Below are 57,671 nucleotides of genomic sequence, written 5' to 3'. Positions count from 1 at the left end.
CATGCTCAATGCATTGACGGACCACATGTTTCAATACGTACTTCCCAACCGATGATTTCGGAAACGTGACAACTGCGAAATGTCCGATACCGGATCTTCCGGCACGAGCTTGTACAACTCTGTATGAAATGATGTAGTTACTTGTCTAGCTTTATGCAACAACGAGTAACTATATTTTCATTTTACAGATACTGTATTCGTTTCGCAAAGCTCTCTTAACAACAGAGCCTTCTTCTCACTTCACACAAAATGTTCACAAGCGGTGTAATCCCACAGAGCAGGTTGCTGATTCAACTGTCTGTACTTTAGTAACGATAATAATCATCATAGGAGTTGCGATCTTGATAACGCGGCTGCTGTGCTGCGGTAATCATCAAAAATATACCTGAAAACAAATGCATTAACCATCCCACGAACGGAATCCATCCGACAACAGAGGTCACGATCCCTAAGATAGATCCATAATAGGCCTCCTTGTTTACCACCGAGAGCACTAATGTAACAATATGGAAAATCATCATAAAAAACAACACGGTATACGCAGAGTTCAAGACGATTAGGCCGCCCAAAACGGGAATAGCTAAAAATATCTCTAAACCGCCTGTAATCCATTTTAAAGTTTTTGATGGTGCCATGGTTCCACTCTCCCGTTGCTATTTCATCCCATCATTATATCTTATCGCTATACGGGATGACATACATTTTTTAACAATCAATACGTTCAAATCGTGACTGCTACCATCCCTTTTTCGAATGAGCTAAGCCCCGGGTACATATATGTGAAAAAGAACGAATTTTCGTGACTCTAAAGGGGTGAAAGCAATGGGATATTATGTTGAGGTAGAACGCGGCGTCAAGCTGTATGTAGAAGATACAGGAGATGGCATCCCCATTCTGATGGTGCACGGATGGCCGCTGGATCATCGAATGTACGAATATCAGGCGGCTCTGCTGCCTTCTTACGGGTATCGCTGTATTCAGGTGGATCTTCGGGGATTCGGCAGGTCAGATCGACCGTGGCAAAGCTATAACTATGATCGGCTTGCGGACGATCTGCTAGCTGTCATTCAGTCGCTCCAGCTAAGACAGGTGCGGCTGATTGGTTTTTCCATGGGAGGGGCTGTTGTCGTACGCTATATGAGCAGGCACCGGGGATTTGGAGTCACTCAGCTTATTCTTCTTGGAGCAGCTACGCCCCGTTTCACTCAATCCAGCGACTTTCCTCAAGGCACTCCGGTCACGGAGGTGGATAAGCTCATCAAGCAAGCCTATACAGATCGACCGCAACTGGTCACTTCATTTGGCGAACTATTGTTTGCCAACCCCGTCAGCCAGAGCTTACGCGATTGGATACGTGACCAAGGCTTTGCATCCTCTGTCCACAGCATGGCCTTCACTTTATATTCACTGCGTGATTCTGATTTACGTCCGGATCTGCCATATATCCGTGTACCTACCTGGATTTTACACGGGAAGCTGGATCAGGTCTGCCCTTTCCCGCTGGCAATCGAAACCCAAAAAGGAATTGCCGGATCGAGGCTTATTCCTTTTGAACGAAGCGGTCATGCTGTATTCTACGACGCGCTCCCCGAATTTAATTCCACCTTACTGAGCATACTATCTCAACCTTCCCCCATGCCATAATCGGAGAACCAAGACATTCATACGTGAGGATTTTGCAAAATCCTGATGTACAAAAAAATAGCACCTTGCGGTGCATTCTCCAAAAAAACAAAAAAGACGCCTCAGCGCCGTTAGCGGCTATGGGGCATCCTTTACTACAAACATATATCCAATTAGGATTGTTTGGTATGATTAAAGCTCGTATTATTCAAAACGGCCAGCTTTTTCTCGCCCTTCACCATGGCAGAACCGCAAATGGGGCATGTCGGCTCGACAGAAAAAGCGAAATTATCCCGCATCCATCCGTTGCACGTATCACTGGCGCAATTCCAGACAGTTGTAATTTCCTCAGGAATCTCATCCATTGGCTTTTTCCGTGAATTGTACATAAACATCCCTCTTTCTTCATGATTTATAAAGCGATAAGATGTAATCAGTTCAAAAACGGCCCTGTGAACAGATAAAAACAAATGCCCCAAACGCTATGTTCGGGGCATTTGAAGTAGGCTGTAATTTTAAATTACAGTTTTACAACGTTCTCAGCTTGTGGTCCACGGTTTCCTTCAACTACGTTGAATTCTACGCGTTGGCCTTCGTCCAAAGATTTGAAGCCGTCGCCTTGGATTGCGGAGAAATGTACGAATACGTCGCTTCCACCTTCAACCTCGATGAAACCAAAACCTTTTTCTGCGTTAAACCATTTAACTGTACCTGTTTGCATGGAATTACCTCCAAAATATATTTATATGACCTTTATTTTTTACAAATAAAAATTCACATATTGTACAAGGTTATTTCAACCTAAAACAATAACCCTCTACAATATGCGAATCTCAGGTCACAATTTCAATATACTCATATTACCATAAGTGTATTGAAAACGCAAGCACTGGGGAATTTAAATTATGCAGAGTGCTCTTGTCATCTATTTACGTTTCTAAGCCGTATTCATGAGGCGAAAGTCATTCATCAACGCCTACTTAAAACAGTATATCCACGACTGCTTATTATTATACCAGCAAAAGAAAAATAAATATATAAAACATTATGCAGGAAACGAACTTTTTTTATAATAAGCCCGTCTCCTGCATCTACTCGGTTACGTTATTGTTTTACCAGCATCAAAGACCTGCCAATGCCTTAATTTCATCTGTTGTAAGCGCTTTGTTATACAATTGAACCTCATCCAGACTGCCATTAAAGTTGGCATCGGCAGCAAAGCGGCTTTTGCCGAGATAAGCCTCGCTCGTCAGCAGTTCTCTCGGGTTAAAGGTAACGCTATCATTAACAGCTACCTCTTCACCGTTTACATACAGCTTTCCAGTGTTCCCCTCCAGTGTAACCGCTACATGCGTCCATTGGTTCAATGGCAGCGGTGCTTTCGAAAGCAAGCTTTGATCCGTACCTTCATGGATCGTAAACTGTAGCACTCCGCTTCCTTGGGATGAAGTCAGGAACATATGGCGGCTCTGTCCATTTCCAAAGTCAAAAATCCGCTGCCAGGCTGCGCCGCCCTTCCAGTTTACCCACGCGGAAAAAGTAAAGTCCTCGGCATCCGTTACCATGCCCGGCAGCTGCACATAACCATCCTTGCCGTTCAAAACAAGAGCTCCGCCGGACTTCCCTTCCTTGTCCCATGTGGCTCCCCCAAATGCCTTGCCATCATAGTTGTTGTATGTGCTATCCACGACCGTTGTCCCTTGATCCTCACTCCATGAATAGTGCGCGAGCTGCGGACCCTGAGCCTGCTCGGGAACCGTGGCTATAAAGCTTTTCTTCGCTGTTGCTTTGTCTTTTTTTATGGTCGCGGTCAATGTGACCGTTGCAGGCTGGGAGCCCGCTTCTGGACGGTACACTTCACCTGTCACGGAAATGTTCTCGGGACGTGAGGACTCCCACGAAATGGTGGTATCTTGTGTTCCCTGAGTAGGAAGCGTCAGATTATAAAAAACGTTGCTCGTATCGCCCAAGCTCAAATCCTTCTGCACCGCGGCTACAATTTTGCTGGCCTTCTGCTCAGGCTTCAACGTACCCCAGACCGCAACACCCTTGGAGGACAGGGCAGTGAAGGCAAGCGTCTTGGTGCCCGTATCTGGATCAAGATGCCGCAGGAATACACCTTTGTACTTCGTGCCATCCGCCGTAATCTCCAGCTGATTACCTGTACCAAGCTTCCATGTACCGCTCGCGCCGCCGGACAGTTTGCCGCCGCTTTCCAAACTGACGGTCACGGCTTGCTTAATATTGGCCGAGATTTCTTTCCCGTGATTTACATACGAGTATTGACCGAGGACATCCTTTTCCGACAACTTCTTCAGTGAATCCTCATCCCCAGAATAACGATAAGGAGCAACTACAGGCCAACCGTCAGCGTTCATAAACATTTCATGCACCCGCACTTCAAACTGTTCGCCTCTGCCCGGGAAACGGGAGTGAAAAATCAGAAAATGCTTTTTCGTTTTGGGATCGTAATAAGCCGAGTTATGTCCGGGTGAAACATAGCCTGTACCCAGTCCAGTACCCGAGTCCCCAATTTCTCTTGGAATCAGATAGTTCCCTATCAGCTTGACACCGTACGGCTCAATGGAAGCGTCATCAAAAAGAGGCTTGTCAGGATTCGCCTTGACCTTGATCATATCGTTGCCCTCAGCATCGTAAAAAGGACCATCCGGTGTTTTGGATCGAGCCACACGAAGGTTGTATCCTCCATCTGCCGATAAGCCCCCATAAGACAGGAACAAGTAATAATAGTCCGTTTGCGGACTGTACTGTATGTACGACCCTTCCATACGGGCATGGTTACCGCCTGTCAGCTTTTTCCCGTAGCCTTGTCCGGGCAGCGGCTTCCCTGTTTTTTCATCCATTTCCAGAATGAAAATGCCTCCTGAGTAGGAGCCGTATACCATCCAGAGCTTGCCGCTCTTATCGTAAAAAGTGTCCGGGTCCACGACATTCGGATGCTTGGTTGCGTCATAGATCGTCCCATCCTCACCCAGTTGACCCCACATGCCAGATTTCAGGAAAATGCCTTTATTCTTATAAGGCCCTTCAATTTTATCGGCAACTGCTAGACCCATTGCTGAACGCGGGGAGTCACCCTTGCAGGCGTTATAGTACATGTAAAACTTTCCATTGGCCAGTTGAATGACATCCGCTGCCCACAGCGTGTCTGTCTGGGCCCAATCCAGCGCTTCTTTTAATTCCTCTTTGACGTTGGGAATCAATACATTACCATTCGCTACTCCTGTGGCAATCGTATCCCAATTCATGAGGTCCTTGGACTTGGCAGCAGCAAGATGGGAACCAAAAATGTAAAATGTATCTTTCACTTTCAGAATGGATGGATCATGTACGGAAGTTTCCTTGAAAGAAACGGTCTTTTTGCTTTGAATGGAAATGTTCTCTTGGTTTTGATCTTGAAGGGTAATCTGCCCTGCAGCTTGAATCCCATCTGTATCCGGATTGAGCATTTGTTCGGCGCCTGCATAAGAGGCAGGCAGCAGCAGCGCACCCGCCAGAGAAGCTGCCGTTACCTTGCGAAAAAATAATGGCTTCATAAACTAATCTCCTCTCGTTTTTGAACATACCTGATTGTTAAACATAAGACGATATTAAGTAAGGCGGTCAGGATTATGTTTGTATTAGCTTCTTCACCCTCGAATTAAATGTCGCTCATCCCCCCATCTTGAATTTAAGCGCTTTCAATTCATTCGGAAAATAAAAGTACCTTCTGTTAAGAAGGCGGATTCAAACCTGACGGTTAACCGTACCTCTATATTATTCAATGAATGTGGAAAATTCAATATATAATTTTATATTTTTATAAATTATTCATTAAATTATTAACATTAATAAATTAGTTGTGTATACGCCCATTTTAGAACCATAATTTTACAAGTAAAATTCTATTTCCTTCCTGCCGATATACCTAAAAGAACAATTTTGAATTACCTTAAAGTAAACCTTTAAATTTTTTTGAGGAGGTGAAAATATATGCAATGGTATTTAAATGGATTAAAAAACTATGTAGGATTCCAAGGTAGAGCACGACGTACAGAATACTGGATGTTTGCTCTGTTCAATGTGATCGCGGCTTTTATAATCGGTTTGATCGATGGTCTTGTGGGCTTAACTCCGATCTTGACGTACCTTTATTCTTTGGCTGTCCTGTTGCCGTCTCTGGCCGTTATAGCCCGTAGACTGCACGACACAGGCAGAACCGGATGGTGGATTTTGATCAGTTTAATCCCTCTTGTTGGTACTATTATCCTGATTGTATTCTTATGCCAAGACAGTCAACCCGCTGAGAACAAATATGGAAAAAATCCTAAATTGTAATTGGTGCAAATGCCTGAGAACCTCTTTCATTCTTGTGAAAGAGGTTCTTTTCATATTCCCCTTCTACCCATCGAAATTCCAATAGTAAGTTTATGAGAAGCCCACTGCGTCCATACTGGATTAAAAAACATCCGCAAGGAGAGGGCGAACATTCATGCGTTTTCGGAATAGAAGCATCCACAACAAGTTTAAAAAGCCACCTGTCCAGCACACCGAGAGTAAGCCTGCACATTCAGAGGCGCAGCTCAGTCCAAATATCGGGTCAAATCTTCAGCGGATCAGACAAGCACTCGGTAACAGCACCGACATCATCATAAGAGAGGTTCGTATCGGCAAGGATGGTGAACAAATCATTGCGATCCTCTATACCGACGGTTTGGCGGATAAAAATATAGTCTCTGACTTCATTATGGAGTCGATGATGCTGGATAGCAGCTTGTCCAGCGACGTGGAGCGTAGCATCCAAACCTCCTCCCATGTATTGCAGATTTTAAAAGATTACGCCCTGACCATCGGGGACATCCGGGATGTTACCGACTTTGAAACCTTATATAACGCTCTGTTATCCGGAGATGCAATCATTTTGGTTGACGGTGAGACGCAGGGAATCGTGGCCAGCGCACGAGGATGGAAGGATCGCGGGGTCACCGAGCCCGCCTCGGAAAATGTCGTCCGTGGGCCGCGAGAAGGATTTTCGGAAACACTGCGCACGAATACAGCCTTGATCCGACGTAAGATTAAAGATCCGAACCTGTGGCTGGAAACAAAACAAATTGGCCGCGTGACCCAAACCGATGTCGCAGTCATGTATATCAAGGGAATCGTGGACCATAAATTGGTCGAAGAAGTACATGAACGGCTGAATCGCATTGATGTAGACGGCATTCTTGAAAGCGGATATATCGAGGAGTTAATTCAGGACGAAACATTTACCCCTTTTCCGACAGTATACAACTCCGAACGCCCGGACGTCATCGCCGCCGAGCTGCTGGAAGGCAAGATCGCGATCCTGATAGATGGAACCCCGTTTGTGCTTGTCGTACCTGCGCTGTTTGTTTCCTTTCTACATGCGGCGGAGGATTATTATCAGCGTGCGGACATCAGCAGTTTCATCCGGGTTCTTCGTTACACCGGGGTCTTCATTTCCCTGCTTGGTCCGTCCTTATATGTTAGCATCACTACGTTTCATCAGGAAATGCTGCCAACCTCACTGCTGATCGGTCTGGCGGCACAGCGGGAGTCCGTTCCTTTTCCCGCCTTTATCGAAGCGCTCATGATGGAATTGACTTTTGAAATATTACGGGAAGCCGGCGTCCGCATGCCAAAGTATATCGGGGCAGCCGTCTCTATCGTAGGCACGCTCGTCATCGGACAAGCGGCTGTCCAGGCCGGGATCATATCAGCGGCGATGGTTATTGTCGTATCCATTACTGCGATTTCCAGCTTCGTCCTGCCTGCCTATAATATGTCCATCGCTTTTCGTATGCTGCGCTTCCCCTTGATGGGGCTTGCCGCTTCATTTGGACTATTCGGGATTATCGTCGGCGGCATTGCCCTCATCCTGCATATGTGCAGCCTTCGTTCGTTTGGCATTCCCTATATGGCTCCTTTTGCCCCTTTAATACCGTCGGACACCAAGGATACCATCTTTCGGCTTCCTCACTGGATGATGATTACACGTCCCCGGCTGATAAATCAGAAAAATGTGAATCGCCGAAACAGCACCCCGCCTCGGAAACCACGGGAATAAAGCGAAGAAGACAGGAACAGACGGAAAGGAGTAGACAAGCATGAAACAGAAGACGGCATTTCTGTTCCTGATGCTTACACTCGTCTTGCTTCTGACGGGCTGTTGGAACCGCAGGGAGCTGAATGAGCTTGCTATCGCCGTCGGGATGGGGATCGATAAACATGGAGATCAATTCCGTGTCTCCGTCCAGGTTGTGGACCCCGGAGAAGCAGCATCCAAAAAAGGATCAGGCAGTAGGGCTCCAGCCACGTTGTACACCACGGAAGCGGATACTGTGTTTGAAGCCATCCGGAAAATTACGACGCTCAGTCCCCGAAAAATGTATTTTTCTCACCTGCGCATATGCGTAATCGGTGAGTCGATAGCAACGGAAGGGATGGCGAAAGCTCTCGATTTACTCTCCAGGGATCATCAGTTTCGCACCGACTTTTATATTGTGGTGTCAAAGGGCACCAGTGCGGAGGACACATTGAAAATTATGACACCCCTGGACCCGATTCCGGCGAATGATCTTTTCTCCGCCCTGGAAACATCAGAGAAAAACTGGTCGCCCAGTATGACGGTAACCCTGGATGAATTGATTGCAGCTCTCACCAGCGAAGGAATGCAGCCTGTCTTGACAGGACTTCGGATCGTTGGCAATACCGAAATGGGAGAATCGAACAGCAATGTCCAACAGATCGACCCACCTGTCCGTTTACAGTACTCGGGACTTGCAGTGTTCAAAAAAGACAAATTAATCGGATGGTTAGACGAAACGGAAAGCAGGGGCTACAACTTCATTCTCGGCAAAGTGCAAAGCTCTGTCGGCTTTGTGGCCTGCCCCGAAGGCGGAAAAGTCGTCACGGAGATCATTCGGACCCAAACTGCCATAAAAGGAAACGTGCATAGGGGGGAGCCCCGGATCAATATTAAAATGCATGTTGAGGCCAATGTGGGAGAAGTCGAATGTCAGGGCCTGGATTTAACTAAAGTGAGCACGATTTATGAGCTGGAGAAGAAAGAGGAAGAAAAGGTCGAAGGGATTATGAAATCAGCCGTCAGAAAAGCTCAAAAATCGTACAAAGCTGACATTTTCGGGTTCGGCGAAGCCATTCACCGTGCTGATCCGAAGACCTGGAGTGCACTGAAAAAAAATTGGGATCGTGAGCATTTCGCAGAATTGCCTGTAGATATCAAGGTCGATTTCAAAATTCGACGCTTGGGCACGATTGGCAGCTCATTCCTGAATGATATGAAGGAGTAACCTACCAAAGAAGGTGTTAAAAGATGCTGCCTAAAATAATGAACGTGCTGGGCATACTGCTGGTCGCTGTTGCAATCAGCATGTTTGAGGTCCCGTACATGCGGAAAAAGGGTTTAAAAAAAGAACTTTGGCTGTTTTACATCCTGCTATTTCTTGGGGTCGGGATCAGCAGTGCCAAGGTATTAAGTGGGTTTATTCCTACTCCTCTGGATTGGATCGCAGCCGTGTATAGACCATTCAGCGATTTCCTGACCCATATCGGTCTAATAAAATAAGACGAGGTGAAATTAGTGCCCGGGCAGATCAAAATCTCAGCACGTCAACTTATGATCTTGACGACTTTATATACGGTCGGGAGCGCAATCCTCATCATCCCGTCAGGCATGGCGGAGGTAGCCAAGCAGGATGCGTGGATGGCCGCGCTTGTCGGGGTCGTGGCCGGGCTTCTCGTCTTGTATTTGTACATCAAGCTTGCGTCGCTGTATCCGCAGAAGACCCTGATTGGAATTATGGAAGCCCTGCTCGGAAAGTGGCTAGGCAAAGCTGTCGGTCTTCTGTTTTTCGCCACATTTTTCATCAATGCTCCTATTCCCGTTTTATTCTACCTGGGGAATTTTATGACCACTCAAATGATCCCGGAAACACCGATTCAAGCGGTAAACATTCTTTTTGCGCTTATTATATTGTTGGCTGTCCGGCTGGGACTGGAAGTGATAGCTCGTTCTGCCGAACTGATGTTTCCGTTATTTATTCTGCTTTATATTTCTTTTACGGGTTTGATAGTGTCCAATATTAAATTGGAAAATGTTCAACCTGTACTGGAGGCTGGAGTCGGGCCTATTGGGTCTGCTGCCCTGTCCTTTGTCAGCACAGCGTTCCTGCCTCACATCATTCTGCTCATGATCTTCCCGGCTTCTGTCAATCGTTTCGACCAAGCCCGTAAAGCTATTTTCACAGGAAGCCTGATTGGCGGATTAATGTTGGTCGTGGTCGTTTCATTGGCTATTTTGGTACTAGGTCCTGATCTAACCGCAAGAAATATATATCCAAGCTATGCGTTAGCCAAAAAAATTAGCATCGGCAATTTTCTACAACGTATCGAAGCGATCATGGCTACGATGTGGTTTATTTCGCTCTTTTTCAGGATCACGTTGTATATGCACTCCATTGTGACAGCCATAGCCCAAATCTTTCGCTTGAAAAATGACCGCCAGCTAGTGCTTCCTCTCGGCATTCTTTTAGTCGCCTTGTCGACCATCGTATATCCCAATGTGCCTTATCAACAAGCTTATGATACCAAGACGTGGATTCCCTATGCACTATCGTTCGGGGTGTTTTTACCCTTACTGCTGCTCAGTATACATGCCCTGAAAAGGCTGGGGACAAACAAGAATAACAAGCCGGATGATAAACGTGAAAATAGAGGTGAGGATGGTGCATAAGCAAGTCAAAATCTCCACACGTCAATTGTTGATCTTAACGATATTATTTACAATCGGCACTGCAATTCTCGTCATCCCTTCTGTTATGGCCGCTACAGCTAAACAGGATGCATGGATCGCTGCACTCGTCGGAGTGGGCGCCGGGCTGCTGTTGATATGGCTGTACAACACGATCACCATCCTGTATCCGCAGATGACCCTGATCGAAATCATGGAGACCCTTTTGGGCAAGTGGTTGGGGAAATCCATTGCTCTACTGTTTATGGTTATGTTTTTTCTGGGGGGTCCTGCTGCGGTGTTGTATGATTTGGGGAATTTTTTGACTACTCAAATGATGCCGGAAACGCCGATGCAAGCGGTCAACATCCTCTTTGCGCTCATTGTATTGATGGGCGTGCGCCTGGGACTGGAAACGGTAGCCCGTTCTGCTGAACTATTGTTTCCCTTGTTCATTTTGCTGTATACAGCTTTTGTCGTTTTAATCGTATCCAATATCAAGCTGGAGAACATCCAACCGATGCTGGAGAAGGGAGTTGGACCCATTTGGTCTGCCGCCTTGTCCTTTATTAGTATTGCGTTTCTGACCCATTTTGTTTTTCTCATGATTTTTCCGTTTGTAGATCAGCCTGATCAAGCGCGCAGGGCTTTTTTAACAGGAGGCCTGATTGGCGGGTTGGTTCTGGTTGTACTCATTGTATTGGCCGTTTTGGTTTTTGGCCCTGATTTAACAGCAAGAAATATATATCCGAGCTATTCATTAGCCAAAAAAATAAACATTGGAAATTTTCTTCAGCGTATTGAAGCGATCATGGCTGCCATGTGGTTTATTTCGCTCTTTTTCAGGCTGGCTCTGTATATGCAATCGATTATGATAGCCATTAGCCAAATCTTTAATCTAAAAGATGATCGTCCGCTGATCTTCCCTATCGGAATGATCCTGATCGTCATGTCGGTGATCATATACCCAAATGTCCCATACCAGCAATCCTGGGATGCAAAAATATGGACACCTTTTTCCTTATCTATGGGCCTTTTTCTGCCTCTGCTGCTGCTCTGTATGCATGGGATACGAAAAATCTGGTCAAAGAAAAAAACAGGGACCGAAGGATAGATCACATCCATCTTACGAGCCATCCTACAAGCATCGGTGAAATTTTTTTGCTGTTACCTGTTTACAATGCGAACTTTTAGTTTATTTTAAACGAGTATTAAGCTGGCGCTAAGATTGGGCGTGTATGATGTATTTAAGAATCTGGTAACTACATAAAAGCCAGATGGGCTAAAAGCATGAATATTACTCCCGTTGGATATCCATATACCGCTCCACCTTGTCAGAATTTCAAAGAAATCAAAAGGAGACTTTACTCTTATGAATCGAAAACGAATCATGGTTATCTGCACCTTGTTGCTGGCGTTGTCTATTGGGCAGTCCTCTACATGGGGAAGTCGGGCCAATGCTTCTGCACTGGCTCCAGAAAGAGCCCTTCAGCTACAGGATAGTGAGGCTTCCAAGGATGATGAGCTGCTGGAAACACTGGGTGTATCCTCGGATGAGCAATTGTATGATGCGTTGTATAACGGTCAAACCTTGGCAGATATTGCACAATATAATGAACGGGACGCTCAGGCTGTCGTTGATTTGCAGGTGGCTCAGTTGACAGAGCAGCTGGATCAACGGCTGGCCAGCAAGAGCATTACGCCTGAACAGTACCAAGCCCATAAGGCAGAGTTGACGCAGGTCGTTGCCAAGAGTGTGTTTGGACTGTAAGCCTGCAACACAATAGTATGTAAAAAAGGCGCTGAGCCCGTTGGGGATCAGCGCCTTTCTGCTGTCTGTATCTACGCTTACACTTGATGTACTCGAATCAGGTTGGTGGCACCGGCCTCTGCGACAGGAACGCCTGCCGACACGACAACGGTGTCTCCTTTTTGAATATACCCTGCATTCAGGGCGTTGCGGATGGAGGATTCGAACATTTCATCCGTCGTCACTACCTTATCGCCTTTGACCGGGAATACCCCGGATAACAGACAAATTTTAGCGAACACCGTATTGTTCGGGGTAACTGCAATAATTGGAGCCTTCGGACGATATTTGGACACCATACGGGCCGTGAAGCCGCTGGCCGTAGACGTAATGATTGCTTTGGCATCCAGCTCCAGGGACGAACTAACCGCACCTTGACTGATGACCTCGGTAATGTTCGTGCTTTGGCGTGCTCTGCGCTTATCGAACTGCTCCTGATAATCAAATTGCGATTCAGCTCTGGCAGCTACAGCAGCCATTGTCCGTACGGATTCAACAGGGTATTTACCCGCAGCAGATTCGCCCGACAGCATAACCACATCGGCTCCTTGCATAACGGCGTTAAACACGTCACTAACTTCGGCTCTCGTCGGACGCGGGTTGACCTGCATGGACTCCAGCATGTGTGTAGCCACGATTACCGGCTTGCCGACCAGATTACACTTGTCGATCATTTCCTTTTGCATCACAGGTACGTCCTGAATCGGCACTTCCACGCCCAGATCACCACGGGCTACCATAATACCGTCCGAAGCCTTGATAATATCATCGAGGTTTTCCATACCTTCGGCATTTTCAATTTTAGAATAAATTTGTACATGCTCAGCGTTATGTCCCTTCAAAATCTCGCGAATTTCGCGAATATCGTCGCCTTTACGCACAAAAGAAGCCGCAATAAGCTCAATGCGCTGCTCCACCCCGAATTGGATGTGCTTCACATCGCGCTCTGTCACGCCCGGAAGGGTCGTATGAATCCCTGGCAGGTTCACACCTTTTCTTGGCTTCAAAATACCGCCGCTTACAATGGTACAGATCATTTCGGTTCCCTCAATAGAGGTTACAGTCAGATCGACCAAGCCATCATCAATGAGAATACGGTCGCCTGCTTTGATATCCTTCGGCATATCCGGGTAGTTGACCGAAATGCGGTGCTCGTCCCCCAAAATTTCTTCCGTGGTCAAAATAAGCTGGCTACCTGGCTTCAGCAGACAGGACGCTTCTTTCAGCTTGCCAATCCGTATTTCCGGTCCTTTGATATCCATCATGACGGGAATAAAGGTGTTCAGTTCCTTCGCAGCCTGTCGCACATTTTCAATACGTTTAACGTGATCTTCCAGCTCCCCGTGAGCCATGTTCAAGCGGGCTACTGTCATACCAGCCTGGATCATTTCTTTTAACAAATGAATGGAGTCGCAGGCAGGTCCCATAGTACAGATAATTTTCGTTTTAAGCATAGTAATGTCATCCTCCTGAATGTCTTTACTGTTTGGTTTCTATCCACTTTCACTTCAGGATTTTTGCAAAATCCTCAGTTCTCTATCTATTAAACTTCTATGGTTCTATTTTACTTGTACCCGTGCGCCAAGACTATGAACTATAGTATGATGAATGTACTACAGTACAATAATTTTTTAAGACATCGGAGAGTGGGCCTCGTGATTACAATGACGGACATGCGACAGGACCATGGTATAGACTGGTACGAAAAGGCTGGCCCGAATAGCAGCGACGATGACTTACTGTTCATTTTGGTTACCTTTGGAAAATGTGTATATTGGGTGAACGGTTGCAAGTTTATTCTCGGCAAGGGAGAAGCGCTGATTCTGCCCGGACATTTGCCTTACTACGGCAAGAGCATTCCTACACTTTTTCATACCAAGTATGTGATACATTGCCGCAAAACATGTACGAACCACGCACTCCCCCTACTGAATACAGACCAGCCGTTGCTGATCAAGCTGGGATGCTACGATATGCTGCATGAACGGATCAAGTCGGTGTACTACCAATGGACGGAGCGTCCGAGCTACTATGCAATGATGGCTGACTGCTTGCTGACCGAAGCGATGATTTATATCAATCAGGAGTGGGACAAGGGTGCCGTTTCTTGCGATAAAGAGAAGCATGTAGAGCATATGAAGCAGTATATTCAGAATCATTATCGGGAAAAGGTGACGAAGGAGGAGCTTGGCGACGCGATCCGTAAAACGCCCAACTACGCAGCCACACTGCTGCGCGAGGTAACACGCCAAACGATCAGCGAGCATGTACATACGCAACGTATTAAAACCGCCATCTACATGCTGACCGAGTCCCGACTGACGATTCGTGAAATTTCAGAGTATGTGGGGTATAGTGATGTTTCCTATTTTCATCGGATATTCAAACGGCTGACAGGCTGCTCCCCATCCGAATTTCTGGATGAACGGTCTTCGATCGTTTAGCTTGTCTTGTACAGTGGAAAGAGAAGGCGGAAAAGTTTGCGGAACTCCGTATTTAAATGTATGTTGGATTCAACTGGATAGACAACAAATACCTCATTTTATAAAGTGCGAATGTGAATCTCACATAAAAACCCCGGTTCCTTCACACCTCGAAATTTGTCGAAAAGGACTTAGATGGGTTGTAATGGGTGAATGTCAATGCTTGATTCAAGCCTTTTCGGCATCGTTTATTGCGAAAATGTATGATATTGATACCAATAGGGTATCAATCACTGCATTTTCGCTGTCGCACTACATGTGAGTGCGTGGATTGAAATCATTTACCGATGCCCCAGCGCTTCGCTCACAAGTCGCGCTCTTTATGGAGTGCGCTTTTTCACCCTCTTACTTCCGCTTCCATCACTCGTCCTTTCCATTTCCATATGCATTAATATGCCAAAATTCGCCTTTATACATTAGTAAAAAATATATTGACATATGGTTAATTTTGGAGAAAAATAGAATGAAAGAATATAAAATTATGGAATTTTTATGTGAAGGGTGGTTATGACTTGAAGCATACACCTACGATTCGGGCGGAATTAGACAAATACCTAAAACAAGAGGGTTTGAGCCTAACGCAATTCGGGAATATTGCAGGCATTAACAGAGGAATAGTAAGTGGCATTGTAACTGGTAATAGTCCTATATCTGTTAACCAGCTTGATCTAATCACTGAGGCTATGGATTTACCGGAAGGCTTTTTTTACGAACGATTCATAGATGACTACATCATCGAACACTCTCCCAATATGCGTCGAATTGAGCGGTTGCTATATCGTTGTGCAGAGCTGGACAAGCTGGATGCGATCAGTCGAATCGTTGGACAAATCATGGACAATCTACTCTATTCACCTAAACTATTTGAAATTGCAGAAGCGCTATTGGCACAAGGACGACATGCTGCTGCGCTGGTGCTCTATGAGAATGTAGCAGAAGTGGAGAAGTACCAACATTCTGAACGCTTGGCAGTCTGTCAATATCGTATATTCACGATCCAGATTGGAGACGATCAAAACCGAAATCTCAGGGCAGCAACGATATTTGAAGCTTTTGTTGAGCGCTTGGATGAAATAGATCAGCTTGACGCATTGAAGGACTTGGCTAACGTGTACAGGTCTTTGCGTCAATGGGATAGGCTTGATGAAATAGCTCGAAAAATGAAGGTGAAAGCGGAAATTCAATATTCGATGAAACATCAACAGAAGAAACGAGAGCATAAGGAGTCCGAAAAAAAGCTAAGTCGTCCTATGTTTGTGTACATCACCTATGCTGACCTGTTGTGTGCAAGTGTCTGTGAAGCCCAAGGCGATTTTCAACAAGCTCTAGATTATACATATGCCTACGCTAATTTAGATTGGGTCGAAGAGAAGGACGAGGATACCCGACACTGGATCGGTTTGTTTCAACATTGGGCGGAAGGTAATACTCACGTATATAAGCTTTTGTCTGGAGATATAAGCGTGCTTCAAGATTATGTTGAATATATTGCAGCGACATCAGGCTCTAATGAACAAGAGGAAATCTCCAAATTGTTGAATGTTATAATTGCAGCAAACCGATTTGAATTGGACGTGGATGATATACTTCAACGGTTTGAAACGGAGATTAGTTCTCTTTCTGAACAGCCTCCATCCGATGATATGTATACTCAACAGGTGATACCGGACTATATCGCGTGGTTTGGTTACGAATTAGCTTATTATGATTTACATCGAGGTTCTTACATTGATGGCTTTAAACATTTGATGTATTCAATGATCAGTTATCATAAACTAAATAATGAGACTTATTTTATAAATTGTATGGGCCTATTTCTACACTTTCAGGATTATTCGGTTCCAGAAACTAAAGCAGCATTTTTAAATCTTATTGAAAAGGTGTGGATGAACAATGTTGAAAAAAATGGTACTGCTGATCATCGCGGCTAGCTTTTTGTTTATTGTCACTGTGCCGGATCAAGCACTTAACCACCACCATAGTATTCAGCCTTACGTTACCATTGGAGGTGCTTAAACGGATAGGAACAAAAGAAATCCCCGCTAACCTTAACTGGTCGGCGTGGATTTTTTTGTTTTTATTATACATATTTATATTTAATAGTAAAAAAATATTAAGTTACGAGAAATGATAGTTCTCAATTTATTTGTTCTATTGGTCTTATAGTTAGAATTTTATAGAGTTTTACGACGGGACTTTATTACTGTTTATTCCATTTTTATAAATTCCCCTTACATGCAAAGACTTCATCAGTTGATGCTACATATGGAGCTTCGCCAACAGTAGATGCCATACCTGTAGCCGCCAAATGGAAGAGCGAAGCGATAAAGCCGCCGACCGCCCCACCGATGAGGCCCATGACAAATGGTTTCATATATCTCAGGTTGACCCCGAAAATAGCCGGCTCCGGAATCCCCAGAAAAGCGGACAACGAGGAAGGAAGCGCTAACGCCTTCAGCTTGCTGTTCTTCGTTTTCAGTCCAACCGCCAGACAAGCCGCACCCTGGGCAGCCATAGCGCAAGTAATGATCGCGTTGAAGGCGTTTACGCCATTCTTTTCGAGCAGTTGAATTTCCAGAAAATTAAATATATGATGCACACCCGTAACGACGACAATCTGATGCAGGAAGCCGATGACAATCCCTGCAATACCGAAAGGCAAATCCAGTACAAACGTCGTTCCTTGCAGTACCCACTCTTCAAGAGAATGGAAAACCGGACCGATAGCAAACAGCCCCAGTATAATCATGATCAACAGTGTTAAAAATGGCGTAAGAATCAGATCCAGCGCTTCGGGTACCCGTTTGCAAAGCGCCCACTCCAGCTTGGCAACTGTCAGCCCCCATAGCGGACTTTCACCGCCTAGTTACGCGCCATGCATGGCGCACAAAAAAGAACGCTCATTTTTACGAGCGTTCTAGAAAAAATAATTTTTTCACTCTTTTTTTTCGTAAACAAAATTATTCTTGATAATTTGCTTTGTCTGAGCTGTTATCTCCTCTTGATTGTCCCGATTTGCAACCTGATCGCTTGGATACTCATTCGGAACTTCAACAGGGAAAAAATCTCCATATTTTGAGTGTATAATTTCTGCTTGTGAAGATAACACTTTCTCGTTTATCTCCTTCTTTTTCTCAGGTGTGAGCCAGTCAGGATCATTGGTAGTTTGGGTTTGAGGCTTACTGCTGTTCGCAAAGGTCTGACTTTTGATAACAGCCACCGCCCCTCCGACAACGACAATTAGACTTAAAATAATAACTACTGGTCTGAGTCGCTTGTTCACACTCACTTCCTCCCTTCCAAAAATAATCCAATTAACAAAATTTAATAACCCATGAATCCGTTCCCTGAAATAGTGTAGTCATTAAAATTATTTACTAACATTTGGTATTGTCCAGCTTCTGGTACCTTGATTTCAAATTTTGTATTCGTGCCTGTATATCTTCCAGAAACCATGCGAACCTTGCCCAAATAATCTCTACTCACGAGTGTATAACCAACATCAGGTTGAGACCAAGAACTATCATCTCCCCACTGCACCACACTTACAGGTACATACCCTGCATAACCAATTGAAAACTTATCTGACCAAAATCCATCGTTACGACCTAGGTGGCTAAATGACCAAGATGGCACAGCCATAGGGGAAATTTTTTCAATAGATTGAGTTTTATCACTTTTTACAATTACTGACTCCAGTGGAACTGCATTGGCTATAGCTTCATTATACTCCTCGAGCGTCAAGCCGCTCAAGAGCGTATCCGAATTAACAATTGAGGAGTAGGGTGGGAATAGGGACTGGTTAGAAGCGTCTTTAGCCGATGAAGATGAATCTGCATAAGAGCTTGCAGGATTCAGCCCAATGGCCACCAACATAATAACTAGCATTGTTACAAGAAGTTTTTTCACAGATAATTGCCTCCAAATACTAAATTTTAACAACTTCTATATGATAACACACAAAATAACCATCGTATATATATTTTTTGAAATTTTTACATGATTTACATAAAATTTTGTTTTTCGGGATTTGATAAAAATCGCTACAGTTTGTCAAGGAATACCGCATTAAAGGAAGGAAACTATTCTACGACCCAAGTCCATGTCATTGTAAATACTCTGGCAACCCGTTGCGCTTCCGAACTGACTGGCAATCAAAGTCATGATGCGTAACCGGGTACGAAATACTAAATTTCAAAAAAAAAACGGCCGCCCCACTTGGATACTTTCTCTAGCAGCCCTTTTTAACAAGGGGCGAGAGCGCTCCAAAGTAGAACGACCGTTACATTTAATTCCTAGGCGTGTGCTTTCTTATTCCTACCACCAGGGTGGTGTTAATTGGAGGAACCTGCTGTTTTGACTTCCTCCAGCATTTTATCATTATAGCCAAAAATCCAGGTCAGGACAAAAGCTACTGCCATAGCAGCCACGTTCGCCAAGATATAAAGCGGAAGCTGGTGGTTCATGTAGAGCAATGTACCCGGAATGACCGTGATGGCCATACCTGTAGCCGCCAAATGGAAGAGCGAAGCGATAAACCCACCGACCGCCCCACCGATCAGCCCCATGACAAAAGGCTTCATATATCTCAGGTTAACACCGAAAATAGCCGGCTCCGTAATCCCCAGAAAAGCGGACAACGAGGAAGGAAGCGCTAACGCCTTCAGCTTGCTGTTCTTCGTTTTCAGCCCAACTGCCAGACAAGCCGCACCTTGGGCAGCCATAGCGCAAGTAATGATCGCGTTGAAGGCATTTACGCCATTCTTTTCGAGCAGTTGAATTTCCAGAAAATTAAATATATGATGCACACCCGTAACTACGATAATCTGATGCAGAAAACCGATGACAATCCCTGCGATACCGAAAGGCAAATCCAGTACAAACGTCGTTCCTTGCAGTACCCACTCTTCGAGAGAATGGAAAACCGGACCGATGGCAAACAGCCCCAGTATAATCATGATCAACAGTGTTAAAAATGGCGTAAGAATCAGATCCAGCGCTTCGGGTACCCGTTTGCGCAGCCCCCGTTCCAGCTTGGCTCCGATCAGACCCACGAAGAACGCTGGCAATACCGAGCCCTGATAACCGACTACAGGGATGAAGCCGAACATAGTCAAGGGATGAGCTGAGCCGTCCGCAACAGCATAGGCGTTGGGCAAGGCCGGGTTCACCAGCATCAAACCGAGAACGATACCGAGCACTGGGCTGCCGCCGAATACTCTAAAGGCTGACCACGCGACCAGCGCAGGTAGAAAAGCAAAAGCCGTATCCGTCAATACTTGGGTAAACAATAGGAAATTCGGTGAAATATCCTGCGGCGTCATGCCAAACAGGGCCAGAATTTGCGGCTGGGTAAGCAAACCGCGCAATCCCATGAACAGCCCCGTAGCAACCAGCACCGGAATGATCGGTACAAATACGTCGCCAAAGGTACGAATGGAGCGTTGGAAGACGTTGCCTTCCTTTTTCGCCTGACTCTTCACTTCTTCTTTAGATGTTCCGGTTACTCCGAGCTTCTCGACTTCTTCGAAAATCCGATTGACCGTACCTGTACCAAAAATAATCTGATACTGTCCCGAGTTAAAAAAAGCTCCTTTGACCTTGTCGATTTCTTCGACCTTTTTCTGATCAATCTTCTCCTTGTCATGCACCATAATCCGCAGGCGTGTCGCGCAGTGAGCAAAGGACTCAATATTATCCTTCCCACCGATTGCTTGGATCACTTCTTTGGCTATTTCCCGGTTCTCCGCCATGATGTTCATCCTCTCGTTCATTCCGTTATGTTATTGATGATTAACGATCCACTTGATGATTTTGAATATTCATGTAAAATCCCATTTTACCGCTTGGAAGAGAGCCTCTCCCTTGTCGGCAAAAAAGCGTATTTCGTCACTCTCTGGGTGCGGAAAAATACGACTGGTGAACACCTCTTCCCCATCATTGACGAAAATTTCCACCGAAGACGTATCCACGAACAGATGAAGCTTGATACGGTTCCCATTCATGGCGCACTGTCTTATCTCACCATACGAAGCAGCGACAGGCTCACCCGATTGCGAACGGTCCAACACAAGCTTGCGGCTAACGGCATCATATCGGATCACCGTTTTCTCGGTCGCACTTGCGCGGAATTCAATACCGCATGCCTTGGCGCTCAAAAGATCATACTCACAAATCAGCTCATAAGCCGTACCCTTGAAGCCCGTATAGGTTTTGCTCTCCGACGTTAATGTGTCGGCTACCCGTTCCTCACGCTTTTTACGCAGCGTAGTCAGCTCAGGAATCGGCCTTTGTATGAGTTTGCCCTCATGAAGCGTAAGCTCCCTCGGCAGCGTCAGGCAATGCGCCCATCCGTTCGGATCTGTCGGACAATCGATATCCGGTAATCCCATCCATGCCACCATGATACGCCGCCCCTGCGGGTCGATCATCGTCTGCGGTGCATAAAAGTCAAAGCCACGGTCCAGCTCGCGGAATGCCCCATGCTCCAATATTCTGGTCCCGGTATCCAGCGGCTTGCCGATCACGTAACCCGACTGATAAATATTGTGATTCTCATCCCCGGAAGGCTCCAGGCCCTGAGGAGAAAATACCAATACACCCGAGCCGTCCAGTTCAAAATAATCGGGGCATTCCCACATGTAGCCAAACGTCTCCAGCCCTGTGTGCAGTTCCCCCTCAAATCGCCACGTATGGAGGTCGGTTGACCGATAAAGGACGGCGCAGCCTGTTAAATTCGCTCTCTGGGCACCGATCACACAGTAAAAGCTGTCTCCGTCCTTCCACAGCTTGGGATCACGAAAATGATCCGTATATCCTTCCGGCACGTTCGGAATAACGGGATGCTCCCATTTTGTAATGAGACCGCTCTCATCCATAACGGCAATACATTGATAAGGATGTCTGATCCAGTCCCCGTCACGTGTATTTCCCGTATATAGCATATACAGCTTGCCCTCATGCTCCATCGCGCTACCTGAATAAGCACCATGTGAATCAAAATAATCTCCCGGTGCGATACCGATGCCTGCGTCGTCCCATGTGACCAAATCTCTGGACTTCAAATGATACCAGTATTTCATTCCATGATCGGTTCCAAACGGGAACCACTGATAGAACAAATGGTATTCACCCTGATAATAAGAAAAGCCATTGGGATCATTGAGCAAGCCTGTCGATGGCTGAATATGAAACTCCTGCCGCCAGTGACATTGCTCCACCTTTTTCTCCAAGCTGGCTATTTCACCGGGCTCTGCCTGCTCAATCAGTCGATACTTTTGTTCTTTTGTCATTTTCATAGGTGTACCTCATTCTTATTAAAACTTCCGTCTCGGGAACCGGTTCCAATTTGATGAAAAAAATAATGTATAGGAACCGGTTCCTGTACGATTAAAAAAATATACTCATCCATGGATTTGCAACCGATTCCACTTGTGCCCGAGGCTATGGAACCGGTTTCGTAGAAATTATAATCCACCTGTTCAGCGTTTGTCAACGCTTTCTCTCTCTATAAGAGAATAATTCATAACAGTCACTTTCTCTACCGGTTTGTGTTCTACCAGCCGTACAATATTTTGCGCCGCTACGCGTCCTGCTTCCATGTAAGGATATTGCACGGTTGTTAGCGCAGGATGAATCACCTCCGTAATATCGTATCCCCCGAAGCCAGTCACCGACAATTCCGACGGAATGGCAATCCCTCTGGAATATGCCGCGTTGATCACGCCAAGCGCAATATTATCCGTAGCACACACCATTAACGACGGCTTAAATCCATCTAAAATCGCAGACGCAGCCACCCGTGCATCGGACATTTTAAAACCGGTTTCATAGTATCTGATATCGTACCCGGCGGATCGCTCCAGTTGCTTCACATCGTCCCTATGAGCTTGATTGGGCAATGCATCCCGAACAGCCTGCTTAAAGCCCTCCTTGCGCCGCACACCGACAGCGACATCCTTTTCCGTAACGCCGACGTAGGCAATTTCACGGTGGCCCTGTGACAGAACATATGCGCCGATATCATATCCCGCCCGGTAGTCATCATGGATAAGGCTGTGAAGCTGCGTGTGCTGCTGCCCCACCAGCAAAACCGGAATCGCAATGTCGCGGATCGCGGTCAGATGCTCGTCAGTAATTTCAGCAGCCAGTAAAATAATGCCGGAAATCTTTTGCCGACCCAACTCGTAAATGGCTTCGATTTCACGTTTCACATCCTGGCTCGTATTCGAGATCAGCATCTGATAATGCTGGGCCCGAAGTTCTTCATCTATACCCATCAGCGTATGGGATGTGGCAAAGGAATCCAGACGCGGCACAACGGTTCCGATAATGTTAGTTCGCTTTGCTTTCAGGCTCTGGGCAAAGGTATTAGGCACATAACCCGTGGCCTTGACCACCTTTTCAATTTTACGTCTCGTATCCACGCTGACAGCCCCGCCGTTCAAAAAACGGGATACCGTGCTCTTGGCCACGCCAGCCATTTGGGCTATATCTGCAATCGTCTTATTCATGAGGTCCCCCGGATTGTCTTCATTTTCACAAGCTTCCAAAACGTCTCTTTTATCATACCCTATAATACCATATGGCGGGGTTGGAATGCTGTGGCTCCAGACCCATCAAGGACAAAAAACACCGCTCCTTTCATTAAAGAAAGGAACGGCGTATCTTGGAAATAGAGTTTAAAAATCAAAGTTATCCGGATCGGGACCTACACGATGATTCGCATTTAACGCCTGAATTCGGTCCATATCCTCTTGCGTCAATTCAAAATCAAAAATGTCGGCATTTTCGACAATCCGATGCGCCTTGGTAGACTTGGGAATGGTGACAACTCCCTGCTGCACATCCCAGCGCAAAATCACTTGCGCCACCGATTTTTCATACTTGGTCGCTATGTCTTGCAGTACCGCATGATCAAGCAATTGGCCTTGCATTAACGGGGACCAGGCTTCCATTTGAATATTGTTCTTTTGACAGAATTGCAGTAGCTCGGTTTGTGTTAATTGTGGATGAAATTCCACCTGATTCACCATTGGCGTGATTTCAGCATCCTTCATAAGGTCTTCCAAATGATGAATCTGGAAGTTGCTGACTCCGATAGCCTTGATCCGCCCTTCTTTATATAAGGACTCTAAAGCTCTCCAGGCTTCTTTATACTTCCCTTGAACCGGCCAATGAATCAGATACAGATCCAGATAGTCCAGACCCAGCTTGTCCAGGCTTGCTTCATAGGCTGCCCGTGTCTCTTCATACCCCAGATCGGCATTCCACACTTTGGACGTTACGAAAAGGTCTTCTCTGGACAGGTTATTTTCCCGAAGAGCTTCCCGGATGGCTTGTCCTACACTACTTTCGTTAGCATAGGCTGCGGCTGTATCTATACTGCGATAACCATGCTTCACAGCCGCCTTGATGGCATCGACCAGCTCTGAGCCTTCCTCCACCTTAAATACCCCGATTCCGAACCAAGGCATGTGAACTCCGTTGTGCAATGTTGTTGTGCTTTGTAAGTTTTGAGTCATTGTTTATCTTCCTTCCTAAATTATCTACTATATAAGCTGAACTAAAAGTTTCTTATCGTGCCACTACGCAGTCGGATGGTGCTTCCCATCGCCACCGCCCCCGGATTTCTTAAATGAAGCCTAGGTTTAAGGTAGAAATCCGGGGACAAAAGCGATCGCTTCGCTTGTACAGCCACCATTCCGACTACTCCGTTTTTGTGTTTCATTTTTCCAGTTCAACTTATATCCTCTGTATCTTTCATAAATATTCCATTTAAGCAGCAGCCGTATCCCTTTTTTCTAGCGTGCGACTCCAGCCTGTGAGAAGAACCGCAGCGAAAACCATAATCGCCCCGATCCAGGTCGTATGAATAAGACCCAAGGAATCAGTCACCCTTCCACCCACGTATGCTCCAATGGCTATCCCGGCGTTGAAGGCTGCAATATTGACGGCGGAAGCGACATCTACGGCTTTGGGGGCAAAACGTTCAGCCAACATCACCACATATACCTGTAGGCCGGGCACGTTCATGAACGCAAGCAATCCCATAAAAAAGATCGTAATCAGTCCAGCGGTTTTAAAAGGAGCTGTGAACAACAGAACGAGCAGGACAATTGCTTGAATCAGGAACATGTAAAATAAAGCTGAAAGCGGCTTGCGGTTTGCAGCTTTTCCACCCATAACATTCCCAATAGCAATCGCAATTCCATACAGCAAAAGAATAAACGTTACCGTACTCTGCTTAAATCCGGTTATGTCGTGAAGCAATGGAGATAAATAAGTAAACACCACAAACGTGCCTCCATACCCCAAGGCTGTAATGATAAATGCAAGCAGCAAGCGGCCATTGGTAACCAGTTTGACTTGCTCGCGGAAAGGGGTTCTGTTCCCCTTTCGCAGAGTGGATGGCAGCAAAATCAGATTCGCAATGAGTGCCACCACACCGACGATCACAATCGCCATGAAGGCCGCTCGCCAGCCCCATTGCTGCCCGATAAAGGTTCCCAAGGGTACACCCGTGACCGTGGCTACGGTCAGCCCGGAGAACATAATGGAAATGGCACTGGCTCGGCGGTCATTGGGTACAAGATCGGCTGCGATGGTGGAGCCAATGGACATGAACACCCCGTGGGAGAACGCCGAGACCACGCGCGCAATCAGCAGCATGACAATTCCACCGGAGAACGCTGCGAGGCTGTTGCCTGCAATAAATACAATCATGATCCACAGCAGCAGCGTTTTACGGGGAACACTTGATGTTAACGAGGTCAAAACGGGAGCCCCGATGGTTACCCCTAAGGCATACAACGTGACGGTTAAGGCGGACATGGTTACGGATATGTGCAAGTCCTCAGCGATCAGGGGAAGCAGTCCCACGCTGATGAACTCGGTTGTCCCAATGGCAAAGGCGCTTACGGCTAAAGCCAGTAATGGCCAAATACTTCGTTTTGAGTCTGACGACATGTCTTTCACTCCTATCTTTATTTCTGCCTGTAGAAATCTTCGACCAGCAGATGTTATTATGAGTTATTCAGGCAAGTATGAACAGTACGTACTTTTTAGTGATATAGGTACCAAAAAGTACCCTAAACAAAAGGTGAAACACACGGAGGGATCGACATTGGGTCAGAAAAAATACAATATCTCGGTTGAGGCGACTTTAGAGGTTATCGGTGGGAAATGGAAGTGTGTAATCCTGTGTCATTTGACACATGGGAAAATGCGGACAAGCGAATTGAAACGCATCATGCCTTCGATTACACAAAAAATGCTGACGCAGCAGCTCCGGGAATTAGAGGAAGACGGCATCGTCAATCGAATTAGCTACAATCAGGTGCCTCCCAAAGTGGAGTACGAGCTTAGTGAATACGGATGTAGTCTGAAGGGCATTTTGGATTCTCTGTGCGCCTGGGGAGAAAAGCATATTATTAAAGAGTACGGGGATAAATCCGCTGTACTGGAGGATAACATTCTTAACAAGCTGTAAAAAAGAGTACACCCTTTCCTTCTTCCTAAGTCCTTGTACCCTTGATGAAACTTTGTACAATAATTTACAATGTAAAAAGTTTCACATACTCTACTTTGGGAAGAAGGATCATGCACAATGAAAAAAAACTGGAGAGTTTGCTTGTCCAGCATGTTTGCTATTTTCCTGGTTGTGTCGGCAACCGGATGTAATGCTCAGCCCGCCACTTCCAAATCTACGAACACTTCGTCTTCACCGACTAGCGACGCCCATGCGGTTGTTCAGAAAAATCCACACTGGTCCTATGAGGGAGAGGAGGGACCGGAGCATTGGGGAGAGCTGGAAAAGGATTTCGCCGCTTGTGGTAGCGGCCACGAACAATCCCCTGTCAACATAGAACATACTCGAATGGAAGCTTCGCAAACGCAGCAGCCGATACAGGTTCACTACACCAATACGAAAGTATCCATTCTGAATAATGGACACACCGTTCAAATCAATGCAGCCAGCCCCGGTAATAATATTGTACTGGACGGTACTAAATTCACTTTAAAGCAGTTTCACTTCCATCATCCCAGTGAACACCAAATAGATGGTAAAAATGCCGATATGGAGCTTCATTTTGTTCATCAGGGTGACAACGGCAGCACCGCCGTCTTAGGCGTACTCATTCAAGGCGGCAAGGAGAATGAGGCTTTCAGCCGTATTTGGTCCAAACTGCCAAAAGATGTTTCCCAGGAAGAGGCTCTGGAGGGAGAACTGAATCTCGCTACTCTTCTGCCGAAGGACCTGCACTCGATTCGCTATAACGGATCTCTGACCACTCCGCCTTGCACAGAGCATGTGAACTGGACAGTGCTGGAACAACCCATTGAAATGTCGGCCGACCAAATCAGTCAGTTCGCCACCCTTTTTCCCGATAACCATCGTCCTGTACAACAACTGGGAGCCCGTGAACTGACTGCCGATAAATAATGAAATAAGTACCCTACGACAACTAACAGAAACTCTGCCGCCGCTGACAGTAAAATACCAAGAAGCCCCTCTGTCCATAAGATAAACAGGGGGGCTTCTTGGTTATTTTAGTGGTTGCCAGTCTTTACAAATGAACCAGTTCCTCCACCTTTACTGGCTGACCTGTACGAATAGAACGGTTGGCGGCAATACCGGTCAAAATGGACCATGCACCGTCGATATGTGAGGCTGCGCGATGAAACCGATCATCTGCTGGCTTATCAAAAATATCCCGCAGCATGACCGGATCACCACCGCCATGACCACCCACGCCTTCCTCTACCTCCACCTCATAAGGTGCTGCAAAGTGGGGATAGATCGTAATGGTTTTTTCTTTTAACGCCCCCTCGTCTGCCTTACTGCCCCCGGAATTAACGTAGGATTGCTCGGATACCCGAACCTCCATTCGTCCCTTGGTGCCGTTGAACACGATGATAAAGCCCTCCCAAGGCATGTAAGCATTCAGCGAGTAGTTCATGACTGTCTTGTTCTTGTACTTCACCATGACACTAAGCGTGTCCTCAATGCTAATATTGTCGCCAAATACGCTTTGATCCCGCACATAGCCATCCTCATGCTCGGCATCCAGATACATGCTTTTCAGGTGCTCGTTACGGTCCAGATGCAACGCAAAAGGATCATCTTCTGCCGCCTTGCTGCCGTAAGCCCGTTGATAGAACTCAGTCACACCACGTTGTTCCGCATTTTCCCGGCCATAAAATTTCAGATCGCCCATCGCATACACGGTCTCCGGCTTTGAGCCGAGCCAAAAGTTCATTAGATCGAAATGATGCGTCGATTTATGCACCAGCAGACCGCCGCTATTGCGCTTATCCCGGTGCCAGCGACGGAAATAATCCGCACCATGCTGTGTGTTCAGCAGCCATTCGAAATTGACCGACAAGATATCACCAAGCGTCCCGTCCATAATAATCTCGCGGATTTTCGTATTATGCGGCGCATAGCGGTAGTTAAAGGTGACGCGTAGCTTGCGTCCCGTGCGATCTATGGCGTCCAAAATATCCTGGCATTTATCCTCATCCACCGTCATCGGCTTCTCGGAAATAACATCACAGCCCAGCTCCATCGCCCGGATAATATACTGATGATGCACACGGTCAATGGTCGTGACGATCACGATATCCGGCTTCGTTTCTGCAATCATTCGTTCAAATTCATGGGCTTTATAGGTCTGAATCGGCTCGTGCTCATATTTCTCCTGCAACAGCCGATTGGCATAGTCCATTCTCGTCTGATTGACGTCACAGAACGCGATCAGCTCCGAGGTATCCTTGAAAACGGTAACAACTTCACCGTAAAAAAATTCGGCTCTTCCTCCAGTACCCACAAGTGCATATTTGATTTTAGCCAATTGGCACACACCCTTTGCATGAATTACTTTTATTTTATAGTATAAGAAAGAGCGAATTCTTCGCATTTATTGTGAATTCGTCCTTAAAGTATACATATATTATCCATTTGAATTTTCTCGTAAAGGAGACCGTTGATGTGATCGCCACACCCCGTTTTGCCATCGAGCAAGCGCTACGGACAGAGCCGTTCAGCATGTCCGCTGACCATGTTCACCAAGCACATGAAATCTATTATCTGCTGGCAGGAGAGCGCTACTATTACATTAATCAGCGGGTATACGCTCTACAGAAGGGCGATCTGATCTGGATCAGCAAACACGATTTTCATCGCACGAGCAACAAGGGCAACGGTAGCCATGAACGGATTCTGATCAATTTTGATGAAGCGTTTGTTGCCACGTCGATGCCTGACGCCCCGTCCAGCGATCAGAAGCAGCCCCTCCTGCCGGAGAAAAGCTTTCTGCTTCGCCCTTCGGCGGAGGAACAGCGCGAGCTGGAGCATCTGTTCCAGCAAATGCTGGATGAGTATCATCAAGACCATGCATACCGCCATATGTATCTCCAAAGCTTGCTGCTCCAGCTGCTTATCCGAATCGGCCGCATACAATCCTCCACCCCCGACACCATTGCGCCGGAACGCAGCGAGAAGCAGCAGCGAGTGTATGCGGTCATCGAATACCTGCATGCCCATTATGCGGAGAGGCTGACCCTGGATCAACTGGCACGGCATTTTTATATCAGCAGTACGTATTTGTGCCGTATTTTCAAGCAGACCACAGGCTTTACCTTAGTAGAGTATCTTCAGGATGTCCGGGTTCAGCAAGCACGAGCGTATCTGAGAGAAACGAGCTGGAAGGTGACCGCCATTGCTGAAAAAACGGGCTTTGACAGCATCGCTCACTTTGGTCGTGTGTTCAAGCAATTAACTGGACATACCCCGTTACAGTATCGAAAAGAACAGAAAAAGGAGCAGGGAAACGCCCCTACCCCTTGATACCTGTCAAGGTAATGCCTTCGATAATTTGTTTTTGAGCAATCATATAGACGAGCAGCACCGGAACCGTGAATTTCTCCGGTGTATTGAGATAGATAAGCAGTAGGTTATTTTCGCTTTAAGAAATTTTTTGTAGCTTGGTAAGCGAATAAGTGCGGCCACCGTCTGAAGTATAATGATAATTAAATGGACTTAAGAACTCACAAACTTGGAATGTGTCCAAATTAATAACGATGTAATTAGGACCATACGAAAAATCGGTATGCTCTGTTCCAAAGGTTCTCGGAGTTTTAAGACCAGAAAGATCGAAGTAATCCATAATGTGCGTTACATCTCCCTCTACATTACGATAATAGCTGTTCATATAGAGCCATGATCCCTTACTGATATCAATCAGTAAGGCATTTGGAGCGGAATAGGGTACACTACTGGAGAATGACCCCAAATATACACCCTTTACTTCAGCTACTGACATGCTCATATCTCTAGCGGAATACCCATTCGGGGTATACCATGTTTCGGAATTTTCCCATTTGAGTCCTGTCAAGATATTATCTCCGTTACTGCGGATTGTTGAAAGATTATAATACAAGACTACTCTGGAAAGGTCCGCTGTACAATTGATAATGGCAGAAGCACCCGATGGATTTGAAGCATTCCACATCAATTTATAGTTACCCCTTTCTTCACCTGTTGCAGAACCAATTACAATCGCATATTTACCTGCCGGGATATTAACGTATGAGTGACCTCCGTTTGCTTTAACACCCCATCCAGTAGAACTGCCTAACGAGCCGTTGGCATTGACATTGTACAGAATAGCCAACAAATTTGTATTGCTGGAATCCAGCTTTAGAAATGAAAGCTGCTTTGCAGTGAGAGAAACCACATAACTATCAAATGATTCACTGAGAGTGCCATCTCCTACAAATACAGGTTCGGAGATACCCCATGCGCTTTGCGGTTTAACGGTTCTGCTCTGGGTAGAATCTGTGGAAATCTTTTTCGCTTCGTTCGGAGATATTTCATCTAGATTATCAAATTTTTGAGTATCCATTGCAGAATACGGTATCGAGGGCATGGATTGAATTTCTGTATTCTTCGCCTCTTCCTTAGCCACTTGCGGTGTTGTTTCACTTGCCGCGAAAGAGGGAACTACTAAAACACCGTACATGAGCAGTACTGCCAAAATATAACTAACGCTTTTTTTGACAAATTTCATATTGTACTCCTTTCACGATTTAGATACTTTATTTTTCAAAATTGCCGCCATATAAGCATCGTTCTGGGCAAGCCACGAAGCATGATAATCTCTAAAATGCATAACGTAAAAGTCTATTTCACTCGCATTCTCCTTTCGTAGTTTTGAATATGAGTCAATCGTTTCTTCTGTTGTGTCTAGATTATCAAACAGTACAGAAGAAATTTCAATGGACTGGCGTAGATAGTATGTTGATGACGTAAACAGCATGAAATACGAGTAAATTTCCGTTTTACAAGAAGGCATACTGTATTCATAATATTCACTGCAATACATCATCTGAGTATACCTCAAGCAGGTTATTAATATAATTTCTGCTCACGGGAAGATGGGTAATCTCATGACCATTGAAAATATCGACGGAATATGGATAAGTTATTTTTACTCTGTAGATTTTAGATTTTGCAATCACATATGACCTATGTATCTGGATGAAATTCTCACAGCCTAATAACTGCATAACTTTATTTAATGTTCCTCTAAGATATATTCCCTCTTTTGTTGTATGATAGATTATTGTATGATTATTCACTTCCACAAAAACTATATCACTTTGACGAACAATATTTATCGTGGACTCTGATATAATAGTAAATACTCGTTCCGGTTTTTTTCGCTTCACTACCCTATCCAAAAATAGCGAAAGTCGCTTCTCGTCAATAGGTATTTTCAAGAAGCCCATTGCTTCAACTAAATATCCGTCAATAGCACGAGCAGAATCAACTGTAACAAAAATGATAGGTACCTGATTCCCCATTTTCCGGATATGCTTTGCTGTAGTCATCCCATCAATATCTTCTTCACTACTTAGCGAAGTATCGAGCAAAACTACGTCTATATCTATGTGAGCATTAAGATATTGAATTAATTTCTGGGACGAATAAAAATCAGCACATTTCAGCTCTATATTTTTATTTAAAGCCCACTGAGATATAGACGCTTTTAACGCATCGCCCCAATAACATTCGTCTTCACAAATTACGACTTTCACGGCATACCACTCCTTCATTTGTACAGTTAAGATACAAGTGTTGAAAATCCACGGTCGCTACAGCCTGCGGTGCTTTGACACCTCAGAATAGGATTTCGAAGTACCTTGTAGAATTGTTACATTTAAGGAATTCAGAGCGCCTCGATGAAGCTTTTGTCGCCTCGACAACAACAACTTCTATATGGACGACTCGAATTCCTTGCTTGTTTTTAAGGCAAAATTCTGACTTTTTAAGAGGTAACTAATCAGAACCTGGAAAACGGATTTTAGCAAAAGCATACGCCGTCATAAACGCGCTAATCAGCATAGCTGTCACAACGATCACCGTAATGCCAAAACCATCCCAGTTTACAAAGCTTAAGTAAAGCGCATACAGCAGCGGCAATAGCGAAAAACATAACAGACCCAGAAACTGGGGGCTAATGAATAGATAGCCCCACAGCGCTTGATGCTTTTTCTGCATCTTGTCACCTTCCTCCCCGGTCACGGCCTTATTCCGTGCCTACTTGACCGCCTTGGATATGATCTGATTCAGCTTCTCAATCGTTGCCGTCGCATCCTGCTTGCCGAGGAACATCAGGTCAATCGTCTCCGTGATATCCGAGTTTAATCCCGGTACCTGAGCGTCGTAGGCTAATGCGGAACCATGCGCATTCCCTTTGTCACGTCCTTCGGTCAAATAGCTTGAATGCTCAATCATCGCCTTTTTCATAATGCTCTCATCTGCTGCGGCAAGCGTACCCATGGCATTCCCACCCTCAACCAGTCGCGCCTCCTGCCCCTTCACCGAGACGTAGAATGCGGCCAACTTCATGGCCTCTTGCAGATGCGGACTGTTTTTGTTTACGGCTACGTAAGCAACCGGAATGGCGACAGGTTCATTTTTGCCCGTATTGGAAGGCCAGTAAATATAATCAAAGTCGAGACTTTTATTTTGACTGAACAAGGGCTCCAGCCATCTTCCCGCCGCCAGCATACCGACCTGGTTGGACATGAACATCGCATCTGCTCCCTGCCCCTTGGGAAGCGAACCGAGATATACCGCATTTCCCTTGTTCACCATATCGTACATGAAGCGGAAGGCTTCCTTGCCCTTTTCATTGTGATCCAGTACATACTTGCCTTGTTCATCAAAAATCCGGCCACCATTCGACCACACCCATGAATACCAGTGAGCCCACCAGTTTTCTGCAATATAGCCCTGCTTTCCGGCAGCTTTCAGCTTCGATGTGACTTCCTCAAAAGCGTCCCAGTTCCACTTGCCCTCGTCATAATATTGCTGCGGTGTCTTCACACCGGCATCCTTAAAGACCTTTTTGTTGTAATACATCACCATCGGATTCGAGTCGGGAGTGACCCCGTAGATTTCCCCATCACGCTTCGCCGGACCCCACAATCCTTCTGGAAAATCCTCGGCTTTTACATTACTGGCATCACTTTTTAAAAATTCACCCAAAGGCTGTACCTGCTTCGCCCCAATCAAACGCGCAATGGTCGGCTCATACGAATAAAACACGTCCGGCCCGCGGCTTCCCTGAAGTTGGGTCAGCAGCTTTTGCTCATATTGGTCTCCCGGTACAGGCACCAGCTTAACCTCAATATTCGGGTTTTCCTTCTCAAAGGCATCCAGTGCCCGCTGGTACACCTTCACCTCCGCAGGATTCCCCCAGACTTGCATGGTCAGCCGGACTTTTTTCCCTTCCGTGTTTTCCAGCTTGGGAGAGGTAGTGCAAGCCGCTGCAAGTAAAAACAGAACACTGAGAAAAAAACCAATTTTTATCCAGCTCATGTAATTGTCCATCTTAACCGCCTCCTGTAGCTTCGCATAGTTGTATGTCACCCTGGTTTGAAGCGCTTACAAAAACTTCTCTTATCATCATATGTAAAAGAGGGAGACGCGATATCCCCATTTTTCATGTATAACTAAAATTTTCACTTCCTGACGGAACTTTCCCCTATATAGTGTAAAACGAAGAAGGCAGCCTTTGGATCAAGGCAGCCTTAAATGTGTTATTGAAATGTAGAGACTACTTTCAGCTACAAAACGGACAACGCTCCCTCAGGCTGCTCTGCTCTGACAAGCAAAGCTGCTTGGGCGGCGGCAATGCGGGCAAATGGCACCCGGTACGGTGAGCAGCTGACATAGTCCAGTCCGCTGCGGTGACAAAAGAGAATAGACTCACTATCCCCGCCATGCTCCCCACAGATACCTGTCTCCAGAAAAGGCTTTTTCTCCTTACCCTTGATAACAGCCCATTCGATCAATTTGCCTACGCCATCCTGATCCAACACCTGAAAAGGGTTCGTATCCAGAATATTCTTTTCCATATAGGAGCCGAGGAATTTACCTTCGGCATCATCCCGACTGTAACCAAAGGTCATTTGTGTCAGATCATTGGTTCCAAAGGAGAAAAAGTCGGCGTACTGGGCCACGCTGTCTGCCAGCAGGGCGGCTCTTGGAACCTCAATCATGGTGCCCACCCGATACCTGAACCACTTAAACTCTTCGCTAAGCACTTGAGCTGCCACCTCATCGACCAGTTCTCTCATCTGCTTGAGTTCATTCGAATGACCGACCAGCGGAATCATAATCCCTGGTCTCACATCCACGCCCCTGCGCAGTGCTGCTTCCGCGGCCTTAAAGATCGCTTCAACCTGCATATCGTATATCTCCGGAAACAGAATGCCCAGCCGAACACCGCGCAATCCCAGCATAGGGTTAATCTCCCGCAGGTCGTGCACCTTGGAGATGGTGCTTTTAAGACGTTGAAGCTCCTCCACATGGCCGCCGGAAAGCTCAAGCTCCCGCTGTTGCTCCTGAAGCTGCTCCAGGTTCGGCAGGAACTCATGTAATGGCGGGTCCAGCAGGCGAATCGTCATCGGTAAACCGTCCATCGCACTGAACATAGCCTCAAAGTCGGATTGTTGCATTTGGAGTATACGATTCAAATGCAGAACCCGCTCCTCCTGATCCTCGGCCAAAATCATCGCCTGAACGATAGGCAGCCGTTGGCCCGAGAAAAACATATGCTCTGTCCGGCACAGCCCGATGCCCTCAGCTCCAAATTCCCGAGCTTTGGCGGCGTCGAGTGGCGTATCCGCATTGGTGTAGACCTTCAACGTCCGAATTTCATCCGCAATCTCCAGCAGCTTCAGCAGCTCCGGTGTAATGACTGGCTCGTTGAGCAACAAACTGCCTTGGTACACCTGCCCAGAGGTCGAATCGATCGAAATATTTTCCCCTTCCTGAAAGGTCAGGTTACCGATACTAACGCTCCGACTGTACAGGTCAATGCTCAACGCGTCGCAGCCGCAAATGCAGGGTTTACCCATGCCTCTCGCAACCACAGCGGCATGGCTGGTCATTCCCCCTCGACTCGTCAGCACGCCTTCGGCGGCGATAATTCCGTGAACATCGTCGGGTGAGGTCTCTACACTGACAAGGATGACTTTCTGCCCATCCTTCGTCCAGTTCTCTGCCGTATCTGCGTCGAATACAATCCGTCCACTTGCTGCGCCGGGCGATGCAGGCAGACCTTGGGCAATCGCAACCAGCGATGTGGAAGCATCAATGGAGCGATGTAGCAGTTGTTCCATGTGGGACGGTTCGATCCGTTGGATAGCCTCCTCTTGGCTGATAATCCCTTCCTCTACCAGATCTACAGCTATTTTTACAGCCGCCTGCGCTGTTCTTTTGCCGCTACGCGTCTGTAGCAGATACAGATTTCCTTTTTCAATCGTAAATTCGATATCCTGCATATCCCGGTAATGGCGTTCTAACAAGGAAGCCAGCTCTTCCAGACGACCATAGACTAACGGCTGCTCTTCCAAAAGTTGAGGAATAGGGTTGGGCGTTCTTATCCCTGCCACGACGTCCTCTCCCTGAGCATTTACCATATACTCACCATACAGTTCATTCACACCTGTGGATGGGTTGCGGGTAAATAACACACCTGTTCCACTGTCATTGCCGAGATTGCCAAACACCATCGCCTGAATGTTCACTGCTGTTCCTTGTTCATCTGGAATGCCGTAAGCCTTCCGGTACACCTTGGCACGCATATTGTTCCAGCTGCGGAATACAGCCTCTACTGCCAGCTGCAGCTGTTTATACACATCCTGTGGGAACGGCTGTCCGCTCTGCTGCGCGACAAGCTCTTTATAATGTGCGATCAGTTCCTTCCATTCTTCCGCGCTAACCTCCTGGTCAGTGCCACGCCCATGGGTCTGCTTGCTCTGCTCCTGAAGCTGGTCAAAATAATTGGATTCGATACCCAGCACCACTTCGCCAAACATTTGAATAAATCTGCGGTAACAGTCATAGGCGAAGGTTTCATTTCCCGTCTGCTCTGCCAATCCACGCACGGTTTCATCATTCAGACCCAGATTCAGTATCGTGTCCATCATACCGGGCATTGAGGCTACCGAGCCTGAGCGGACAGATACCAGCAAAGGCCGCTCCGTATCTCCGAATATAGCCGACTGGGCTTCCTCAACGTCGTGCAGGGCAATGACGATTTCTCCCAACAAACCCTCCGGGAGCTTGCCGCCGGAAGTAAAGTAGGCTCGACACGCCTCGGTAGTCACCGTAAAGCCGGGAGGGATCGGGAGACCCAGTGTCGTCATTTCCGCTAGATTGGCGCCTTTTCCTCCTAGTAGCGCTTTCATCCCCAACTTACCTTCGTTAAATGAGTACACTCTTTTCAACATTGAATTCATTCCCTCCACTTATCGAGATACATGCCTGAACTGATCTATAGGTTTACTTAAAGTTGTAACACAAAATAAGTGGTTATTTCAATATATAATACGTAATATATATTTATTATATTTGTTTATGACGTTTTAAATATCGATAAACCTCATTTATAAAACACTTTAATTCGTGGTTAGCCGTATATTGGGATAGAGTGATTCTATCCCAACCTACCTGTCCATCCTGCAATTCAGGACGGGTTCCAAAAACAAAAAAACGTCTGTTTGTACAGACGTCCTTTTGCTCAATTCGATAGCATCTTTTCAAAAATATTAAAGCCATCCGTTTCACCTATATAAGTGTAGCCGCATTGTCTGTAAAACTGGCTAAGCTTGTCATTCCCCGCAATACAGTCTAATCGGATTCGGTCCTTGCCTGTGAAACGGATTCCCTTTTCAACCCATTGCACCAGTTCGCGGCCTAGTCCCTTCCCGGTTCTATCCCGATCCACAACCAGGCGATGCAAATATACTGAGGCTCCTCCGTCGGAATCAGCATCATCTAGCCCCCACAACTTACGATCCCATGCACTGGGCTGCTGTTGCAGAATCATGGAGCCAGCCAAGGTATGCCCCTCTGATGTTCGAAAAATGATCACCTCTCCGCGCGAAATAGCGCCTCCCAGATTATGATCATCCTTCCCTTTCAATAACTTGCCCCATTGAGTGGAACCCTTGCTGTGCAGCCATCTGGCAGTCTGTAAAATTAACTCCTGCACCTGCTCCTGATCCTCTGCGCCTGCCAGAAACGCGCGTAATTCCGGATTGACGAATGGATCGGCAATTTGTAGTGTTGCCATGCTGCACCTCAACTCTCTTATGTCAGTATGTATGAAAACTATATCATAAAAAAAGAGAGTTTGATTTTATACTTTCATGGTTCATTTATGGTGGAAAATGTAACCATTCTAACTATTCCAACCGATGATATACCGTATGAGAAAAGATGGAAAGGTTGTGAATGAAGTGTCATTCGGCATGACCAAAGAACGTATACTTATCTTCACCCTATTGTTAATCCCTGCTATCGCTGCCTTTGTTGCGACACGGCCTATGCCCGCACAGTATATTTTGCAGGGAGAAATGCATTCGGTCCAAGAGCTGGGCGTTCAGGGAAGTGTGTTTTTTGCGTCCGTTCAAGCGGGGATAGCTAACAATCTCGTGGAGCGTTGGAATATCTATTCCAGTGAAAAGGTAACCGGGGGAGGTATTAAGTTTGAGCCCCTTCCCCCTGATGAGGTGGATACTTATCAAAAGGACCTCACAGAGACGGATACGCTAAAATATTCAGCCATGCAGGCTGTTCATGCAGCTGCGGAATTAAGTACAGACACAGAAACAAATGAGGAATCCGAAGCTTTATCCGATCTGAGCCGTTTTGAAGATGCTCGCTATGCAGAGCTATTGAATCATTTGGGGGGACTTTCGGGGAACTCCTTGGGCCTGATGACAGGCATCGGACTGTATGAGGAAACCAATGCTATCGACTTCTCGGATGGCGGACGTCACAAAATCGCAGGCTCCGGCACGATGGAAGAGTACGGGTATGTCGGGTCGGTCGGTGGACTGGAACAAAAGCTGCTGGGGGCAGAGGCCGCGAAGGTTGATCTGTTTTTCGTACCCGCAGATTATGATTGGCTCGGTGAGGAAGGCAACGAAGCAGAAGCTGCCCGTGTTCAAAAGGAACATGGACTCAAGCTGCGCATTATCCCCGTGGAGACGCTGGAGGAAGCTATCGCGTATTTGAAGCAACTAGACTAGGGGGAACTGTATCTTGAATGATTTACAATCCAAAGCATTTCCATCGAAAACGGTTGGCATTGCGCTGCAAGCCTTGTTAGCGGTGGGTGTTATATGCGAATTGCTTATTCTTATTTTTACGGTGGTTTATGTTTTTGCAAATGAGACTTATTATGAGAACCTATACGAGTTGGAGCAGAAAGTTACCGTCTTTAGCTTTGTTCTTTACTACATATGTATTGTGATTTATCTGATCTGGCTAGTCCAAGTACATAAAGCCATCCGACAAAAGCATGCCGATTATCCGATTCGAGCCTTCGGGACGGTTGTCCGTATGATTCCGATTTTCAACCTTTGGGGAATCAAAAACACTTTTTCCACTATCCACAGCTACTTATCCCGCCATTCAGGGCTAGAACGTAAAGCATCTTACATCCGACACTTGATCATTCCGCTGTATTTCGTCTGGTTTGCCGGAGGGATCGTGGAGCGGGTTTTCCTCAGTCAATTACCTCATATGGAATCGACGATTATGATGTTCGAAGCCATTATGCAGCCTGCCAGAATGATTGTCTTTTACTTCATAACACGGATCATTCACAATAGTCTGGTTGTGCTGTATGAAAAAGATGAAAACGGTAGCTATTCAGAAGCTGAACCACGAAAGACTACTAATGAAATACAGGTGTCGGTGCCACAAATGGATCATCCCACGAATGCAACTGGTTCCCAAGAGCCCTCCCACACTTGAACAGGGTTGTATTAAAAAACGAGCTGGCCGCATTGGTCAGCTCGTTACAATTCCGGTAAAGTGTCTTACTCAGAACAGAACCCATGATTTACACCGTCTGCACAGCAGGCACAATTCGGTACAATCCCGCAACATCACCAGTCGCGGGCCGATCTTCCTGTATCGACCAGCCGAACGACAGCACCTGCTCCAGCCGAGCATACTCAACCTTCGTCAGCTCAGATGTAACGGCTTCGCTTCCTTCCTCCAGTGACAGCTCAGGCTCCCGCCCAAATGCAGCGGCAATCCATGAACGGATTCCCCGTATCGTGTTGTACTTAATCTGATATCCGTCAGCTACGGCGCTTGCAAAAATCTCCGGCTCTTTGGACGCCAGCCCGGTGGCAAGCTCTGCATAATCAAAATCGGACTGTCCGTCCGACGGCAGTTCATTGTGCTGCACCCGACGGATTAGCTCCTCATCAGACCAGCCTAATGCGCGTAAAGATTCCAGCATGAGCGCGTCCCATTGGGAAATACGTACTCTTTTCGTCGATTCAGTCATTGTTTCTCGCCTCCTTGTTGATCACGCACATCGTACACCAGCCTTAACCTAACGGTTAACCGGGTACGCTACATAATGGCCAGGACTGATTTCACGCAGCTCAGCGGCACTCTCACCGTCCTTGTCCCATGCCAAAGAACCGTCTGGTTGGGCAAACCCCGCCCCAAAACCGTCCCGCTCTCCGGCTGCTCTCGGATCAGGCACCGGGATAGAGGACAGCAGCGCCTGTGTATATGGATGGGCTGGCTGCTCATACAGCTCATCTGCATCGGCTACCTCCACCAATCGTCCATGGTACATCACACCGATCCGGTCTGAAATATGCCGCACCATCGACAAATCATGGGCGATGAACAGATACGTCAGCCCGAATTCCTGCTGGAGATCCTCCAGCGTGTTAATGACCTGTGCCTGAATAGACACGTCCAGCGCCGAAATCGGTTCGTCGCATACGATAAACTCCGGTTTCACGGATAAAGCACGCGCGATAGAAATCCGCTGGCGTTGTCCGCCGCTGAATTCATGGGAGTAGCGGTACAAGTGCTCCCGCTTCAGTCCGACCTTTTCAAGTAAAGCCACGACGGCATCCTTACGCTCACTGCCCTGATGCAATCTGTGAATATCCATCGGCTCGCCAATCAGGTCGAGCACGTTCATACCCGGGTTAAGCGAGGAATACGGGTCCTGAAAAATGCTCTGAATGCGCCGACGCAGCGGCTTGAGCTGCTTATCGTTCAGTTTGGAAATATCCTGACCGTCAAAGCGCACCGTTCCTTCCGTATAATCGTATAACCGCGTCAGGCAGCGTCCAACCGTCGATTTACCGCTGCCCGACTCGCCGACCAATCCGAACGTCTCACCACGCTTGATCTGGAAGCTCACGCCGTCAACCGCCTTGAGCACCTCCGAGCTGCGTCCCAACAGATCCTTGGCTGTTACAAAATGCTTCTTAAGCTGGTGTACCTCCACCAGGGGCTGACTTTCGCCCATTGCATTGCTCACTTCACTCACGTTAAACCCTCCCTTCCACATGGCCCGCTTCGGGCGTCTCGTAGACTCCGGCAGGCACAGCGTCCGGCTCGTTCAGCCAGCAGGCCGCCCGCTGATCCGGGCGAAGCTCCACCATCGGCGGCCGCTCTACACAGCGGGCAAACGCGTGCGGGCACCGTTCCATGAACGGACAGCCCGACGGCGGGTCCAGCAGGTCCGGCGGCGTGCCCTCGATCGGCACCAGCCGCTCGCGGAAGCCGTTCGTGCGCTGCGGCACAGAGCGCAGCAGGCCCTGCGTATACGGGTGGGCCGGACGATAAAAGATATCGTCCACGCGCCCCTCCTCCATTACCATGCCGCCGTACATCACGATGACACGGCTGCACACCTGGGCGACGACACCCAGATCATGGGTGATCAGGGCAATCGCCATGTCGGATTGCTGCTTCAACGTCTTGAGCAGCTCCAGAATTTGCGCCTGGATCGTCACGTCCAGCGCTGTGGTCGGCTCGTCAGCAATCAACAGCTCCGGGCTGCACGAGAGCGCCATCGCGATCATTACCCGCTGACGCATCCCCCCGCTGAATTGATGCGGGTATTGGTTCATACGGCGCTCCGGCTCGGTAATCCCCACCTGTCGCAGCAGCTCCACAGCGGCTTTCGTAGCCGCCTCCTTGCTCAGTCCCCGGTGTCTGCGAATCACCTCCACCAGATGATAGCCGACCTTCTTGACCGGGTTCAGCGAGGTCATCGGGTCCTGAAAGACCATCGCAATCTGGTTCCCGCGTATTTTGCGCCATTGCTTTTCCGTCAGAGCCGTCAGACTTTCTCCCCGGTAACGAATATCGCCATTCAGCCGCTTGCCCGGCGGGGCAATCATAGACATGATGGCTTTGGCTGTAACGCTTTTACCGCTACCGGATTCTCCTACGATTCCTACCGTTTCTCCAGCATCAATATGAAAGCTAACCCCTCGAACCGCCTGATTCTCCCCCTCACGTGTGAAAAAGGAAACCTCCAACTGTTCGACGGACAGCAGATGTTCAGTCATAGTGTTTTCGCTCCTTTCTGTCGCTCCTGGAGCCATTGGTCATGGGTCTTGTAGCTGTGAATCATCGTTTCACCAGCTTGGGTTCAAAGCCTACACGCAGCACGTCCCCCAAAACATTAAAGCTCAGCACGGTCAGTAAAATAAGCAGCCCCGGAAATAACGCCATATATGGAGCCTGTGCAATATATCCTTGGGCATTATTCAGCATGCTTCCCCATGTAGCGTTCGGCAGTTGCACACCAAAACCAAGGAAGCTCAGCGACGATTCCATCATAATCGCTGAAGCGATATTGTTCGTCGCCCCCACGATAATCACCGGAATCAGGTTCGGGACGATATGCTTCAGAATGATCCCGAATGTGCTTTGTCCCGAAGCTTTGGCATACAGCACATATTCCCGTTCCCGCAACGTCATCGTCTCCGCCCGGACCACCCGGGCAATATTCATCCACATCAGCAGGGCGATAATGACAATAATATTGCCGACGCCCGGCTTCAAAAACACGCTCAACAGCAAAATAACCAAAAAAGACGGAATCGACATGATCAGCTCCAAAATCCGCATGAGCAAATTATCGATCCATCCGCCGAAATAGCCGCTTACAATGCCTACTACTGCGCCAATACTGGTCGCAATAATCATGGACGCGAAGCCCACCAGCAAAGATACACGACCGCCGTACAGCGCCCTTGTAAAATAGTCTCGGCCGTAGTCATCCGTTCCAAACCAGTGTGCCGCTCCCGGCGGTTGAAGACGCTCCAGCACGTTCAGCTTGTTCGGGTCCTGCGGTGACAAAAAAGCGAAGATTGCCCCCAGCGAGAATACGATCAATAGTATGAGGGCGGCGGCGCCCATTTTGCTCGTCATCAGCTCGATCCCGATGTTGCGCCATTTGCTCCGATTCATGAGTTCACCTCGTTGATTTAATTCTCGGGTCCGCGATGCTGTATAAAATATCCGCTAGCAGATTGCCTATGATCAGCAGCAGGGCGGAAAACAGTGTAATGCCCATGATAACGGGATAATCCATCCCTTTTACCGCCGTCATACCCAGCGAGCCAATGCCCGGCCAGGAAAATACCGTCTCGGTCACGATGGCTCCGGCTACCAGATCCGCAACCGACATACCGAGCAGCGTAATGATAGGCAGTAGTACATGCTTGAGCACATGCCGAAATAAAACCAGTCGTTTTCCAGACCCGAACGCATATTGAATCTGCACGTATTCTTCCTTGAGCTGCGTTATTGTACTGGAACGGATATACCTCACATACACAGATAAAAATCCGAAGGCCAGTACAAAACACGGTAAAATCCCATGCTTGATCACATCAAGCGCCGAGTCCGTTCCAATGGTCCGCATCCCCGTACTTGGAAGCCAATGCAGATAAATAGCAAACAAATAAATAAGTAAAATGCCGAGCCAAAACAGCGGTACAGAAATCCCGATGTACGACATCAGGTTAATCAGCTTGTCGATCCAGCGGTTCCGATTGCCCGCAGCCGTCAAGCCGAGTGGAATGGCAATCAGGACAGCCAGTATTATGGATGCGCCCATTAATCCGGCGGTAGCCGGGAGGCGATCCAGAATTTGATCCAGTACAGGCTGGTGATTAATCAGCGAGTAACCCAGATCACCTGTGAGACTTTTTTTGAGCCATAACATGTACTGCACATAAGCAGGCTGATCCAGCCCCAAGCTGTGCCTCATACGTTCGATATCTTCCAGATGCATATTCGGTGTAACAAAAGAGAGAACCGGATCACCTGGAGCCAGCTTGATCAAGCCGAAGCAGACGATGGATACGAAAAATAGCATCGGTATAACTTGCAGCAATCTTCTGGCGATGAGTTGTCTCATACGTTTCTCTTCCCCTTGCTGTTCTCGAAAAAAATAAGCTGGTTCTCCCAGCTTATTTTTTGAAAACCCTGTCTTATTTGTGATAAATTTTGGACAAATCTTCGAAAATTACGACCGGTTTCAGCACAGCCTGATCAATGCCGCCATACTGCTTGTCGAATGCTACAATCGTTTTGGTATAAGCAATCGGGTAGATAACTGCATCATCAGCCAAAATCTCTTGTACCTTTTTGTAGATTTCTCCACGTTTGGTCGTATCCGACTCCGCTGCGCCTTCTTCCATCAACTTATCCACTTCTTTGTTGGAATAACGCGAATAGTTGGAGGACGATCCGGTGCTGTACAAGATACGGTACGCATCCGGGTCATAACCCATGATATAGCCGCTGATCGCCAGATCGAAGTCCTTGGCATTCGTATCGACGAATTTTTGCGACCAAGCCGAGGAATCCATGCTGTTTACATCCAACTGAACGCCGATATCCTTCAACTTCTGCTGAATGTACAGCGCTTGTGCCTCTTGCACCTTATTACCGCCCGGAATAATAATGCGCAGCTTCAGTCCTTCAGCTCCAGCCGATTTCAGCAGTTCTTTCGCCTTGTTCACATCATTATTGAAAAATGGAACATCGTTCGTGTGATACAGCACGTCCTGTGTCAAAGCAGACTTCGCAGTATCAGCATAATCCTTGGAGCCATAAGATACCTGAACCAACTCATCCTGATTCAATGCGTATGAGAGCGCCTGACGCACTTCTTTTTTGTTCAACTGCTTTGTGTCGCTGTTTTCATTAAACATCAGGTAAGCCAAGCGGCCTTCACTGTAAGGGTAAATATCGAACTTATCGGTTGCTTTAATCGTATCCACGTTTTGCGGGTCTACATAGTTGACGTTAATCTCGCCATTCTGGAGCGCCAAGCTCGCAGCATTCGAATCCTTCACAACTCGGTACGTTACAGAGTCCAGATGCGGCTTGCCACCAAAATAGTTATCGAACCGTTCCAGTGTCACGTACTCACCAGTTTTGTATTCTTTAAACTTGAACGGGCCGGAACCGACTGGAGTGTTGTTTTTCGTGCTTTTCTCAATATCCGCTTCGTTCTCGAAAATATGCTTCGGAATCGGGGATACCTGTACCAGCGCCGCTTCAAAAGCAGGAGCTGCCTGGAGAAGCTTGAAATCCACCGTTGTATCATCAACCTTGCTCACCTGAACCGGCTTGCCGTTGATCATAAAATTACTTCTCAAAAAGCTATGCTGCTTCTCGTCCAAAATTTTATTAATCGTGAAAACCACATCGTCAGCTGTCAGCTTCTCGCCATCATGCCAAGTCAGATTCTTTTTCAGCTTCAGCGTGTACGTCAGCTTGTCTGCCGAAGGAGTCAGGCTATCTGCCAGATAGAATGTCTTCTTGCCGTTGTTCACCTGAAACAAAGGTGCGAATATCGCCTGATCTATCGTCAGACTCACCCGGTCACCCGCATAGTTCGGGTTCAGCACCACCGGATCGGCTTGTACACCGATGATCAGATTGCCGCCATCCTTGGGTTGCCCGTTATCAGCTGTTGTAGCATTCGTATTCGCTGCACTTTCGTTTGTCGCAGACGAAGAACCGGAATTCCCGCCAGAGCAGGCACTTACCACCAACATTAATATGATCAATACAAATACACCAGTCCAATTACGACGCATGTCTCTAGCCTCCGAGTTCTCTAAGTGTGTAATAAAAAATATTATAAATCGGAATAATCGGATTTACAATCAATTAAAAACTACCTATTCCCCTTTTCATTAGAAGTTCAGACATTATGTGATCGAAATTAGCAAAAAAACACCCGATTAGGGTGTCTTTTAGAAGACCAGCAAACTGATTAATGCCAGGATGGCGGGTAATCCTTGTTTCAGTAAAATGGATTTATTGGCCGTCAATGCACCATAAATCGCAGCCACCAGAACACAAATCACAAAGAACAGCTGAATCTGTTGCCCTACCGCAGCATCCGGGTACAGCAGCCCCCATACCAGCCCGGCAGCCAGAAACCCGTTGTACAGCCCTTGATTCGCAGCCAGTGACTTGGTCACTCCCGCCAGCTCCTTGGAGGTGCCGAACGTGCGAATCGCCCGTGGAGTCGTCCACAAAAACATTTCCAATATTAAAATGTACACGTGCTCCAGAGCAACAATCCCAACCAATATTGAACTGATCAAGCTCAAGTATATTCCTCTTCTCCACGCAAAATCGTTGTAAGTTGTAACTTTCGGATTCACTCTTGAGGATTATAATCCATTTTCCAAAATCAGTAAAGAGACCGGGACTAAGCCCAGTCTAATTCTTGCATAGCGCTTAGAAGAATGTTACTTACATGGTTCTCGCAAAATCCAGCAATGCTTTGGACATGCTGTTAATCTCGTCCGTAGATGCATTCACCTGCTGCGTGAGCGCGGCCTGTGTCTGCGTCAATGTAGACATGTTGCCGATGTTATGCAAAATTCGCTCGATGAGCGTCTTCATTTCGTCCAGACTGGTTTCAATATTTCCGGTCGCATCGGCGCTGTGAATGGCAAGCTTCCTTACTTCATCCGCAACTACAGCAAAACCGCGTCCCTGTTCACCCGCACGGGATGCCTCGATCGCCGCATTCAGCCCAAGCAGATTCGTTTGATTGGCAATCTCTTTAATGAAGTTGGAAATGTTTTGTGTCTCTTCCGCGCTGACTTTGGCCTGATTAGCCGCCTCAGTCGATTGCTCTTGAGCCGTAGCCAGCTCCTGCGCCTGATTACTAACCGAGTTGACACCATTCACCATTTCCGTAATGGAATCGGAGAGATGCTGTATTTTGAGCGTGAGCTCGTCCGCAACGGACTGCTTTTGTTTTTCCAACGTTACATCACGGATAGTACCTGCCATGCGAATTGGCACTCCCTTACTGTCACGTATGCTTCCCCCACTATTATAATACCAGCGGTATTCGCCATTTTTATTCTGCAAGCGGCAAGTTACTTCATAGGGAGTGCGATCTGAAAAATCATTCAAATGGTCGTTCAACGCTTTAAACGCTATTTCAACGTCATCTGGATGCAAGCGTGAACCCCAGCTGCTAAGCGCACTCGGAAAGTCTTTCTCATCACTAAAACCCAGCGTTTTGCGAAATTGCGGTGACCACCAAAATTCACTATTTGGATTCTCTACATCTCCGTCAACCAGGATGATGTCGTATGGAGCTTCGATTAATACACGGTTAACAAGGTCATACCTTGTAACCATTGCTTCCAATTCCTCAGACTTGATTTTCTGGTCATTCACATCCAGCAAAGCGCCTGCGATTCGCAGTGGCACTCCTTGCTGATCTCGAATTGTCGTTCCAGTCGCACGGAACCAACGGTATTCGCCATGCTTCAGCTTTAAGCGATACTGAATGTCATAAGGAGTTTTTCCGGTATGATCCAGCAAATGATCCGCCAACGCTGCCAATACCCAGTCATAATCCTCCGGATGTAACCGGGATGCCCAGCTATCCAATACATTTGGGAAATCCTTTTCGCTCTGATACCCCAGCATGGAGCGGAATTCATCTGTCCATGTGAACGTATTGTTTGGATTCACAGGATCACCTGCAATGACCTCCATATCCCATAAGCCGACTTCAATCGCCTTGGTGACGAGCTTCAGACGAATGTCGGTGTGTCGAGCCTCATTTTTGATGGATTCAAGCGCTTGGTTGACATTGTTTGCGATTTCCTGAACCTCAGAAGATGCAGAGGATAGTTGTATTGCGGCAGAGTAGTCCTTCTGCTGTATTTTTTGCGACAATTTGCGGCTTTCTTCCACTAAAGGAGCAAGTGATTGAGCCTCGTTTTTTTTGAGAAACATGATATGATCTTCCCTTCTGAACCAATGTTTGAAACGGTATATTTTATATCGGAATATTATCAATAATCATTATAAATAAAATTGAAATTAATTAGGTAAAAAGAACCATTTTTTAAGACCATATGCCCAAATATTCATAGATAAAATATCGAAAAATGTCGAATGAGGGAGGAACCTCACAGGTCTGGAAACGAAAAGAACACCCTCGCACTTACTCTGCAAGAGTGTTCTTTTCGGCAAATATTCGGTTTATTCGATTTTATTTCAAAGAAGCAGCATATTCCTCGCCTTTTTCCTTATCGTATTCGCCTTCCCATTTGGACATGACTACGGCGGCAAGCGAGTTGCCCAATACATTTACTACTGTACGGGCCATATCCAGAATACGGTCAATACCAGCGATAAAGGCCAAGCCCTCCAGTGGAAGGTTAACTGATCCCAGTGTAGCGAGCAAAACTACAAAGGAAGCGCCCGGCACGCCTGCAATACCCTTGGAAGAAATAATCAGCACTATTACAAGTGTGATTTGTGTAGTGATCGGCAGATCAATACCATACATTTGGGCAATGAAAATCGCAGCCAGTGCCTGATACAAGGTGGAACCGTCCAGATTAAAGGAATATCCAATCGGAATGACGAAGGAAGTAATCCCTTTAGGACAACCGAACTTCTCCATCTTCTCCATGATCTTGGGCAGGACGCTTTCCGAACTGGCGGTCGAGTAAGCCAGCAGCAGCTCGCTTTTCAAAATTTTAACCATGGTCCAAAGACGGGTACCGCAAAGCTTTGCAATAATTCCAAAAACAATCACAATGAATAACAGCATGGAGCCGTACACGGACAAGACGAGCTTGAGCAACGGCCACAGCGAAGCCAGTCCAAACTTGGCTACTGTCGTTCCGATCAGTGCGAATACACCGAACGGAGCCAGGCGCATAACCTGATTGGTTACCCAGAACATGGCGTCGGCTACACCTTCGAAGAAACCCAATACAGGCTTGCCCTTGTCACCAATCGCCGCCACCCCTAGTCCGAACAATACGGAGAAGAAGATAATGGCGAGCATATCCCCTTCGCCCAACGATTGAATAATATTAGTAGGCACAATATGCACAATCGTATCCATAAAGCTGTGGCCTGTCTTTTCTGCTGTCTCCACATAGCTATGAATATCGCTCTTGGCCAGATGAGACATATCCACGCCGTCTCCGGGCCGAACCAGATTGGCAACGAGCAGTCCGAAAAGGATGGCAATCGTCGTTACGATTTCAAAGTAGAGAATAGACTTCCCACCGAGTTTACCCAATTTCTTCATATCTCCGACGCCGGCTACGCCGATAATGAGAGTTGAGATCACAATAGGCACGACAATCATCTTAATCAAGCGGATAAAAATATCGCCGATCGGCTTTAAGTAGACTTCCACCCCTGAATTGCCGTAAAATAAGGCACCAATAATAATACCTAAAGCCAGACCGATAAAGATTTGCATTGTCAAATTAATCTTTTTCATTTCGTGTCTCCCCCCTGGCTGATTTGTATATTTTTGCAGTATGCTGTTCTTAATATTCAAATGGTGTTATTTATACTACAGTCTGATCTATAAAAACCGACAATTATCTACACCTGTATTTGTTTTTTTTCAATAAATTCACCATTTTAATGTTGGATTGTGAATTTATCTCACATTGCCTTTCTAATAACATAGGAGGTGAATAATTATGAAGCTGAATATCCTCCTTTTCCTGCTTATGCTTGTGGTCGTACCACTGGCGGGCGAGCTGAATATTCACCCTTTCTTTAATACATTTCGTCTCAGCTTCGGCACGCCTGTATTTTTTTTCTTTCTGCTATCTATTCGTCATATTCCGCCTGCATTATCAGGACTGCTTACAGGCATAGCCGTGGTGGCCTTTCGTATCTCACTCAGTTATTTTACCCATTCCGGCCTTTCCTTCGAAGAGCTGGTGACCCTGCACGGGCCTACCTTTTTTTATTACCTGGTCTACGGCCTGCTCTTTCAGGTCCTTAACATTAATGCCGAGCCTTACCGCGCTCTCCGGGTGGGCATCCTCTCCGTGGGTATTGAGGTTGCGGCAAGCGTGGCGGAACTTAGCGTCCGACGGAGCATTGACGGGGAATTCTGGGACATCATCAAGATGGGCAAGGTGGTGCTCATCGCCATGATCCGCAGCTTCTTCGTGCTCGGGTTCTACAATATCATTCGCCTGAAGCAGTCCGTTCAGCATGAAGAGGCGCAAAGAGAGCAGACCGAACGGATTCTGCTTCTGGTATCGGATCTGTACGAGGAGTCCGTCCAGCTCGGCAAAACCCTGTCGCATACAGAGCAGATCACCCGTGAAAGCTACGAGCTATATCGGGAGTTGCAGCAGGCTGAATCTCTGGAAGACAGGGACCGTTACGCCAGACAGGCACTCCGTATTTCCGGACAGGTTCATGAGATCAAAAAAGACAGTCAGCGGATTTATGCCGGGCTGTCCAAGCTGATTGATGCGGAAAGCGGAGTGCATTACATGCCTTCTCGGGAGCTTGGGGAGCTGATCGTCCGAACGAACCACAAATATGCACAAGCGCTGGACAAGTCTATTCATTTCAGCCTGAATGTTGACCCTTTGCTGTCCAAGTTGCATGTTTATACGGTTTTGACACTCATTAATAATCTGACAGCCAATGCGGTTGAAGCGATGAAGGACAGCGGAAGGATTGACGTTTCCATTCGGTTTCTACCAGGAAAAGAGGACACGGTGACCTTTAGTGTCACGGACAACGGCCCGGGGATTCCTCAGCGTAAAAGGGAAATGGTCTTCACACCGGGGTATACAACCAAGTATGATGATGAAGGACAGCCTTCGACTGGCATGGGATTGTTTTATGTGCGCGAGGTCGCGGAGAGCCTCGAAGGAACGATTGTGCTGCAACAGGAAGAAGAACACACAGACAGGGTACGGACCACTTTTACAGTCACATTGCCTTTACGGAAACTGACGGAGAAAGGAAGATAGCCCGGATGCGTTTTTATATTGTAGATGACGATCAGGGAATTCGCTCTATGCTGGCAGACATTATTGAAGATGAAGGTCTCGGTGAGGTTATCGGGGAAGCGGAGGACGGTTCCTATGTGAACAGCGATCTATTGGAGCTTAACCGGATTGATGTATTGCTCATTGATCTGCTGATGCCGATTCGTGATGGCATTCAGACGGTGCGTGCACTCAGTGATCAATTCAGCGGCAAAATCATTATGATTTCCCGCATTGAATCCAAAAACATGATCGGCGAGGCATACTCGCTCGGTATTGAATACTACATTGCCAAGCCCTTGAATCGGCTGGAGATTATTGCGGTGATTCATAAGGTGTCCGAACGTTTGCGTATGCAGCAATCTATCACGGATATCCAGCGCACGCTACAGGGGCTCTCGATGTTCACATCGAGAGGACCATCGACAACAGTAGAACCGACCAAAAGCATCACAACTTCCGGGCAGTTTCTGCTCTCCGAAATGGGAATGATCGGCGAAGCAGGCAGTATGGATTTGCTGGACATGCTGGAATATCTGGACCAGTATGAGGAAGATACGGGTAACCTATCCCCCTATCTGTTCCCACCGTTGAAGGATATCTTCGCGAATGTAGCCTTGAAACGGCTGGGAAGCTCGGCTTCTGCGACAGAGCTGAGTAAGGAAATCAAAGCATCTGAGCAGCGCGTCCGCCGCGCTATTTTCCAGACACTAAGCCATATCGTGTCGCTCGGATTGACGGATTACACCCACCCTAAATTTGAAAATTATGCGTCCAAATTTTTTGATTTTACAGAAATCCGCAAAAAAATGCTGGAACTGCAAAACAATGTGGAACCCTCGCTGTCTCAAGCCCGGATCAATACAAAAAAATTTGTACAGGTGTTCTATATGGAGGCCAAAAGGCTGCTACATTAAAAAAGCACCTGCTTACCCCCTAATGTGCCACCACATGAGAAGGGTTACGCAGATGCCATTTGGTTAAAAAATGCTGATCATCTTCTAGTCTTTTGGTTCCACACTCTTGTCCTGGCGTTCCATTGCACCCAAAAAACCGACACCATCGGACAACAAGCGTTTCAAGACATTTAATTCCTCCGTACTGTAACGATCTAAAAATTGAAGCAACTGATGCTGTACTTTATTGTGAAGCCGCTCATGCACAAGAAAGAGCTTTTTACCCAACGGGGTTAGACGAAAATAAATCTCTTTTTTGTTGTCGTTAAGCTGGGTTCTGCGAATCCAGCCTTCCTTGAGCAGTTTGGTGCTGACTTTCGAAACCGTACCTTTGCTCAGCTCAATCCGATCCGCTAATGTCGTAACATTAATCGGCTCATGCCTCCCGATACAGTCAATGACGTGAACATCAGTCAGTTTGAGCGAAGCATTCCCATCAAAATGCTCGTGGACTTCTTCGAGAAAAGACATACTCTCTCTCTGCTGATACTGCTCCAGCTGATGGTTAGTTTTGATAAGCAGGTCATAGACGTGCTGAATGATTGTGGCTTTTTCCATACAAACCGATAGTCACTCCTTTGGCGTATCCCTCCGTTCATTATAGCTTAAATTTGTTTCAAAAGAAACAATATAAGATACGAAAAGCTCCCCTTTAACATTTTCGCATCTAAATAAAAATCATACTGATTCATGATTTTTCGTTTCTCATGAAACAATTTTATTGTAATTATATTGAGAATAATTATCAACTACTTTTTTCAGAAAATTCTTCTCTCTCGCAAACCATGCTTTAATTTTCATTTCCAAAAATTTAATTGTATAATCGTAAAATGAGACAAGCTCTTATGAAAGGGATGATCTTACATGTCGGATGCAAACCAATTATTCGGTCAAGCACTGGTTAAATCGCTGGTCGGTGAACGTGGACATATTCGAGTGGCTCGGGCTTTGCCGGATATCGACGCTGAGCTGGCAGGTAAAAAAAATGTAGAAATGCCCTACAGCATTTATCAACTGTTGAAGCATATGAGCTACTGGCAGCAATTTATGCTGGAGCATTTGGAAGGTCGGAAGCCCCAACTTCCGGGCAATGTGATGGAAAGCTGGCCCGAAGAAACCGGACCGCAAAGTGAAGAAGCATGGCAGGCAGTTATTAAGGAATTTTTGCAGGGCGTAGATCAGGCTGTAAAGATTGCCGAAACCGCACAGCTGGATGATTCGCTGGCCCATTTCCCCGGTGAAACGAAAGCGGGACTGCTGCGGAATATCGCTTCCCACAACTCATATCATTTGGGCGAAATCGTGCTGCTGCGCCGTATTTATGGAGCTTGGCCGCCGCCTGGAGGGGGCTTTCCCGCTTAAAGGGAAAACTGTGCCCTCGGGAAATCAGGCACAATGAGGAGCACACCTGCGTATCCTAGGGAGAATTACTCCCCTTGTGCCCTGCTTACTTATACTCATCCTACCTTGATTTGGAGCCCTTTATGCGTCATCAGGAGCAATCAGAAAAATGGTCCCCCATTATGCATAATCAAAGAGAGGTTTCGAGGATATGAAGAGGCGTATACATTTAAGCCATAATATCATCTGTATGATTGTCATTAGCCTTATTGCTAATATGAGCGGGAGTATGATCCTCCCGCTCTTTGCTATTTATGTAGAACAGTTCGGCATATCCGCACTCAATATGAGTATTTTATTTTCTCTATTTTATGTGGGAAGATTTCTGGGTGGAGGCTTGGCAGGACGAATTTATGAAAAGATTGGCGCAAAGCGCTTGGGGCTGAGCTTACTCTTCGCTGAAATCATTTGTATGCTCTTGTTCCCGGTTGCAGAAAGCTTCTTCATTCTATCCATCCTTAGACTCCTTCAAGGCTTGGTGGCGATAGGATTAACCGTCTTTGTAAGAGTCACCATTAACCAGATCAGTACCACGGAGAATAGAGGTATCCTCAATGGATATATCAGCAGCAGCGAAGGTGCAGGTACGATTTTGGGACCTATCATGAGTGGAATCATTGTTTCCTATTTTACTTTAGCTGTCCCGTTCTATTTCGTCGCTATTTTTTCCTGTATATCCTTCGTTGCCGTCTCCAGAATGACATTCCCCCGTCTCTCTTCCAAACCTCAGCAGCAGCAAGAACCCCTTCATGAATCGAAAAGAAAAACCATGCTAACGAAACAGCTACTGCTCTATTCCACCGTTCATTTCCTTGAAATGAGTGCATTCGCCATATTTTTAACGTACTTCTCTGTGTATGCAACCTACAAGCTCCATTGGGGCCCTGTAGAAATCAGCTTGGCTTTTACAATCATCGGGGTATCGACGTTTGTATCAGCACCCTTTATTGGCAAAGTATCCGATCTGCTCAAAGATCGCTTAATCCTCAGTATTATTGGCCTGTTGCTGATCATGGTGGAAATAGCCTTGTTTCTTTGGTTCAAGGAACCATGGATTGTATACTTGGGGATGTTCATCGGAGGCATTGGCGGAGCCAGTTATCTGGATTCTTTTTACTCACAACTGGGGGATGTCATTCCTGAGGAAAATAGAAGTTCATTTATCGGCAACGTCGTATCATTTTCGGAATTAGGGGCCATTGTCTCTCCAATCATCGCAGGCGTACTCATTGAACGTTTTAACATAAATGCCCCTTTTTATTACAATATGCTTTTGGTGCTTATGGCTATTGTTATCCAATACTTCATTCGGTTAAAGTTGAAATCCTCAAGAAAAAGGCCACTTGCATAAGCAGGCAGCCTGTTCCTTGACCTATAATTACAGCTCCAATTCAACTGCAACCCCGAAATGATCGGATACGACTAATCCCGTTTTTCCGTTCAACACGACAGTTGAAGATTGAACCTGTACGGGTTTGTTGGAAAAAATATAGTCAATCCGCAGCGGTTCGGCGTTACTTTCCCAGCCTGCAATGGCTTTGATGACCGTATGGCCTTCATCACGTACCGTTGCGTTCGGATAGGTGTCCGACCAGCCGGATTGCAGCACATAGTCATACCCTTCCCCGCGCACTTCAGCCGCATTGTTGAAATCCCCCATCATAAAAACAGGCGTCGGCGCAAAAGGATTCAATACCTCCGTTGTACGGTCCCATAGTCCACGGAAGGATTCCTCATCATTCCACCAGTTGTAGTGCCCGCTCACAAACCAAGCCGATACTCCATCCACCGCAGTTTGCACGCCCACAATTTTACGGGATCGGTAGTTGTCATAGTCCCGTAGCGAGGAAACATATTCGTTCACCGTGCCTGTAATCGGTGTTTTGGACAAAATCGCCAAGCCCTCATCGTATTTGGCAAAGCCAATATGTGCGGGGGCCCACGTCCAATAATAGGTATCGGACAATAACCCATTCAGCACATAAGCGTAATTATCGCGCTTAATGACCACCTCAGGATCAGCGCTATAGTAAGCGCCCAAATCGTCCGGCGATAAAGGAGCCTCGTCCATAGACTGGTTCACTTCCTGCAAAGCAATGATATCGAACTGCTGCTCATGAATAAAAGCGGCCAGTTGTTTTAGCTTTTCGAGCTGATTTTCTTCCATCCAAGCATGTACATTTAAGGTTAACAATTTCAAAGTAATCACCTGTTGAGTATGTCTTGTATATCTGATTTGAGCACATCGGCCTTCGGTCCGTAAACCGCCTGTACCCCATTATCTACTTTAATTAAGCCCAGAGCGCCCAACGCTTTCCATGTCTTTTCGTCCCCGACGGCATCTGTATCCTTCACCGTCACACGCAGACGGGTCATGCAGGCATCGACCTCGACAATGTTCTGCTCACCCCCAAGCGTTTTGATGATATCTGCCGCCAATTGATTCTGAGGGGAAACGGCCGCTACATGACCTGTATCCAAATCCGCGCTGCCAGTCCCTCCAGCCTCCTGAGGCTCCTCATCCGTATAGTTCCCCAGTCTTCCCGGCGTAGCCATTTGGAATTTGCCGATCATAAAATAAGCGATAAAGTAAGTCACCACCGCAAATACAACACAAGTCAGCACGAAATTGATAATGTCCTGCACCAAACCCGCATTTATAGACAACGGTAATCGAGTCAGCAACTCAATCATACCAAACGAATGTAAACGCAAATGTATGATGTCCGCCATTCCGAACGCAATTCCGGTAAGAATAGCATAAACCACGTACAGTACAGGCGCTACGAACATAAACATAAATTCCAGCGGCTCCGTTACCCCTGTCAAAAAGACAGCAGCGGCGGCTGAAAAAATCATCGACTTGTACTTGCTTCGCTTATCCTTGTCTACACGGCGATACATAGCCACCGCCAGTCCCATAAGGATTCCCGCTCCGCCGATCATTTGCCCTACCTTAAAGCGGGCAGGCGTCACGCCTTCCAACAAGCTATTGTAGGCTGTCGGATCGGTACCACGAAGCGCACTCAGGTCGCTTGCCCAAGCCAGCCACAGCGGGTCCTGTCCAGCAACGACGCTGCCCGCCCCGGAACCCGTAAGCGTCGTGTAAACGCCACCAAGTTGAGTATAGTTAATAGGAACCGTCAGCATATGGTGAAGCCCGAAGGGAATTAACAGTCTTTCCAGTGTACCATAGACAAATGGCGCTACAAAAGGAGCCGATTCCCCAGAGGTCGCCAACCAAACACCAAACTGGTTAATCCCTCCCTGGATAAATGGCCAGATGGCAGACATGATCAAACTAACGATGACAGACCATAAAATCACGACAAAAGGAACAAAACGTTTACCGTTAAAAAAGGCTAAAGCGTCCGGCAGCTTGCGGTAATTGTAGTATTTGTTAAATACCACTGCCCCGACGAACCCGGAGATGATACCGACAAACACGCCCATATTGAGTGCAGGTGCCCCTAAGACAGAAGTAAAATAGCCACTGACCGGAATAGATGCACCAAAGAGAGTATGGGTGGTTGCCCCCTCCTGCGTTAGCATCTTCGAGGATACGCCCAAAATCGTTCCTGTTGAAATATTAATAAGAATAAAAGCAATTAAGGCGGCAAAAGCCCCGCCAGCCCGTTCCTTGGCCCAGGAACCGCCGATTGCCACCGCAAACAGAATGTGTAAATTGTTAATGATGCCCCAACCCAAATTTTCCATGACCCCACCGACGGTCAACCAGACATGAACATCACCAGCCAGCATTGCCACCACTTTACCGAGCGAAATCATAATTCCGGCCGCTGGCATGACAGCGACAACCACAAGCAGTGCTTTCCCAAGCTTTTGCCAAAAATCAAATGATAGAAGTTTTTTCATTTCTCCATCAATCTCCATCCATATAGTATGTATAGCGTTGTTTGTTACCTCGTAAATAAATGCAATCGGTTGCACAATTATTATAATGATATCGCTTTCTATTGGCAATACCCTGATTGTAAACATCTTGGTTAATGACGATGTAAAAGCTCGAAAAAAGTCGCGAATTTGTTGATTTTCGAGCAATATCGTATGATAGAACATAATATTTCCTGCTTGAGATAGCAAAAGGAGAAGAAGACGATGGCAGTAACCATCAAAGATGTCGCAAAGCGTGCCAATGTTGCTACTTCCACCGTGTCCCGTGTCATTCAAGACAGCCCAAAAATTAGCGAGGCCACCAAGGCACGTGTCCGCAAAGAAATGAAGGCGCTTGGCTATGAGCCCAATTATTCAGCCCAAAGTCTGGCTAACCGTGTCACACAGTCGATTGGCATTATTATGCCTGAATCGGATGTGGCGATCTTTCAAAACCCGTTCTTTCCGGAAAGCCTTCGCGGGATCAGCGAATGGGTAAATGAGCATAACTATACACTGTCGATTGTCACAGGAAAAACGAGCGATGAATTGCTATCCCGCGTGAAGCTGATGACGCGAACCGGACGTGTTGACGGCTATATTGTCTTGTATTCCAAGCAAGAGGATAAAATCGTGGAGTATTTTCATAAAGAAAAAATACCTTACACTGTAATCGGCAAGCCTCAGCAATTTATCAGTGAAACCACTCATGTGGACAACGATAACTATCAGGCCGCCAAGGACGTGGTCACTTATTTGATCCGTCTGAATCATCAGCGTATTGCTTATGTTGGCGGAGATCATGAACGCACTGTGAATACCGAAAGACTCAGGGGCTATCAGGATGCGCTGCGGGAGGCCCATTTGCCTCTACCGGACGAGTACGTTGTCAGGGAGCCTTTTACCCTGGAGGACATACGGACGCTATTGCAGGTTTCCCCGCCGCCTACCGCTATGATCGTCAATGACGACCTTGTAGCGATGGCTGTACAGAAATTTCTGTCCCAACTGGGCGTATCCAT

General features: G+C 46.8%; 52 protein-coding genes and 3 pseudogenes (2 of these 55 running past the window's edge). 20 read left to right on the top strand and 35 right to left on the bottom strand.

All coding sequences use genetic code 11. The annotated features are described in order from the left end of the window. Together ABIA61_RS22120 and ABIA61_RS22115 are read right to left on the bottom strand one after the other, a co-directional pair. Positions 1–34: the beginning of a hypothetical protein gene (locus ABIA61_RS22120; RefSeq protein ID WP_404520908.1), read on the bottom strand. It extends 179 nt beyond the left edge of the window; only the first 34 of its 213 coding nucleotides appear in the window; its start codon is at positions 32–34; its stop codon lies off the left edge, out of view. A 271-nt stretch (positions 35–305) separates the two neighbouring features. Continuing rightward, positions 306–635, bottom strand: a complete 330-nt coding sequence (locus ABIA61_RS22115; protein ID WP_404581260.1) for a hypothetical protein — start codon at positions 633–635, stop codon at positions 306–308. A 187-nt stretch (positions 636–822) separates the two neighbouring features. Between ABIA61_RS22115 and ABIA61_RS22110 the strand changes: the two genes are divergently transcribed. After that, entirely contained in the window at positions 823–1,644 is an 822-nt protein-coding gene (locus tag ABIA61_RS22110) for an alpha/beta fold hydrolase (protein WP_404581259.1), read from the top strand. Between the two features lie 152 nt (positions 1,645–1,796). Here the strand turns inward: ABIA61_RS22110 and ABIA61_RS22105 are convergent, their stop codons facing one another. From ABIA61_RS22105 to abnB, 3 genes are all read right to left on the bottom strand, one after another. Continuing rightward, on the bottom strand, positions 1,797–2,012 hold the full coding sequence (locus tag ABIA61_RS22105) for a cold-shock protein (RefSeq protein WP_013308357.1): 216 nt from the start codon (positions 2,010–2,012) through the stop codon (positions 1,797–1,799). A gap of 131 nt (positions 2,013–2,143) precedes the next feature. Next, the gene (gene cspD, locus ABIA61_RS22100) at positions 2,144–2,344 is read right to left on the bottom strand and encodes a cold-shock protein CspD (RefSeq protein WP_013308356.1); all 201 of its coding nucleotides are present in this window, start codon (positions 2,342–2,344) and stop codon (positions 2,144–2,146) included. Positions 2,345–2,744: 400 nt separating this feature from the next. After that, the gene (gene abnB / locus ABIA61_RS22095; protein WP_283654226.1) at positions 2,745–5,180 is read right to left on the bottom strand and encodes an arabinan endo-1,5-alpha-L-arabinosidase AbnB; all 2,436 of its coding nucleotides are present in this window, start codon (positions 5,178–5,180) and stop codon (positions 2,745–2,747) included. Between the two features lie 436 nt (positions 5,181–5,616). Here abnB and ABIA61_RS22090 point away from each other — a divergent pair, with 436 nt between their 5' ends. The 7 genes from ABIA61_RS22090 (at position 5,617) to ABIA61_RS22060 (ending at position 12,167) form a co-directional block, all read left to right on the top strand. Next, positions 5,617–5,961 (top strand): DUF805 domain-containing protein, encoded by a 345-nt coding sequence (locus ABIA61_RS22090; RefSeq protein WP_283654225.1) that lies wholly within the window; start codon positions 5,617–5,619, stop codon positions 5,959–5,961. A gap of 154 nt (positions 5,962–6,115) precedes the next feature. Beyond that, on the top strand, positions 6,116–7,711 hold the full coding sequence (locus ABIA61_RS22085) for a spore germination protein (protein ID WP_283657532.1): 1,596 nt from the start codon (positions 6,116–6,118) through the stop codon (positions 7,709–7,711). A gap of 40 nt (positions 7,712–7,751) precedes the next feature. After that, positions 7,752–8,957: a Ger(x)C family spore germination protein gene (locus tag ABIA61_RS22080; protein WP_283654224.1), complete on the top strand. Its 1,206-nt coding sequence runs from the start codon at positions 7,752–7,754 to the stop codon at positions 8,955–8,957. Positions 8,958–8,980: 23 nt separating this feature from the next. Continuing rightward, complete coding sequence (locus ABIA61_RS22075; RefSeq protein WP_283657531.1) at positions 8,981–9,232, top strand: hypothetical protein; 252 nt, start codon at positions 8,981–8,983, stop codon at positions 9,230–9,232. Positions 9,233–9,247: 15 nt separating this feature from the next. Then, complete coding sequence (locus ABIA61_RS22070; protein WP_283654223.1) at positions 9,248–10,399, top strand: GerAB/ArcD/ProY family transporter; 1,152 nt, start codon at positions 9,248–9,250, stop codon at positions 10,397–10,399. Beyond that, a complete protein-coding gene (locus ABIA61_RS22065; protein ID WP_404520905.1) occupies positions 10,389–11,510 on the top strand; it encodes a GerAB/ArcD/ProY family transporter in 1,122 nt (373 codons plus the stop codon). The genes ABIA61_RS22070 and ABIA61_RS22065 overlap by 11 nt, the downstream gene beginning before the upstream one ends. 258 nt (positions 11,511–11,768) lie before the next feature. Continuing rightward, positions 11,769–12,167 carry a hypothetical protein gene (locus ABIA61_RS22060; protein WP_044646453.1) on the top strand — a complete coding sequence of 133 codons (399 nt, stop codon included), beginning with the start codon at positions 11,769–11,771 and terminating at the stop codon, positions 12,165–12,167. A 77-nt stretch (positions 12,168–12,244) separates the two neighbouring features. On the opposite strand, the gene pyk is transcribed toward ABIA61_RS22060, so the two are convergent. Beyond that, complete coding sequence (pyk, locus tag ABIA61_RS22055) at positions 12,245–13,660, bottom strand: pyruvate kinase (protein WP_283654221.1); 1,416 nt, start codon at positions 13,658–13,660, stop codon at positions 12,245–12,247. A 201-nt stretch (positions 13,661–13,861) separates the two neighbouring features. Between pyk and ABIA61_RS22050 the strand changes: the two genes are divergently transcribed. Together ABIA61_RS22050 and ABIA61_RS22045 are read left to right on the top strand one after the other, a co-directional pair. Then, positions 13,862–14,650 carry a helix-turn-helix transcriptional regulator gene (locus ABIA61_RS22050; RefSeq protein ID WP_283657528.1) on the top strand — a complete coding sequence of 263 codons (789 nt, stop codon included), beginning with the start codon at positions 13,862–13,864 and terminating at the stop codon, positions 14,648–14,650. 551 nt (positions 14,651–15,201) lie between these two features. After that, positions 15,202–16,620, top strand: a complete 1,419-nt coding sequence (locus ABIA61_RS22045; RefSeq protein ID WP_283654218.1) for a helix-turn-helix domain-containing protein — start codon at positions 15,202–15,204, stop codon at positions 16,618–16,620. Between the two features lie 347 nt (positions 16,621–16,967). On the opposite strand, the pseudogene ABIA61_RS22040 reads toward ABIA61_RS22045, so the two are convergent. The 9 genes and pseudogenes from ABIA61_RS22040 to ABIA61_RS22000 all read right to left on the bottom strand — a co-directional run. Next, positions 16,968–17,531, bottom strand: a pseudogene (locus ABIA61_RS22040) (PTS transporter subunit EIIC); the annotation flags it as partial. Positions 17,532–17,624: 93 nt separating this feature from the next. Further along, positions 17,625–17,972: a hypothetical protein gene (locus tag ABIA61_RS22035; RefSeq protein WP_283654217.1), complete on the bottom strand. Its 348-nt coding sequence runs from the start codon at positions 17,970–17,972 to the stop codon at positions 17,625–17,627. Positions 17,973–18,013: 41 nt separating this feature from the next. Next, entirely contained in the window at positions 18,014–18,598 is a 585-nt protein-coding gene (locus ABIA61_RS22030; protein ID WP_283654216.1) for a hypothetical protein, read from the bottom strand. Positions 18,599–19,023: 425 nt separating this feature from the next. Continuing rightward, positions 19,024–20,442, bottom strand: coding sequence for a sucrose-specific PTS transporter subunit IIBC (locus tag ABIA61_RS22025; RefSeq protein ID WP_404520904.1), 1,419 nt, complete (start codon positions 20,440–20,442; stop codon positions 19,024–19,026). Positions 20,443–20,511: 69 nt separating this feature from the next. Further along, complete coding sequence (locus ABIA61_RS22020; protein ID WP_283654214.1) at positions 20,512–21,987, bottom strand: glycoside hydrolase family 32 protein; 1,476 nt, start codon at positions 21,985–21,987, stop codon at positions 20,512–20,514. A gap of 183 nt (positions 21,988–22,170) precedes the next feature. Next, positions 22,171–23,202 carry a LacI family DNA-binding transcriptional regulator gene (locus ABIA61_RS22015; RefSeq protein WP_283654213.1) on the bottom strand — a complete coding sequence of 344 codons (1,032 nt, stop codon included), beginning with the start codon at positions 23,200–23,202 and terminating at the stop codon, positions 22,171–22,173. 168 nt (positions 23,203–23,370) lie between these two features. After that, positions 23,371–24,213, bottom strand: coding sequence for an aldo/keto reductase (locus tag ABIA61_RS22010; protein ID WP_404581258.1), 843 nt, complete (start codon positions 24,211–24,213; stop codon positions 23,371–23,373). A gap of 41 nt (positions 24,214–24,254) precedes the next feature. Then, positions 24,255–24,419, bottom strand: a complete 165-nt coding sequence (locus ABIA61_RS22005) for a hypothetical protein (protein ID WP_404529685.1) — start codon at positions 24,417–24,419, stop codon at positions 24,255–24,257. 47 nt (positions 24,420–24,466) lie between these two features. Beyond that, positions 24,467–25,657, bottom strand: coding sequence for an MFS transporter (locus ABIA61_RS22000; protein ID WP_283654211.1), 1,191 nt, complete (start codon positions 25,655–25,657; stop codon positions 24,467–24,469). 157 nt (positions 25,658–25,814) lie between these two features. Between ABIA61_RS22000 and ABIA61_RS21995 the strand changes: the two genes are divergently transcribed. After that, the gene (locus ABIA61_RS21995; protein ID WP_014279306.1) at positions 25,815–26,180 is read left to right on the top strand and encodes a winged helix-turn-helix transcriptional regulator; all 366 of its coding nucleotides are present in this window, start codon (positions 25,815–25,817) and stop codon (positions 26,178–26,180) included. Positions 26,181–26,297: 117 nt separating this feature from the next. Beyond that, positions 26,298–27,134 carry a carbonic anhydrase gene (locus tag ABIA61_RS21990; protein ID WP_283654210.1) on the top strand — a complete coding sequence of 279 codons (837 nt, stop codon included), beginning with the start codon at positions 26,298–26,300 and terminating at the stop codon, positions 27,132–27,134. 124 nt (positions 27,135–27,258) lie between these two features. Here ABIA61_RS21990 and ABIA61_RS21985 read toward each other — a convergent pair whose 3' ends face one another. Further along, a complete protein-coding gene (locus ABIA61_RS21985; protein ID WP_044644947.1) occupies positions 27,259–28,545 on the bottom strand; it encodes a Gfo/Idh/MocA family protein in 1,287 nt (428 codons plus the stop codon). Between the two features lie 137 nt (positions 28,546–28,682). Between ABIA61_RS21985 and ABIA61_RS21980 the strand changes: the two genes are divergently transcribed. Further along, on the top strand, positions 28,683–29,540 hold the full coding sequence (locus ABIA61_RS21980; RefSeq protein ID WP_283654209.1) for a helix-turn-helix transcriptional regulator: 858 nt from the start codon (positions 28,683–28,685) through the stop codon (positions 29,538–29,540). Here ABIA61_RS21980 and ABIA61_RS21975 read toward each other — a convergent pair. The 7 genes and pseudogenes from ABIA61_RS21975 to ABIA61_RS21945 form a co-directional block, all read right to left on the bottom strand. Beyond that, positions 29,530–29,640, bottom strand: a pseudogene (locus ABIA61_RS21975) (carbohydrate ABC transporter permease); the annotation flags it as partial. The gene ABIA61_RS21980 and the pseudogene ABIA61_RS21975 sit on opposite strands and share 11 nt — an antisense overlap. An 18-nt stretch (positions 29,641–29,658) precedes the next feature. Further along, positions 29,659–30,762: a hypothetical protein gene (locus tag ABIA61_RS21970; RefSeq protein WP_283654208.1), complete on the bottom strand. Its 1,104-nt coding sequence runs from the start codon at positions 30,760–30,762 to the stop codon at positions 29,659–29,661. 301 nt (positions 30,763–31,063) lie between these two features. Continuing rightward, on the bottom strand, positions 31,064–31,792 hold the full coding sequence (locus tag ABIA61_RS21965) for a LytR/AlgR family response regulator transcription factor (protein WP_283654207.1): 729 nt from the start codon (positions 31,790–31,792) through the stop codon (positions 31,064–31,066). A gap of 316 nt (positions 31,793–32,108) precedes the next feature. Continuing rightward, a pseudogene (locus ABIA61_RS21960) lies at positions 32,109–32,255 on the bottom strand (sugar ABC transporter permease); the annotation flags it as partial. A 39-nt stretch (positions 32,256–32,294) separates the two neighbouring features. Continuing rightward, positions 32,295–33,593 (bottom strand): ABC transporter substrate-binding protein, encoded by a 1,299-nt coding sequence (locus tag ABIA61_RS21955; RefSeq protein WP_404581257.1) that lies wholly within the window; start codon positions 33,591–33,593, stop codon positions 32,295–32,297. Between the two features lie 236 nt (positions 33,594–33,829). After that, positions 33,830–36,502: a pyruvate, phosphate dikinase gene (gene ppdK / locus ABIA61_RS21950; protein ID WP_283654204.1), complete on the bottom strand. Its 2,673-nt coding sequence runs from the start codon at positions 36,500–36,502 to the stop codon at positions 33,830–33,832. A gap of 290 nt (positions 36,503–36,792) precedes the next feature. After that, positions 36,793–37,347, bottom strand: a complete 555-nt coding sequence (locus tag ABIA61_RS21945) for a GNAT family N-acetyltransferase (RefSeq protein ID WP_283654203.1) — start codon at positions 37,345–37,347, stop codon at positions 36,793–36,795. Between the two features lie 136 nt (positions 37,348–37,483). On the opposite strand from ABIA61_RS21945, the gene ABIA61_RS21940 reads away from it, so the two are divergent. Next, positions 37,484–38,308: a hypothetical protein gene (locus ABIA61_RS21940; protein WP_404581256.1), complete on the top strand. Its 825-nt coding sequence runs from the start codon at positions 37,484–37,486 to the stop codon at positions 38,306–38,308. Between the two features lie 13 nt (positions 38,309–38,321). After that, on the top strand, positions 38,322–39,038 hold the full coding sequence (locus tag ABIA61_RS21935; protein ID WP_404581255.1) for a hypothetical protein: 717 nt from the start codon (positions 38,322–38,324) through the stop codon (positions 39,036–39,038). Positions 39,039–39,126: 88 nt separating this feature from the next. On the opposite strand, the gene ABIA61_RS21930 is transcribed toward ABIA61_RS21935, so the two are convergent. The 9 genes from ABIA61_RS21930 to ABIA61_RS21890 all read right to left on the bottom strand — a co-directional run bounded on the left by ABIA61_RS21930 (position 39,127) and on the right by ABIA61_RS21890 (position 48,870). Beyond that, positions 39,127–39,582: a hypothetical protein gene (locus ABIA61_RS21930; RefSeq protein WP_283654200.1), complete on the bottom strand. Its 456-nt coding sequence runs from the start codon at positions 39,580–39,582 to the stop codon at positions 39,127–39,129. Positions 39,583–39,630: 48 nt separating this feature from the next. Next, a complete protein-coding gene (locus ABIA61_RS21925; protein WP_283656171.1) occupies positions 39,631–40,572 on the bottom strand; it encodes an ABC transporter ATP-binding protein in 942 nt (313 codons plus the stop codon). A 22-nt stretch (positions 40,573–40,594) separates the two neighbouring features. After that, positions 40,595–41,623 (bottom strand): ABC transporter ATP-binding protein, encoded by a 1,029-nt coding sequence (locus ABIA61_RS21920; RefSeq protein ID WP_283654199.1) that lies wholly within the window; start codon positions 41,621–41,623, stop codon positions 40,595–40,597. A 61-nt stretch (positions 41,624–41,684) separates the two neighbouring features. Next, a complete protein-coding gene (locus ABIA61_RS21915) occupies positions 41,685–42,530 on the bottom strand; it encodes an ABC transporter permease (RefSeq protein ID WP_025683137.1) in 846 nt (281 codons plus the stop codon). 4 nt (positions 42,531–42,534) lie between these two features. Continuing rightward, positions 42,535–43,485: an ABC transporter permease gene (locus ABIA61_RS21910; protein ID WP_283654197.1), complete on the bottom strand. Its 951-nt coding sequence runs from the start codon at positions 43,483–43,485 to the stop codon at positions 42,535–42,537. A gap of 73 nt (positions 43,486–43,558) precedes the next feature. Then, the gene (locus tag ABIA61_RS21905) at positions 43,559–45,178 is read right to left on the bottom strand and encodes an ABC transporter substrate-binding protein (RefSeq protein WP_404581254.1); all 1,620 of its coding nucleotides are present in this window, start codon (positions 45,176–45,178) and stop codon (positions 43,559–43,561) included. A gap of 159 nt (positions 45,179–45,337) precedes the next feature. Continuing rightward, a complete protein-coding gene (locus tag ABIA61_RS21900) occupies positions 45,338–45,700 on the bottom strand; it encodes a DUF1304 domain-containing protein (protein WP_283654195.1) in 363 nt (120 codons plus the stop codon). A gap of 145 nt (positions 45,701–45,845) precedes the next feature. Then, entirely contained in the window at positions 45,846–47,357 is a 1,512-nt protein-coding gene (locus ABIA61_RS21895) for a methyl-accepting chemotaxis protein (protein WP_283654194.1), read from the bottom strand. A gap of 259 nt (positions 47,358–47,616) precedes the next feature. Continuing rightward, entirely contained in the window at positions 47,617–48,870 is a 1,254-nt protein-coding gene (locus tag ABIA61_RS21890; protein ID WP_404581253.1) for a cation:dicarboxylate symporter family transporter, read from the bottom strand. Positions 48,871–49,078: 208 nt separating this feature from the next. On the opposite strand from ABIA61_RS21890, the gene ABIA61_RS21885 reads away from it, so the two are divergent. Both ABIA61_RS21885 and ABIA61_RS21880 read left to right on the top strand, forming a co-directional pair. Further along, the gene (locus ABIA61_RS21885) at positions 49,079–50,380 is read left to right on the top strand and encodes a sensor histidine kinase (protein WP_404581252.1); all 1,302 of its coding nucleotides are present in this window, start codon (positions 49,079–49,081) and stop codon (positions 50,378–50,380) included. 5 nt (positions 50,381–50,385) lie between these two features. Next, the gene (locus ABIA61_RS21880; RefSeq protein WP_044644967.1) at positions 50,386–51,315 is read left to right on the top strand and encodes a response regulator; all 930 of its coding nucleotides are present in this window, start codon (positions 50,386–50,388) and stop codon (positions 51,313–51,315) included. An 84-nt stretch (positions 51,316–51,399) separates the two neighbouring features. Here ABIA61_RS21880 and ABIA61_RS21875 read toward each other — a convergent pair whose 3' ends face one another. Then, entirely contained in the window at positions 51,400–51,912 is a 513-nt protein-coding gene (locus ABIA61_RS21875; RefSeq protein ID WP_283654192.1) for a MarR family transcriptional regulator, read from the bottom strand. Between the two features lie 306 nt (positions 51,913–52,218). Here ABIA61_RS21875 and ABIA61_RS21870 point away from each other — a divergent pair, with 306 nt between their 5' ends. After that, on the top strand, positions 52,219–52,716 hold the full coding sequence (locus tag ABIA61_RS21870; protein ID WP_404581251.1) for a DinB family protein: 498 nt from the start codon (positions 52,219–52,221) through the stop codon (positions 52,714–52,716). Between the two features lie 190 nt (positions 52,717–52,906). Further along, positions 52,907–54,106: an MFS transporter gene (locus ABIA61_RS21865; protein WP_283654190.1), complete on the top strand. Its 1,200-nt coding sequence runs from the start codon at positions 52,907–52,909 to the stop codon at positions 54,104–54,106. Between the two features lie 27 nt (positions 54,107–54,133). Here ABIA61_RS21865 and ABIA61_RS21860 read toward each other — a convergent pair whose 3' ends face one another. Both ABIA61_RS21860 and ABIA61_RS21855 read right to left on the bottom strand, forming a co-directional pair. Continuing rightward, positions 54,134–54,955, bottom strand: a complete 822-nt coding sequence (locus tag ABIA61_RS21860; RefSeq protein WP_404581250.1) for an endonuclease/exonuclease/phosphatase family protein — start codon at positions 54,953–54,955, stop codon at positions 54,134–54,136. Positions 54,956–54,960: 5 nt separating this feature from the next. Continuing rightward, the gene (locus tag ABIA61_RS21855) at positions 54,961–56,631 is read right to left on the bottom strand and encodes a PTS transporter subunit IIBC (RefSeq protein ID WP_283654188.1); all 1,671 of its coding nucleotides are present in this window, start codon (positions 56,629–56,631) and stop codon (positions 54,961–54,963) included. Between the two features lie 243 nt (positions 56,632–56,874). On the opposite strand from ABIA61_RS21855, the gene ABIA61_RS21850 reads away from it, so the two are divergent. Continuing rightward, on the top strand, positions 56,875–57,671 hold the 5' portion of the coding sequence (locus tag ABIA61_RS21850; protein ID WP_283654187.1) for a LacI family DNA-binding transcriptional regulator. The gene runs 226 nt beyond the window's last position; 797 of the gene's 1,023 nt are visible here — the first part of the coding sequence; the start codon lies at positions 56,875–56,877; the stop codon falls past the right edge of the window.

The sequence above is a fragment of the Paenibacillus sp. RC21 genome, assembly GCF_044907935.1.
In the GTDB taxonomy this organism is placed as follows: domain Bacteria; phylum Bacillota; class Bacilli; order Paenibacillales; family Paenibacillaceae; genus Paenibacillus; species Paenibacillus terrae_A.
The sequence above is the reverse complement of the archived record's forward strand: the minus strand, read 5'-3'. Positions and strand labels throughout refer to the sequence as shown.

Coding starts and splice junctions, on each gene's coding strand:
- ABIA61_RS22015 (WP_283654213.1), bottom strand. CDS start 23,202: ATGAATAAGACGATTGCAGATATAGCCCAAATGGCTGGCGTGGCCAAG.
- pyk (WP_283654221.1), bottom strand. CDS start 13,660: ATGCTTAAAACGAAAATTATCTGTACTATGGGACCTGCCTGCGACTCC.
- ABIA61_RS21880 (WP_044644967.1), top strand. CDS start 50,386: ATGCGTTTTTATATTGTAGATGACGATCAGGGAATTCGCTCTATGCTG.
- ABIA61_RS21890 (WP_404581253.1), bottom strand. CDS start 48,870: ATGAAAAAGATTAATTTGACAATGCAAATCTTTATCGGTCTGGCTTTA.
- ABIA61_RS21940 (WP_404581256.1), top strand. CDS start 37,484: ATGAGAAAAGATGGAAAGGTTGTGAATGAAGTGTCATTCGGCATGACC.
- ABIA61_RS21945 (WP_283654203.1), bottom strand. CDS start 37,347: ATGGCAACACTACAAATTGCCGATCCATTCGTCAATCCGGAATTACGC.
- ABIA61_RS22090 (WP_283654225.1), top strand. CDS start 5,617: ATGCAATGGTATTTAAATGGATTAAAAAACTATGTAGGATTCCAAGGT.
- ABIA61_RS22005 (WP_404529685.1), bottom strand. CDS start 24,419: ATGAAACACAAAAACGGAGTAGTCGGAATGGTGGCTGTACAAGCGAAG.
- ABIA61_RS22020 (WP_283654214.1), bottom strand. CDS start 21,987: ATGAAAATGACAAAAGAACAAAAGTATCGACTGATTGAGCAGGCAGAG.
- ABIA61_RS22065 (WP_404520905.1), top strand. CDS start 10,389: ATGGTGCATAAGCAAGTCAAAATCTCCACACGTCAATTGTTGATCTTA.
- ABIA61_RS22075 (WP_283657531.1), top strand. CDS start 8,981: ATGCTGCCTAAAATAATGAACGTGCTGGGCATACTGCTGGTCGCTGTT.
- ABIA61_RS21870 (WP_404581251.1), top strand. CDS start 52,219: ATGTCGGATGCAAACCAATTATTCGGTCAAGCACTGGTTAAATCGCTG.
- cspD (WP_013308356.1), bottom strand. CDS start 2,344: ATGCAAACAGGTACAGTTAAATGGTTTAACGCAGAAAAAGGTTTTGGT.
- ABIA61_RS22085 (WP_283657532.1), top strand. CDS start 6,116: ATGCGTTTTCGGAATAGAAGCATCCACAACAAGTTTAAAAAGCCACCT.
- ABIA61_RS21915 (WP_025683137.1), bottom strand. CDS start 42,530: ATGAATCGGAGCAAATGGCGCAACATCGGGATCGAGCTGATGACGAGC.
- ABIA61_RS21970 (WP_283654208.1), bottom strand. CDS start 30,762: ATGAAATTTGTCAAAAAAAGCGTTAGTTATATTTTGGCAGTACTGCTC.
- ABIA61_RS21885 (WP_404581252.1), top strand. CDS start 49,079: ATGAAGCTGAATATCCTCCTTTTCCTGCTTATGCTTGTGGTCGTACCA.
- ABIA61_RS22105 (WP_013308357.1), bottom strand. CDS start 2,012: ATGTACAATTCACGGAAAAAGCCAATGGATGAGATTCCTGAGGAAATT.
- ABIA61_RS21990 (WP_283654210.1), top strand. CDS start 26,298: ATGAAAAAAAACTGGAGAGTTTGCTTGTCCAGCATGTTTGCTATTTTC.
- abnB (WP_283654226.1), bottom strand. CDS start 5,180: ATGAAGCCATTATTTTTTCGCAAGGTAACGGCAGCTTCTCTGGCGGGT.
- ppdK (WP_283654204.1), bottom strand. CDS start 36,502: ATGTTGAAAAGAGTGTACTCATTTAACGAAGGTAAGTTGGGGATGAAA.
- ABIA61_RS22115 (WP_404581260.1), bottom strand. CDS start 635: ATGGCACCATCAAAAACTTTAAAATGGATTACAGGCGGTTTAGAGATA.
- ABIA61_RS21920 (WP_283654199.1), bottom strand. CDS start 41,623: ATGACTGAACATCTGCTGTCCGTCGAACAGTTGGAGGTTTCCTTTTTC.
- ABIA61_RS22080 (WP_283654224.1), top strand. CDS start 7,752: ATGAAACAGAAGACGGCATTTCTGTTCCTGATGCTTACACTCGTCTTG.
- ABIA61_RS22110 (WP_404581259.1), top strand. CDS start 823: ATGGGATATTATGTTGAGGTAGAACGCGGCGTCAAGCTGTATGTAGAA.
- ABIA61_RS22060 (WP_044646453.1), top strand. CDS start 11,769: ATGAATCGAAAACGAATCATGGTTATCTGCACCTTGTTGCTGGCGTTG.
- ABIA61_RS22025 (WP_404520904.1), bottom strand. CDS start 20,442: ATGGCGGAGAACCGGGAAATAGCCAAAGAAGTGATCCAAGCAATCGGT.
- ABIA61_RS21905 (WP_404581254.1), bottom strand. CDS start 45,178: ATGCGTCGTAATTGGACTGGTGTATTTGTATTGATCATATTAATGTTG.
- ABIA61_RS21865 (WP_283654190.1), top strand. CDS start 52,907: ATGAAGAGGCGTATACATTTAAGCCATAATATCATCTGTATGATTGTC.
- ABIA61_RS21930 (WP_283654200.1), bottom strand. CDS start 39,582: ATGACTGAATCGACGAAAAGAGTACGTATTTCCCAATGGGACGCGCTC.
- ABIA61_RS21955 (WP_404581257.1), bottom strand. CDS start 33,593: ATGGACAATTACATGAGCTGGATAAAAATTGGTTTTTTTCTCAGTGTT.
- ABIA61_RS21910 (WP_283654197.1), bottom strand. CDS start 43,485: ATGAGACAACTCATCGCCAGAAGATTGCTGCAAGTTATACCGATGCTA.
- ABIA61_RS21875 (WP_283654192.1), bottom strand. CDS start 51,912: ATGGAAAAAGCCACAATCATTCAGCACGTCTATGACCTGCTTATCAAA.
- ABIA61_RS21895 (WP_283654194.1), bottom strand. CDS start 47,357: ATGTTTCTCAAAAAAAACGAGGCTCAATCACTTGCTCCTTTAGTGGAA.
- ABIA61_RS21855 (WP_283654188.1), bottom strand. CDS start 56,631: ATGAAAAAACTTCTATCATTTGATTTTTGGCAAAAGCTTGGGAAAGCA.
- ABIA61_RS22000 (WP_283654211.1), bottom strand. CDS start 25,657: ATGTCGTCAGACTCAAAACGAAGTATTTGGCCATTACTGGCTTTAGCC.
- ABIA61_RS22010 (WP_404581258.1), bottom strand. CDS start 24,213: ATGACTCAAAACTTACAAAGCACAACAACATTGCACAACGGAGTTCAC.
- ABIA61_RS21925 (WP_283656171.1), bottom strand. CDS start 40,572: ATGGGCGAAAGTCAGCCCCTGGTGGAGGTACACCAGCTTAAGAAGCAT.